Origin of the sequence: Acinetobacter sp. YH16053 (assembly GCF_013417035.1) — a bacterium.
In the GTDB taxonomy this organism is placed as follows: Bacteria; Pseudomonadota; Gammaproteobacteria; order Pseudomonadales; family Moraxellaceae; genus Acinetobacter; species Acinetobacter towneri.
This window is the reverse complement of the sequence record NZ_VPEP01000005.1, coordinates 1-57671: the sequence shown is the minus strand read 5'-3', so window position 1 is coordinate 57671 and position 57671 is coordinate 1. Positions and strand designations below refer to the sequence as shown.

49 protein-coding genes and 1 pseudogene (1 of these 50 running past the window's edge) are annotated in these 57671 nt (G+C 40.5%); 32 read left to right on the top strand and 18 right to left on the bottom strand.

The genetic code is table 11. The features are described from left to right. From FTV43_RS06145 to FTV43_RS06120, 6 genes are all read left to right on the top strand, one after another. A protein-coding gene (locus tag FTV43_RS06145) for an AMP-binding protein (RefSeq protein WP_004973204.1) crosses the window boundary here: on the top strand, nt 1-362 show its final stretch. The gene continues 1285 nt to the left of window position 1, outside the view; the window shows 362 of its 1647 coding nt (coding positions 1286-1647); its start codon lies beyond the left edge, outside the window; it ends in the stop codon at nt 360-362. A gap of 255 nt (nt 363-617) precedes the next feature. Beyond that, the gene (locus FTV43_RS06140) at nt 618-1328 is read left to right on the top strand and encodes a hypothetical protein (protein WP_004973205.1); all 711 of its coding nucleotides are present in this window, start codon (nt 618-620) and stop codon (nt 1326-1328) included. A gap of 165 nt (nt 1329-1493) precedes the next feature. Beyond that, complete coding sequence (locus tag FTV43_RS06135; RefSeq protein WP_179995174.1) at nt 1494-2222, top strand: HesA/MoeB/ThiF family protein; 729 nt, start codon at nt 1494-1496, stop codon at nt 2220-2222. A 58-nt stretch (nt 2223-2280) separates the two neighbouring features. Further along, complete coding sequence (locus tag FTV43_RS06130) at nt 2281-3579, top strand: AarF/ABC1/UbiB kinase family protein (RefSeq protein WP_178865885.1); 1299 nt, start codon at nt 2281-2283, stop codon at nt 3577-3579. Nucleotides 3580-3731: 152 nt separating this feature from the next. After that, a complete protein-coding gene (folB, locus tag FTV43_RS06125; RefSeq protein WP_004973210.1) occupies nt 3732-4112 on the top strand; it encodes a dihydroneopterin aldolase in 381 nt (126 codons plus the stop codon). After that, on the top strand, nt 4069-4506 hold the full coding sequence (locus FTV43_RS06120; protein ID WP_179995121.1) for a 2-amino-4-hydroxy-6-hydroxymethyldihydropteridine diphosphokinase: 438 nt from the start codon (nt 4069-4071) through the stop codon (nt 4504-4506). The genes folB and FTV43_RS06120 overlap by 44 nt, the downstream gene beginning before the upstream one ends. Nucleotides 4507-4821: 315 nt before the next feature. Here FTV43_RS06120 and coq7 read toward each other — a convergent pair whose 3' ends face one another. Continuing rightward, the gene (gene coq7, locus FTV43_RS06115; protein ID WP_004973212.1) at nt 4822-5457 is read right to left on the bottom strand and encodes a 2-polyprenyl-3-methyl-6-methoxy-1,4-benzoquinone monooxygenase; all 636 of its coding nucleotides are present in this window, start codon (nt 5455-5457) and stop codon (nt 4822-4824) included. 4 nt (nt 5458-5461) lie between these two features. Next, entirely contained in the window at nt 5462-6781 is a 1320-nt protein-coding gene (locus FTV43_RS06110) for an MFS transporter (RefSeq protein WP_179995120.1), read from the bottom strand. Between the two features lie 175 nt (nt 6782-6956). Here FTV43_RS06110 and FTV43_RS06105 point away from each other — a divergent pair, with 175 nt between their 5' ends. From FTV43_RS06105 to FTV43_RS06080, 6 genes are all read left to right on the top strand, one after another. Further along, nucleotides 6957-9758, top strand: coding sequence for an autotransporter assembly complex family protein (locus FTV43_RS06105; protein ID WP_179995119.1), 2802 nt, complete (start codon nt 6957-6959; stop codon nt 9756-9758). A gap of 21 nt (nt 9759-9779) precedes the next feature. Continuing rightward, the gene (locus tag FTV43_RS06100; RefSeq protein WP_179995118.1) at nt 9780-14291 is read left to right on the top strand and encodes a translocation/assembly module TamB domain-containing protein; all 4512 of its coding nucleotides are present in this window, start codon (nt 9780-9782) and stop codon (nt 14289-14291) included. A gap of 114 nt (nt 14292-14405) precedes the next feature. After that, the gene (locus FTV43_RS06095; protein ID WP_004973219.1) at nt 14406-14765 is read left to right on the top strand and encodes a hypothetical protein; all 360 of its coding nucleotides are present in this window, start codon (nt 14406-14408) and stop codon (nt 14763-14765) included. A 202-nt stretch (nt 14766-14967) separates the two neighbouring features. Next, on the top strand, nt 14968-15237 hold the full coding sequence (locus tag FTV43_RS06090) for a hypothetical protein (RefSeq protein ID WP_004973220.1): 270 nt from the start codon (nt 14968-14970) through the stop codon (nt 15235-15237). A gap of 296 nt (nt 15238-15533) precedes the next feature. Continuing rightward, the gene (locus FTV43_RS06085) at nt 15534-18173 is read left to right on the top strand and encodes a bifunctional aconitate hydratase 2/2-methylisocitrate dehydratase (protein ID WP_096900892.1); all 2640 of its coding nucleotides are present in this window, start codon (nt 15534-15536) and stop codon (nt 18171-18173) included. 506 nt (nt 18174-18679) lie between these two features. Next, nucleotides 18680-19411, top strand: a complete 732-nt coding sequence (locus tag FTV43_RS06080; protein WP_004973230.1) for a hypothetical protein — start codon at nt 18680-18682, stop codon at nt 19409-19411. A 114-nt stretch (nt 19412-19525) separates the two neighbouring features. Here the strand turns inward: FTV43_RS06080 and FTV43_RS06075 are convergent, their stop codons facing one another. Beyond that, nucleotides 19526-20683 carry a hypothetical protein gene (locus FTV43_RS06075; RefSeq protein WP_004973232.1) on the bottom strand — a complete coding sequence of 386 codons (1158 nt, stop codon included), beginning with the start codon at nt 20681-20683 and terminating at the stop codon, nt 19526-19528. A gap of 371 nt (nt 20684-21054) precedes the next feature. On the opposite strand from FTV43_RS06075, the gene pepN reads away from it, so the two are divergent. Further along, entirely contained in the window at nt 21055-23664 is a 2610-nt protein-coding gene (gene pepN, locus FTV43_RS06070) for an aminopeptidase N (protein ID WP_179995117.1), read from the top strand. Between the two features lie 78 nt (nt 23665-23742). On the opposite strand, the gene FTV43_RS06065 is transcribed toward pepN, so the two are convergent. Further along, the gene (locus tag FTV43_RS06065; RefSeq protein ID WP_179995116.1) at nt 23743-24081 is read right to left on the bottom strand and encodes a hypothetical protein; all 339 of its coding nucleotides are present in this window, start codon (nt 24079-24081) and stop codon (nt 23743-23745) included. 245 nt (nt 24082-24326) lie between these two features. Here FTV43_RS06065 and gorA point away from each other — a divergent pair, with 245 nt between their 5' ends. Beyond that, on the top strand, nt 24327-25679 hold the full coding sequence (gorA, locus tag FTV43_RS06060) for a glutathione-disulfide reductase (RefSeq protein ID WP_179995115.1): 1353 nt from the start codon (nt 24327-24329) through the stop codon (nt 25677-25679). A gap of 480 nt (nt 25680-26159) precedes the next feature. After that, nucleotides 26160-26387: a hypothetical protein gene (locus FTV43_RS06055; protein WP_019837226.1), complete on the top strand. Its 228-nt coding sequence runs from the start codon at nt 26160-26162 to the stop codon at nt 26385-26387. A 159-nt stretch (nt 26388-26546) separates the two neighbouring features. Here FTV43_RS06055 and FTV43_RS06050 read toward each other — a convergent pair whose 3' ends face one another. Both FTV43_RS06050 and FTV43_RS06045 read right to left on the bottom strand, forming a co-directional pair. Beyond that, complete coding sequence (locus FTV43_RS06050; protein WP_004973247.1) at nt 26547-26993, bottom strand: universal stress protein; 447 nt, start codon at nt 26991-26993, stop codon at nt 26547-26549. A 50-nt stretch (nt 26994-27043) separates the two neighbouring features. Then, nucleotides 27044-27493, bottom strand: coding sequence for a universal stress protein (locus FTV43_RS06045; protein ID WP_179995114.1), 450 nt, complete (start codon nt 27491-27493; stop codon nt 27044-27046). A gap of 293 nt (nt 27494-27786) precedes the next feature. On the opposite strand from FTV43_RS06045, the gene FTV43_RS06040 reads away from it, so the two are divergent. Beyond that, the gene (locus FTV43_RS06040) at nt 27787-28773 is read left to right on the top strand and encodes an alpha/beta hydrolase (protein WP_179995173.1); all 987 of its coding nucleotides are present in this window, start codon (nt 27787-27789) and stop codon (nt 28771-28773) included. 47 nt (nt 28774-28820) lie between these two features. On the opposite strand, the gene FTV43_RS06035 is transcribed toward FTV43_RS06040, so the two are convergent. The 4 genes from FTV43_RS06035 to FTV43_RS06020 all read right to left on the bottom strand — a co-directional run bounded on the left by FTV43_RS06035 (nt 28821) and on the right by FTV43_RS06020 (nt 32807). Further along, on the bottom strand, nt 28821-29996 hold the full coding sequence (locus FTV43_RS06035; RefSeq protein ID WP_104852107.1) for a benzoate/H(+) symporter BenE family transporter: 1176 nt from the start codon (nt 29994-29996) through the stop codon (nt 28821-28823). Nucleotides 29997-30079: 83 nt separating this feature from the next. Then, entirely contained in the window at nt 30080-30742 is a 663-nt protein-coding gene (gene leuE / locus FTV43_RS06030; RefSeq protein ID WP_179995113.1) for a leucine efflux protein LeuE, read from the bottom strand. Nucleotides 30743-30840: 98 nt separating this feature from the next. Further along, a complete protein-coding gene (gene tal / locus FTV43_RS06025; RefSeq protein WP_136144603.1) occupies nt 30841-31827 on the bottom strand; it encodes a transaldolase in 987 nt (328 codons plus the stop codon). An 89-nt stretch (nt 31828-31916) separates the two neighbouring features. Continuing rightward, nucleotides 31917-32807: a LysR family transcriptional regulator gene (locus tag FTV43_RS06020; protein WP_179990793.1), complete on the bottom strand. Its 891-nt coding sequence runs from the start codon at nt 32805-32807 to the stop codon at nt 31917-31919. A 107-nt stretch (nt 32808-32914) separates the two neighbouring features. Between FTV43_RS06020 and aceI the strand changes: the two genes are divergently transcribed. Next, complete coding sequence (gene aceI / locus FTV43_RS06015; RefSeq protein ID WP_179995172.1) at nt 32915-33346, top strand: chlorhexidine efflux PACE transporter AceI; 432 nt, start codon at nt 32915-32917, stop codon at nt 33344-33346. A gap of 109 nt (nt 33347-33455) precedes the next feature. On the opposite strand, the gene FTV43_RS06010 is transcribed toward aceI, so the two are convergent. Continuing rightward, nucleotides 33456-34967, bottom strand: a complete 1512-nt coding sequence (locus FTV43_RS06010; RefSeq protein ID WP_179995112.1) for an acetyl-CoA C-acetyltransferase — start codon at nt 34965-34967, stop codon at nt 33456-33458. 239 nt (nt 34968-35206) lie between these two features. Here FTV43_RS06010 and FTV43_RS06005 point away from each other — a divergent pair, with 239 nt between their 5' ends. The 4 genes from FTV43_RS06005 (at nt 35207) to dnaX (ending at nt 41292) form a co-directional block, all read left to right on the top strand. Then, entirely contained in the window at nt 35207-36598 is a 1392-nt protein-coding gene (locus tag FTV43_RS06005; protein WP_179989514.1) for a 3-oxoacyl-ACP reductase, read from the top strand. A 142-nt stretch (nt 36599-36740) separates the two neighbouring features. Next, nucleotides 36741-37595: a MaoC/PaaZ C-terminal domain-containing protein gene (locus tag FTV43_RS06000; protein ID WP_179988634.1), complete on the top strand. Its 855-nt coding sequence runs from the start codon at nt 36741-36743 to the stop codon at nt 37593-37595. An 89-nt stretch (nt 37596-37684) separates the two neighbouring features. After that, nucleotides 37685-38971, top strand: coding sequence for a serine hydrolase (locus tag FTV43_RS05995; RefSeq protein WP_179995111.1), 1287 nt, complete (start codon nt 37685-37687; stop codon nt 38969-38971). 65 nt (nt 38972-39036) lie between these two features. Beyond that, nucleotides 39037-41292 carry a DNA polymerase III subunit gamma/tau gene (dnaX, locus tag FTV43_RS05990; protein WP_179995110.1) on the top strand — a complete coding sequence of 752 codons (2256 nt, stop codon included), beginning with the start codon at nt 39037-39039 and terminating at the stop codon, nt 41290-41292. A 60-nt stretch (nt 41293-41352) separates the two neighbouring features. Here the strand turns inward: dnaX and FTV43_RS05985 are convergent, their stop codons facing one another. Both FTV43_RS05985 and FTV43_RS05980 read right to left on the bottom strand, forming a co-directional pair. Then, a complete protein-coding gene (locus FTV43_RS05985; RefSeq protein ID WP_004973275.1) occupies nt 41353-41802 on the bottom strand; it encodes a thioesterase family protein in 450 nt (149 codons plus the stop codon). A 101-nt stretch (nt 41803-41903) separates the two neighbouring features. Then, the gene (locus FTV43_RS05980) at nt 41904-43064 is read right to left on the bottom strand and encodes an iron-containing alcohol dehydrogenase (RefSeq protein ID WP_004973276.1); all 1161 of its coding nucleotides are present in this window, start codon (nt 43062-43064) and stop codon (nt 41904-41906) included. Nucleotides 43065-43183: 119 nt separating this feature from the next. On the opposite strand from FTV43_RS05980, the gene FTV43_RS05975 reads away from it, so the two are divergent. From FTV43_RS05975 to FTV43_RS05950, 6 genes are all read left to right on the top strand, one after another. Next, nucleotides 43184-43693, top strand: coding sequence for a low molecular weight protein-tyrosine-phosphatase (locus FTV43_RS05975; protein WP_004973278.1), 510 nt, complete (start codon nt 43184-43186; stop codon nt 43691-43693). Nucleotides 43694-43696: 3 nt separating this feature from the next. Continuing rightward, on the top strand, nt 43697-44737 hold the full coding sequence (gene murB, locus FTV43_RS05970) for a UDP-N-acetylmuramate dehydrogenase (RefSeq protein WP_179995109.1): 1041 nt from the start codon (nt 43697-43699) through the stop codon (nt 44735-44737). Between the two features lie 6 nt (nt 44738-44743). Beyond that, the gene (locus tag FTV43_RS05965) at nt 44744-45871 is read left to right on the top strand and encodes a YdcF family protein (RefSeq protein WP_179995108.1); all 1128 of its coding nucleotides are present in this window, start codon (nt 44744-44746) and stop codon (nt 45869-45871) included. Further along, complete coding sequence (locus FTV43_RS05960; protein WP_096900878.1) at nt 45871-46914, top strand: alpha/beta hydrolase; 1044 nt, start codon at nt 45871-45873, stop codon at nt 46912-46914. Before FTV43_RS05965 ends, FTV43_RS05960 begins: the two co-directional genes overlap by 1 nt. Before the next feature lie 276 nt (nt 46915-47190). Next, on the top strand, nt 47191-47895 hold the full coding sequence (locus FTV43_RS05955) for a response regulator transcription factor (RefSeq protein WP_004973283.1): 705 nt from the start codon (nt 47191-47193) through the stop codon (nt 47893-47895). Beyond that, the gene (locus FTV43_RS05950) at nt 47892-49802 is read left to right on the top strand and encodes an ATP-binding protein (protein WP_178318678.1); all 1911 of its coding nucleotides are present in this window, start codon (nt 47892-47894) and stop codon (nt 49800-49802) included. The genes FTV43_RS05955 and FTV43_RS05950 overlap by 4 nt, the downstream gene beginning before the upstream one ends. Before the next feature lie 33 nt (nt 49803-49835). On the opposite strand, the gene FTV43_RS05945 is transcribed toward FTV43_RS05950, so the two are convergent. The 3 genes from FTV43_RS05945 to FTV43_RS05935 form a co-directional block, all read right to left on the bottom strand. After that, a complete protein-coding gene (locus FTV43_RS05945) occupies nt 49836-51002 on the bottom strand; it encodes a cupin domain-containing protein (RefSeq protein ID WP_179995107.1) in 1167 nt (388 codons plus the stop codon). A 120-nt stretch (nt 51003-51122) separates the two neighbouring features. Further along, the gene (locus FTV43_RS05940; protein WP_026438423.1) at nt 51123-51716 is read right to left on the bottom strand and encodes a nucleoside triphosphate pyrophosphatase; all 594 of its coding nucleotides are present in this window, start codon (nt 51714-51716) and stop codon (nt 51123-51125) included. Between the two features lie 7 nt (nt 51717-51723). Beyond that, nucleotides 51724-52107, bottom strand: a complete 384-nt coding sequence (locus FTV43_RS05935; RefSeq protein WP_004973294.1) for a DUF2237 family protein — start codon at nt 52105-52107, stop codon at nt 51724-51726. A 139-nt stretch (nt 52108-52246) separates the two neighbouring features. On the opposite strand from FTV43_RS05935, the gene FTV43_RS05930 reads away from it, so the two are divergent. From FTV43_RS05930 to FTV43_RS05915, 4 genes are all read left to right on the top strand, one after another. Further along, a complete protein-coding gene (locus FTV43_RS05930; protein ID WP_179995106.1) occupies nt 52247-53434 on the top strand; it encodes a phosphoglycerate kinase in 1188 nt (395 codons plus the stop codon). 153 nt (nt 53435-53587) lie between these two features. Further along, entirely contained in the window at nt 53588-53860 is a 273-nt protein-coding gene (locus FTV43_RS05925; protein WP_026438127.1) for a hypothetical protein, read from the top strand. Between the two features lie 138 nt (nt 53861-53998). Further along, nucleotides 53999-55036, top strand: a complete 1038-nt coding sequence (gene fba, locus FTV43_RS05920) for a class II fructose-bisphosphate aldolase (protein WP_004973298.1) — start codon at nt 53999-54001, stop codon at nt 55034-55036. 118 nt (nt 55037-55154) lie between these two features. Beyond that, on the top strand, nt 55155-56015 hold the full coding sequence (locus FTV43_RS05915; protein WP_179995105.1) for a DMT family transporter: 861 nt from the start codon (nt 55155-55157) through the stop codon (nt 56013-56015). On the opposite strand, the gene FTV43_RS05910 is transcribed toward FTV43_RS05915, so the two are convergent. Both FTV43_RS05910 and nfsB read right to left on the bottom strand, forming a co-directional pair. Beyond that, nucleotides 55978-56205, bottom strand: a complete 228-nt coding sequence (locus FTV43_RS05910) for a hypothetical protein (RefSeq protein ID WP_179995104.1) — start codon at nt 56203-56205, stop codon at nt 55978-55980. The genes FTV43_RS05915 and FTV43_RS05910 overlap by 38 nt on opposite strands. A 116-nt stretch (nt 56206-56321) precedes the next feature. Continuing rightward, nucleotides 56322-56975: an oxygen-insensitive NAD(P)H nitroreductase gene (gene nfsB, locus FTV43_RS05905; RefSeq protein WP_179995103.1), complete on the bottom strand. Its 654-nt coding sequence runs from the start codon at nt 56973-56975 to the stop codon at nt 56322-56324. Nucleotides 56976-57216: 241 nt separating this feature from the next. Here nfsB and FTV43_RS05900 point away from each other — a divergent pair. Continuing rightward, a pseudogene (locus FTV43_RS05900) lies at nt 57217-57546 on the top strand (aldolase/citrate lyase family protein); the annotation flags it as partial. Nucleotides 57547-57671: the final 125 nt, after the last annotated feature.

Here is a 57671-nt window from a genome sequence, read left to right as displayed (position 1 = left end):
ATTTTATTGGTCGTGCAGACGATGTCATTACAACTTCGGGTTATCGTGTCGGGCCTTTTGATGTAGAAAGTACTTTGCTTGAATGTGAGGAAGTGCTTGAATCCGCAGTAATTGGTAAGCCAGACCCAGAGCGTACAGAAGTGGTAAAAGCCTTTGTGGTGTTAAAAAATCAATATCAACCAAGCACTGCATTGCAGGAAAAGCTGCAACAGTATGTGCGTTCACGCTTATCGAAACATGCCTATCCTAAAGAAATTGAATTTGTCAGCAGTTTGCCTAAAACATCCAGTGGAAAAATTCAGCGTAATTTATTGAAGCAACAAGAAATTGCAAAACAAAATGCTTTTAAAAAAGTGAGCTAAATTCAGCCAATAGGCCCTGTTAATTATTGCGCCATAAGAAAAACGCCATTCATACAGATTGGCGTTTTTTTAAATCTGTATTCTTTATTTAAACCACCCGATTATGCAAGCACGAACTCAATCGATAGAAAATGTGTGCATCATATTGGTGATGTGATATTTTCAACTTTATGCTGACACAATGAACAAGGCTGCATGTACTTCGATTACGATAAAAGCATGTAGGCAGCGCAATACATATTGGGGGAGAACATCATGGTAACAGCTCATTTAAATTTCACGCAGCCGTCAAAGCGGATATTTACGAAGTCGATATGGATGGGTGCAGCTTTACTGTTGTGTGCCTCTGGCAGTTATGCACAAAACTGGAACCCAGCGCCAACTGCTGAAAGTACAGCCTATTCCAGCTATCCAGCAGCAAAAACGCCACAAAAAAATTATGCAGTCTTTGCCGAATACGCCAATTTTGAAGCAGATTTTGACAGTGGCGATACAGTAGAACTAGATGGTTTTGCTTTGGGTGTTTCCACCACGCCACATCGCTCAGGTTTTTATGGCAGATTGGAATTCTTAAAAAACAATGAATACGATTTGGATTATTATGAATTCAATATGGGCGGGAATTTAAACCTGATCAGCTATCATGGTTTTTATTTCAATACATACGCAGGTCTAGGTTATAGCGGCGCAAGTTCAAAGCTGCTTGCCAATGATGTCAATTTTGTCACTTTACCTGTGGGCGTAGAAGTCGGTTTGAACTTTGTTCCTGATTTCTCGATTTACGCCACTGCCGGTTATAAATGGTTATATGACAGCACCTCGAATACCACCTGTAAAGATGGGACAACCTCAGACAAAGTCGGGAATACGGCATGTTACTGGAATGGTGGAATTGCCTATTATAATGAATATATAGGCGATGCCGATGGCGTTACTTATAACGTAGGCATGCGGATGCACTTTTAAGCAAGTCGTTTTGCACATCTCCATCTGTTCAAATACGCAACAATTCAACCGCCGTCATGGCGGTTTGCTTTGAATACCCGTTATACTTGGCGTTTTGGTTTTGCAGAATAGGGCATTTTCTTGGAAAGCATATTCGATACTCAGTTGGAATTGAGCGATGCAGAAATGCATCTATATAGCCGACAAATTTTATTGGATGGCTGGGATATTGAAGCCCAAGAAAAATTAAAACTGGCCAACGTACTTGTTGTGGGGGGTGGCGGGATTGGCTGTTTAAGCGCAGAATTACTTGCACGTGCAGGCGTGGGAAAAATCACTCTGATTGATGCTGATGTGATTGAAACCAGTAATTTGCAACGACAAATCGCCTATACCCCCGCAGATTTAGGCTTTTATAAGGCCGAAATTCTCGCAAAAAGATTAATGCAAATTAATCCTTATATCGAGATTGTTTGTTTAACCACGCTGTTAGATGCGCAAAATGCAGGCACTTTAGTTGCCCAACAAGACCTAGTTTTAGATGGTTGTGATAATTTCAGTACCCGATATTTGGTCAATCAATATTGCCGACAATTGAATGTACCTTTACTCAGTGCCTCTGCCATTGGTTTTCAAGGGCAAATGTTCATGGTCGAAGGTGATTCTGCTTGCTATGAATGTCTGTTCCCGAAAGAACAACATGCCAATGAAAGTTTGCGCTGCGCTGACAGTGGCGTATTGGCAACCACTCCCAACGTCATGGCCAGTTTACAAGCGCATCATGCCTTATTGTACTTGGGTTTAGGCAACACCGTGCTGAAACAAAAGCTATTACTTTGGGATGGTTTAAGCATGAAACAACGCTTATTGTCGTTTGATCAAGACCACAACTGTCCAGTTTGTCAGGCAAGATAGCCTTTTTACTTGGCAATTTTTTGTTAAACTCTCACTACTTTAATATGACTCAGACATGATGAAAAATAATATCTGGTTAGATGGTTTACGTTCAGTTGCTCGCATGGGTGAAACTGCCGTAGTGGCAGCCAAAGCAGGCATTAAATATGCCACTGAAAAGCCAAGTAATGCCAAACTCATGCGCGAAACATTTGAATCTTTAGGTTCAACCTACATTAAACTTGGGCAGTTTATTGCCAGTACACCGTCATTGTTCCCGCGTGAATATGTCGAAGAGTTTCAAGGTTGTTTAGACCAAACTCCAACTTTACCGTTTAGCTATGTGCAGCAAGTATTGGCATCTGAATTTGCAGGGCGCAATTTAGATGAAATATTTGCCTCAATAGATGAAAAGCCTTTAGCTTCAGCATCTATCGCACAAGTGCATGCTGCAAAATTGGTAAGTGGAGAAGATGTGGTGATTAAAGTGCAAAAACCGGGGGTAGAAACTATTCTCTATACCGATTTAAACGTCTTGCACTGGGCGACTAAACTGCTCGAAAAAGCTGTGCCCAAAGTCAAATTTGCGTCATTGGCCGATATTGTCGAAGAAATCAAAACCCGTATGGTGCGTGAAGTCGATTTTATTGAAGAAGCACGTAACCTAGATGATTTTATTAATTATCTGAATTTAACCCAAAATACAAAAGCCACTGCACCTAAGGTCTATCATCAATATTCCACCCGTCGCGTATTGACCATGCAGCGTTTGTATGGCGTACCTTTGACCGATTTTGACGTGGTGAAACAAGTATCTAACGATCCATCGCAAGTGTTGATTACTGCCATGAATACATGGTTTGGTAGCTTGATGATGTGTAACAGTTTCCATGCCGATTTACACGCAGGCAACCTGATGTTGCTTGAAGATGGGCGTGTCGGCTTTATTGATTTTGGTATTGTTGGACAGCTGAATCCTGAAGTGTGGACTGCATGTATGGCTTTTATGGATGCTCTACAAAATACCAACTACACGCTTATGGCTGAAAATATGCTCAAAATGGGCATGACTGACACGCAAATTGATACTCAGGTTTTGGCAGCAGATTTAGAGCGTTTATTTAGTGGCGTATTGCTGGCCGATCCTCAAGAGTTGCTGACTTCTAACCCTGCCGATTTAAATGACATTATGCTCGATATGGTTGCTGTGGGTGAGCGTCATGGGATTCGTTTCCCGCGTGACTTTGCTTTACTGTTCAAGCAAATGCTGTACTTTGACCGTTTCATGCGCGTTTTAGCACCTTATACCGATATTTATGCCGATCAACGATTGCAGATGGTACAAAGCATTGATCCGAATTTGTTGTTAAAGCATTAATTATCCATATTGGGCGAATCAAGCCTTCTGGTTGCATGTTTTAAAGCCACCGATCTTTTGTTTTATGAGTTCAGTGTGGCTTTAAAATACGGCAAATATCCCTTTCAATAGACAGAGATAGAAGGATTTAAAATGAAATATAGAGTGTGGTCATGGATGCAATTATCATTGAAGGCTTAAAGGTAGAAACAGTCGTCGGCTGTTTTGCATGGGAGCGTCAGATTCAACAACCGCTTATGTTGGATTTGATTATTGCCACCAATTTAAGCCAAGCTGCAGCTTCAGATGAGTTGCAAGACACGCTCAATTATGCAGAAATTTGCAGCATTTCAGCGCAAGTGATTCAGCAGGCTGCGCCCAAATTGATTGAGCATGCCGCACAATTGGTATTGGATGCACTTTTTACGACTTTTGCCGCCATTGAATCCATTACCATCACCATTCGCAAACCTGCCATTATTCCAGAAGCCAATTCTGTAGGAATTCGTCTTGAACGCCACCGAAACGATTTTTGCCCTCGCTCTGGCGAGTAACTGCGAAGCACCGCGTCAGTTTAAAAATGCCTATCAGCAAATTGCTGCATTGGGCGAAGTGCATTTTTCGCACATTTATCTGATTCCATGCCGTGATGGAATTGGTGCAGACTATTGGAATTCTGCTTGTTTGCTAAAAAGCCGTTTAAGCTTTGAGCATCTAAACGTCATCCTTAAGGAATTGGAAGTTGCAGCAGGGCGTGTGCGTCCATCGCATGATATTCCGCTGGATATTGATATTATTGCGTGGGGTGAAAATTTAGCTCAAATGCAATTCAATCCGAAAAAAATGCCACTGGCTTTAGATGTTAAAATTCCAATGTGGGATATTTGGCAAGATGAGGCTTTTGTGCATCCAGAGCATGACTACCCAATTGTGAGTTGTGAAGAATAAATCAGCCAATAAAAGGGGTAGATTCGTACTACACATCTTTAAATTTTGGCTGTGATCTGTGATCTCGTTTCGGTTAACATCACCGTGTCATATCTTTCTGATATATTTGTATGAAAAACCATCAAAAATAATATTTTTCTGTATTTATACGGCTTTGCACTTAAAAACTATCCACAAAATCTGCGGATAAATCTTGGGATAACTCAAGATCGGCTCTTTCTCTGTTATTTTTTGATCGTTTTAATCGAGATGTTTTCTATTCCAATGACATAAAAAAACGCCCACAATTGTGAGCGTTTAAGTGTTATCAATTCATTAAATATAATAACTGGTCTTGGTCATGAGCTTGGAAATCGCAGTCATGGTCAAACGTACAGGTACAGGCAAATCTACACCACCTGCTTTGAGCGCCGTATCGCGATGATGCAATTCATCTTCATTCATTTGGACTAGAATTTTACGTGAACGATCATCTTGTTCAGGCAATTGGCTAATATGATGTTCTAAATGCAAGCTGACTTGACGTTCAGTTTCTGCCACAAAACCCAAACTGTATTTATCGCCCGCAATACCTGCAATTGCACCCATCCCAAAAGACAAGCCATACCATACAGGATTAAGCAAACTGGTGTGACTGTCTAACTCTTTTAAGCGGTCTTCGCACCACGCCAAATGGTCTTGTTCTTCAATTGCAGCCTGTTCCATTTCACGACGTACATTGGGCAATTTCGCAGTTAAAGCCTGACCGTGATATAAGGCTTGTGCGCAGACTTCACCACTATGGTTTACTCGCATTAAGCCTGCAACATGACGTGCTTCACTCACAGCCAATTTGGTTTCAACCGTATTGCCCGGGTTTTCACGTTGAGCCGAAGTTGTGCCAGGTACTAAACTACGTAAGGCTTGGTCAAATGAATGAATAAACTTGTCGATGCCTGTGTAATGACGCATGAAATTAATCCTCCAAAGAGTCCTGTGCAGTATCTAACATTGGCTTGAGCTTTAACAAGAGCCAAATCGTGAAAATGGCACTTAAAACCGCTGTGATACTAAATAGAATTTTTAAATCAATTTTTAAAACACTTAAGATTAAAATCGAGAAAACCGCAGACGACACCATAAAAATGGCATTTAAAATATTGTTGGCTGCGACCACACGTGCGCGGTGCGAGCGAGGGGAATAGGCTTGCATCATGGCATACAAGGGCACAATGTAAAAACCGCCACTAATGCCCAGTAAAGTGACTGCACACATGACATGATAATAACTCCAGCCTTGCTGAAAGACTTCGGCTAAGCCCAATAGCGCACCTGTTTTTTCTGGTACAAAAGCCAATGCGCCTGCCAAATAAAAAGCAAAGACGGTTAAACCGACTGCGCCAATAGGCACCATTTTAATATTAACGTCTGTACCGCCTATTTTACGGCAGAGCAAAGAACCCACACCGATACCGACAGAAAAGAGCGTCAGTAATAAACTCACCACGTTTTCAGAAGCATGCAAGTTTTGTTGAGTGAGTTGTGGAATTTGGGTTAAATACGTTGCCCCATAAAACCAATACCAAGAGTTTCCAAGTAAGATCAAAAAAATCATCGGCAGGCTTTTGGCATATTTTAAAGTCTGGAAACTGGTGCGGAAAAAATTCCAGTCAATTTGAATGTCGGGTGACGTGACGCGCTGCGTCAGCACAAAACGACTTGAGGCATAACCAATTAGTGCAATAATCACCACAGTTAAGCTAATCCAGACTAAATTGCCTGCAGATACCGAAATCACTGCACCGCCTAAAATCATCCCCAATAAAATTGCAATGGATGTACCTGACTGGAAAATTGCATTGCCCGACATCAGTTCATGCGGTTTGAGTACTTCAGGCAAAATGGCATATTTGATTGGGCCAAAAAAGGTCGATTGTGCGCCCATTAAAAATAAGGCAATCAGCAATAGCCACAAATTTCCTAAAATAAAACCAACGGTACCAATCAGCATGATGACAATTTCAAGCAGTTTGATGGCACGGACCAATTGGGCACGTTCATACTTGTCTGCTAATTGTCCTGCGGTGGCAGAAAAAATGAAATAAGGCAAAATAAACAGCAAGGCAGCCAAATTGTTCAGGGTGCTGACATTTGCAGATTGCTGGCTAATCAATCCATAGGTAAAGACCAAAAGCAGCGCTTGTTTATATACGTTATCATTGAGTGCGCCAAAGAATTGGGTGAGAAACATCGGCAAAAAGCGACGACTCTTTAACAAATGTTCATTTTTTTTCATGCGTGATTAACTTCGTTTAGTTTTATTAAGAAATGTGACCACTTGATATAATTGTACAGAAAATCATGTATGATGTTTCAAGTCTTTTCACTGATGAAAAAATCAAATAAATTGGTGTTTATACGCGGGTTGATTGGGGTTTTTCCATAAAAATTAAATCAGTTTAGAGTTTTTTATGCTTGTAAATACAAACTTTAAAAAATCAGTACTGTGTTCCAGTATGCATGCAATTTTATGCTGGAATATGCCGAAAAAGCTCGGACTAAGTCTGTTTTTAGGTTTAGTTGCATCCTCAAGTTTTGCAGAAAGTCTTACAGTACCCAATTCAAACGCTCAACTTGCTGAAAATCCTGCACCACTACAGAATCCAACTACAGAAGAAGCACAAAATTTAGCTGAAGAAATTAAACAATTGGCAGCAGCACAAGGAAAAGACAGTGCCGAAGATCTACAAAAAATAGAAGAAGCTTTAGAGCAAGCGCAAACACCTGAATTTAATAGTCTAGAAATGCTGCAACAGCAACAACAGGCAGGGGCATCTTTTGCTGAATTTCAGCCTATCGAATTTGAAGACTTAGAAGATTTACCCATTGCACCTGTAGATCAGGGGCTTGCCAATGAAATTTTTCAGGTGGCAGAACAAGCCAAACAAGAAGCGATGCTAGACCGCAATGGTCAAGTGCCAGAAACGTTGGTTCAAGACGCAACACAGCAGGAGCTACTGCAAATTGATCAAGCGCCTGTAAATGTTGATCAACTCATGACAAGCATTCAGGCAGACAGAAATTTCGTAGTGGAAGCCAATCCTTCAGACACCTTGACTGAATTGGGTTGGATGACGCAGGTCGAAAATGCCGATAAACCCGGTTTTTTCAGACGTTTACTGTATAGAGTCCGTCCACCGCGTGAGCTAAACACAGCCAAAGTGCCGCGTATTAGTGCAGATGTAGTCATTACCGCAAATGGCGCCAATGGTACACAAAACTCAATTGGAGAAGTGTCGCCCGATGCTTATCGTACAGCGGTGGATCATTTAAGTGCCAATATTAAGGCCAAACTTTCCAGTTTTACCCAGGAATCTTTTGCTGATTTTCCATCGGCATTGCCACAACTACGCACGTTGTCAAATCAGGCAGCGCAGGCAGTGGGTTTTTATAATGCCGAGTTTAAGTTTGAAAAACTCAGTGATAGCCGCGTGCGTGTGCATGTTGTGCCAAATCCACCTGTGGCGATTAAACAACAAAATATTGAATTTACAGGCGAAGGGCAATACGAGGCACAATTTCAGGTTATTGGCGTCTTGCCTGATCAAGAAGTAGATGATGTGTTTAATCATGGTTTGTATGAGCAAACTAAAAAACGGATTACCGATGCGGCTTCAGATAACGGTTATTTTGACAGTTACTGGCGTTTGCATGACGTTAAAGTCGCTCAACCTCAAAATACAGCCGATATCAATTTACGTTATGAAACAGGCGAGCGTTATAAACTCGGTAACGTCGAATTTCGTATGAGCGATCCAAACCAAGAATTCCCGCTAGATATGGATATTCTGCAAAGTATGGTCACTTGGCAGGACAATGCCGACTATACTTTTTGGCGTGTGAATGGTTTGGCCAACAACCTCACCAACTCGCGTTATTTTAACTACACCTTGGTTGATACAATTCGCCCTGATCCTGTCGAGTATCCTTTGGAATTACCGCCTGATATTCAGGCTTTGGTCGATCAACAAAAACTCTCTGTTTACGATGCCACAGTCGTCGATCAAAAACGGGTGGTGTCATCTCAGGAAGTGACGCAATCTGTGGTGAATGAAGCTGAGTTTGCAGGCACAGAAGAAGGTGCGAGCAACGATAAGCTGCGCATGCTACAAGCACAGCAAGAAGACAAACAATCAGAAGAAGAACGCTTAAAACAACAGGCACGTATCGACAAAAAAATTCCTGTGATTGTGACTTTAAATGCAGACCGCTTAAATAGTGCCGAAGTCGGTGCAGGTTTTGGAACTGACACAGGCGTGCGTTTGCGTGGGCAATATCGCCGTGCCATTGTCAATAAACGTGGTCACTCATTTGATGCCAACTTGGAGCTTTCACAAATTCGTCAAGCCATTGATGGACGCTATAACATTCCTTATAACCATCCACTGAATGATTATGTCGCGTTGGTTGGCGGTTATGAGCGCGAAGAACGTGACGATGTTGCACAAGGTGGCGGCTTGATGATTGAATCTGCGGTTGCAGGTGTAGACCGTGTGATTAAAAACCCAATGGGCAGTTGGCAACATACTTTTGGCTTGCGTTATCGACTGGATCGCTTAACTGAAGATGGCACTGTATTTTTGGAAAAAGTGCCTGATGCCTTTATTGCTAATGGTGATGTCGATCAACAATCGTTATTGCTTGGCTATGAAGTTTCACGTACCGACAGTAACCGTCGTGTTAACCCAAGCAAAGGTTTCCGCCAAATTTATAAAATAGAACTGGGGAGTGAATCACTGCTCAGCGATGCAGATTTAGCCATTCTAAATGCAGGTTGGCGTTTTATTTATTCATTGGGTGAAAATGACGATCATCAGTTTGTCGGACGCAGTGACTTAGGTTATATCTACACCGAAGATTTTAATAAAGTGCCTTATAATTTGCGTTATTTTACTGGTGGTGACCAGTCTTTACGTGGCTTTGACTACAAGTCTTTAACACCACAAATTGAAGGCTTTAAAATTGGAGGTCAGGCTTTGGCGGTTGGTTCATTAGAATATAACTATCAATTTAAAGAGGGGTGGCGCGCAGCAGTATTTAGTGATTTTGGTAATGCTTACGATAAAGACTTTAGCAACGACACCGAATATAGCGTAGGTTTGGGGGTACGTTGGGCATCACCAATTGGCCCAATTCGGATTGATGTGGCTTCTGGTATTTCAGATGACAATCATCCAATCCGTCTACATTTCTTTATTGGCTCTCAACTATAAATTTAAGACTTAGAGAACATTATGGCTGAAGTTGAACAGCAACCAGAAACCCCAGTAACGCCACCTAAAAAGCGTCGAATACTCAGGAGTGTTTTACTGTCACTGCTGTTGATGCTGGTTTTATTGGTGTCCGCTTTGGTGGTGATGTTCTCAACAGACCGTGGCTCAAAGTTCTTATTAGACAGCGTATTGCAGCGCCAAGAAATAATTCATTATGAATATGAAGGCGGTAATTTATGGCGTGGGATTATTCTGCGCAATATCATCGTCAGTTTAAAACCTGTTGATGTCAAAATTGACCGTGCCGATGTCATTCTTGGTTGGCGTGCCATTTTAGATAAAGAAATCCATCTCAATCGTGCCGATGTGCGTAATCTGCGGATTTATCCGAAAGGCCCACCAAGTGATGATCCATTCAAATTCAATGAAATTCGCTTACCTTTTGTTTTGCGTTTAGATACTGCCGATGTCGATCATTTATTGATTCAAACCGCCTCTGGTACGCAGGTCGATTTTTACGATATTCATTTAAATAATGCCTTGTGGTCGGGTACAGAACTGAAATTTGAAGATTCCAATATGGATATGGGATATTTGAATGTACGCAATGCCACAGGCGATATGAAATTTGAAGGTAAATATCCGCTTAATGTGGTGGGTGATTTAAATATTCCCTCTTTACATGACAGCTTAAATATTCACGATATTAAAGTAGTAGGCAAAGGCACACTCGACACGATTCAGGCGGGTGTTGCAACAAATACGCCTGATTTGCTCACGGGATGGGTAGTGTTGCATCCAATGCGTAAGCAAGTGCCAATGTTTGGTGAGTTACAATTTAAAAACTACCGTTGGCCTATTTTGACCGAGCAGGAACTTTTTACCCAAGCAGGTGCAGCTAAATTTAAAGGCGATATCAAGCGTTTAGATATTGATGTCAATACGGATTTGAGCGGTAAACACATCCCTAAAGGTCAATATACAGGTCTGATGTATACCGATTTAGTTCATCAACTGAATATCAGTAATTTAAATGCACAACTTATGCAAGGTGCTGCCAATGTAGCGGGCATTGTCAGTTGGGATAAAAAAGTCAATTGGGATTTAACAGGACGTCTGGATAAAATTAATCCTAAAGATCCACTAATTCCTCAAGTGGTCAAAGACTTTTTACCGCCAAGTTTAGATGCCAATTTAGCATCTAAAGGTCATTTGGAAAAAGGCACACACTTAACTGCACAAGTCGATTTTGACCAATATGAAACTTGGAATTTAAAACTCGATCAAAAACCTGCGCAGGGCAAAGCGGCAAATCCGATGTTGCTTGATGTGCGCTGGAACAACATAGACCGTGCTGTGCCGTATGTGGGTTGGTTGAAAAGTGAATCGGGTGATGTGCAATTGGCCTTGGTAGAAGGTCAGCAAGATATTTTTGTGGCGAGTAAAGTCAGCACACATGAAAAAACCATGTTACCTGCGGGCATGTACCAAGCCAAATTGAATTTAAAGAATAATCGTTTAAATATTCCTAATTTTAAATTTGATACTGCAGATAGTCATTTGGCAGGCAGCGCCGTCATTGATTTACCAACTGATAAACGTCAGTTGAAATGGAATGCGGTATTGGCTGCGAAAAACTTTAATCCGCAAAGTATCAGCACCGCAGCACCTGTTAATGTGTTAAATGGGCAGTTTAAAGCCAATGGTTTTGCATTGCCGAATCAGCAAATTATTCATTTGAAAGATATTAATTTGACAGGGCGTTTGGTCAATCAAAATGAAAACGTACATTTAACTGGGCAAAGCACCATTGCCTTATTGTTCCATGATGTGAAAGCTGGTGGTGGCTTTAAAAGTTTTGCCGTGAATTATGATGGTGGGTTAAATGCCAGTGCCATTCAAGGCAGTGAAGGACATTTAAAACTAAAATTATCGGGTACGCCGGAACTAATTAAAATTAGCGACTTACGCCATAATGGTGTTGCAGGGCAAATTGTGGCGGATGGTTTGCTGCATTTGAATCAGGGGGTGAGCTGGAATTTAAACGCTTCTTTAATTCGCTTTAAGCCGCACTATTTTGTGTCCAGTGTACGTGGTGAATTATCGGGCAATATTCGCACTCAAGGTATTTGGTCAGACACTCAAAAACGGATCAACATTGAACGTCTGAATTTGGCAGGCATGCTCAATAATAAACCTGTACGTGGTACGGGGAATTTAGCCATGTTGATTGATGCTAATCAAAAAGGCTTTTTACCACAACAGTTTGAAGCCAATAATCTATTTTTGTCTTATGCCAAAAATCAGTTACAAGCAACGGGGAATGCACAAAATCTGCGTATTAAAGTCAATGCGCCTGCTTTATACGAAATCTATTCAGGTTTACGTGGACGTGCGTATGGCTATATCAATGTGCAGTCGCAGCCACGCTTACAAGCCACTGCCAATTTCGCTGTTGATCAGTTCAGTGTAAATAATATTTTCAGCGTGCGTAAATTGCGCCTACAAGGTGAATTGCCAACCTCTGAAAATACGCCAACGCTGATGACGGCATCCATGGAAAATTTACGCAGTGGCAACCGTGGCATCGAGCAAGGGCAGATTTCTTTAGCAGGTACACGTCAGGCACATATTTTAAAACTAGAAGCCGAAAATAAGCTGAGTAAGTTTTATGTACAATTGGCGGGTGGTTTAAATGCACAAAATGATTGGATGGGACAAATTCAGAAAGGAGATTTTGACTCCTTAAGAACCCACTTGGCACAGCGCCAAAACGCAGCCGTGATTTATCAACATAGAACCAGTGAGTTGTATGTTGGTGCGCATTGTTGGATGAGTCAGCAAAGCCAATTGTGTTTTGATCAACCTATTCGTGTGAGTAAAACCAAAGCCAATGCATCATTTGTGACTCAAAACTTAGACTTAAATGACTTTTCTGCATTTATGCCTGAAGGTTTGGCGATTACAGGCAAGGTTAATGGGTATGCCAAAGCGGCGTGGGCAAAAGGACAGAAGCCAAAAATTGATGCACATTTGGTCACGCGTGATGGCGTCATTGGACTTGCTGCGGACGATCCACAAGATATAGGCTCAACCTTGCGCTATGAACAAGTGGCTGTGGTCGCAAAAAGCATTGCCGAAGGCTTGAAATTACGCATAGATGTGAAAACACCTGAAATTGGTACAGGTTATGCCAATGTGCTGATTGATCCTTACACTAAAAACATGCCAATGCGCGGTGAAATTGCCTTTGATCAGGTACAACTTAAAGTTTTTAAACCGTTTATTGCCGATGTGCGATCAATGGCAGGCATTTTGTCCTTTGCTGGCAAGATCAATGGGACTTTAACTTCACCATTGCTCACAGGTGAAATGCGCCTGAAAGATGGTGCGATCAGCATGATTTCGTTACCTGTAAATCTGACCAATGTGCAGGTCTATTCCTCTATCCGCCAAGATCAAGCCAGCATTAATGGCGCATTTAACAGCGGTGGTGGTGTAGGGCGTTTAACGGGCAGTGTGGATTGGAAAAATGATCCGCGTATTCAGTTAAATTTAAACGGTAAAGACTTATTAATTCGTCAAGCACCGCTAATTACTGCAATGATTACGCCAGATGTATCCTTAGATGTTTTACCTTTCCAGAAAAAACTGAGTTTAAAAGGACGTGTAGATGTACCTCGGGCTTTAATTTCTATGCCTGAAGTGTCTGCACCTGTGGTTAACGTGTCTTCGGATGTGCGTGTGGTACATGAAGGACAAGATCAACTGGCATTATTACGTTCAGCTCGTCCATGGGATATTCGTGCCGATTTTGAATTGAATTTGGGTGATCGGGTCATTTTCCAAGGTTTTAATAGCCGTATTCCACTGATTGGACGTTTGTATTTATCTCAACGTGGTTTAGAAACTGCGATGCGTGCCAATGGTGCGATTGGGGTCAGCCAGCGTGTGAAAATTGAAGCCTATGGACAAAGTCTGGATTTGAACCGTGCCATTGCGCGTTTTAATGGCCCAATTTCTAACCCAACTTTAGATATGGATGCCAATAAAAATGTACAGGGCAGCATGGTCGGCTTTAGAGTTACAGGCACAGCCAGCAGTCCGAACATTCAAGTGTATAACGATGCAGGCTTATCTGAACAAGAAGCATTAAATGCTTTGATTACAGGTCGTATCAATGAAGGTACCAGTGGTTTGAGTCAGACCGAAAGCTTTAAGTCAGACGTCAACAATACTATTGCAGCGGCAGGTATTAGTATGGGCTTAGGTGGTACACGTGCCTTGACCAATCAAATTGGACGTACATTCGGTTTAAGTGGTTTGGCACTTGATGCCCAAGGTACAGGCGATGATACCCAAGTCAGTTTGACGGGTTATATCACCCCAGACTTGTTTATTCGTTATGGCGTGGGGGTTTTCACACCTGTCAATAAGTTGACTTTGCGTTATCAAATGAATAAACGACTGTATTTGGAAGCTAGTCAAGCTTTAGAACGCGCCGTGGATATTTTCTATAACTGGCGCTTCTAACGGCAACTTCACTTAAAAATGCGTTCAATCAGAGCGCATTTTTTAAGCTTGTACATGGATAGTTTCGTATTTATGCAAACTTTTGATTATCATAAGCACAACAGGAGAGCTTCAATGAAAAAGATTTTGGTGGTGACTGCAGTGCTTGCATTAATGGGCTGTGCAGAAAAGAAACCCTTAACCCCTGAAGAACAATGGCAAGGCTATTGCCGAAGTGTTGGCAATGCTGCGCGTACCATCATGCTAGATCGTCAAAATGCGATTGAAAAAGAACGTGCGATTGAGCATGCCAATAAAATTGAAGATGACATTACTCGTAATTTTATTTTAGAGATTATTGAGCAAGTCTATGCATTGCCACTTGAAGAAATTAATGGTGATGTTGATGCGGCACGTGAAAAAGTCCGTACGCAATTTACTGAAAAATGTATCGCGACACCGCATGATAAAATGCCTGATTACAAGCCGTTCTAAAAGAACGGTTTTTTTATGAATTAAAATTGAAATATGTTTTGTACTTCTACTATCTTTTATCAAAAAATAGCCTAAGTGAATCAAACGTCTAAAACTAAAATAAATAACAAATAAATTGTGACAAGTTCTAAATCTTAAAACTGGCAAAGCTTATCTTTTTCATGAATAATTAAAAACATAACAAAAACAGTAGGAGCGCATAATGGAAGTGGTTGCTTACCTGCATAATGCAGATTTGCTCTTAGAAGATGAACAAGGTGTCGCGGTAATTGGCGGCAGTCATTATGTTTTAAGTTTAGGTGATCGGGTGTATTTACGTCAGCAAATTGATGCACCTGCAAAGATATATCAAGTTCAAATTTCATTTACCAGTGCAGAACACTGTATGCTGCATGAAGATGAAATTCAACTCAAGTTTGAAGGTAGTCGCGAACAATTACAGCACTATCTTCAAGCCACAACAGTACACTAAGGTGGAATATCATTCATTCATTAGAACAGGCAACATGAGTGTTGCCTTTTTTACGAGTTAAACTTTAGGCGAAAAGTTAGTGTACATACAGACAAAGTTAAAATTAAGTCGTGTTTTGTCTGTAAATTGAACAATATGCGCATCATTTAGTTATAAAATAATGGGCATCACAAAGAAACACTCTAGTTGCATTAACTTTTAACCGGAAGTTTAGTAAAATTTTGCAGTCCATATTGTTTGTGATGCTTTAAAAGCAGGAATTCACAAATAATTTTTTAAAAAAGAGGAATAACACCGTGCTAGAAGCTTACCGCCAACACGTTGAAGAACGTGCCGCACTCGGAGTCCCACCGAAGCCACTTGATGATGTGCAAACAGCTGCATTAGTTGAATTATTAAAAAATCCACCAGCAGGCGAAGAAGCTTATTTGGTTGATTTGATTGAAAACCGTGTACCTGCAGGTGTTGACCAAGCGGCATACGTTAAAGCTGCTTTCTTAGCTGCTGTAGCAAAAGGTGAAGCAACCTCTCCACTCGTTTCTAAAGAGCGCGCAGTTTACTTACTAGGTACAATGCTTGGTGGTTATAACGTAGCACCTTTAGTAGAGCTTTTAGACAATGCTGAATTGGCTGGCTTAGCAGCTGAAGCATTGAAAAACACTTTGCTTGTATTTGATGCGTTCCATGACGTAGCAGACAAAGCAAAAGCAGGTAACGAAAACGCGAAAGCAGTTTTACAATCTTGGGCTGATGCTGAATGGTTCACTAGCCGTAAAGATGTACCTGAAGAAATCAAACTTACAGTGTTTAAAGTTACTGGCGAAACCAACACTGACGACTTGTCACCTGCACAAGACGCATGGAGTCGTCCAGACATTCCATTGCACGCAAATGCAATGTTGAAAAACGTACGTGATGGCATCAACCCAGAAGTTCCTGGTGAAGTTGGTCCATTAAACCAAATCAAAGACCTTATCGCGAAAGGCAACCAAGTTGCTTACGTGGGTGACGTTGTTGGTACAGGTTCTTCTCGTAAGTCTGCAACTAACTCTGTACTTTGGTTCTTCGGTGATGAAATCGCGCACATTCCAAACAAAAAAGATGGCGGCTACTGCTTAGGTGGTAAAATTGCGCCAATCTTCTTTAACACAATGGAAGATGCGGGTGCTTTACCAGTAGAAATCGACGTTTCTAATATGAACATGGGTGATGAAATCACTCTTAAAATCGACCATGCTGCTGCTAAAGTAACAGCGTTCAAAGACGGCGCACAAATCGCTGAATCTGAACTTAAAACTCCAGTGCTTCTAGACGAAGTACGTGCAGGCGGTCGTATTAACTTGATCGTTGGTCGTGGTTTGACAGCTAAAGCGCGTGAAGCTTTAGGTCTTGCACCATCTACTTTGTTCCGTACTCCAGTACAACCTGAAAACACAGGCAAAGGCTTCACTCAAGCTCAAAAAATGGTAGGTCGCGCTTGTGGTCTTCCAGAAGGTCAAGGTGTTCGTCCAGGTACTTACTGCGAACCTAAGATGACTACTGTTGGTTCTCAAGATACAACAGGTCCAATGACACGTGACGAATTAAAAGATTTAGCTTGTTTAGGTTTCTCTGCAGACTTAGTAATGCAATCTTTCTGTCACACAGCTGCGTATCCAAAACCAGTTGACGTTCAAATGCAACACACGCTTCCTGACTTCATCATGAACCGTGGTGGTGTTTCTTTACGTCCAGGTGACGGTATTATCCACTCTTGGTTAAACCGTATGCTTCTTCCAGATACAGTAGGTACTGGTGGTGACTCGCATACTCGTTTCCCAATTGGTATTTCTTTCCCAGCGGGTTCTGGTCTTGTAGCGTTCGCTGCAGCAACTGGTGTTATGCCACTTGACATGCCTGAGTCTGTACTTGTGAAGTTCAAAGGTAAAATGCAGCCTGGTATCACTTTACGTGACCTTGTACATGCGATTCCTTACTACGCAATTAAAGAAGGTGACTTAACTGTAGAGAAGAAAGGTAAGAAAAACATCTTCTCTGGTCGTATCTTAGAAATCGACTTAACAGAAATGGAAACTGACTTAACAGTTGAACAAGCATTTGAATTGTCTGATGCTTCTGCTGAGCGTTCAGCTGCAGGTTGTTCTATCACACTTTCTGAAGAGAAAGTTGCTGAATACCTTCGTTCAAACATCACCATGCTTAAGTGGATGATTTCTGAAGGTTATGGCGATGCGCGTACTATGGCTCGTCGTGTTGAGAACATGGAAAAATGGTTAGCGAACCCATCACTTCTTAAAGCTGATGCTGACGCAGAATACACTAAAGTGTATGAAATTGACCTTGCAGACATCAAAGAACCAATCCTTTGCTGCCCGAACGATCCAGATGATGCAAAACTTCTTTCTGACGTTCAAGGTGACAAAATTGATGAAGTGTTCATCGGTTCTTGTATGACAAACATCGGCCACTTCCGTGCTGCTGGTAAGTTATTAGACAAAGTTCCTGGTGGTTCTTTATCTACTCGTCTATGGTTAGCGCCTCCAACTCGTATGGACGAGCGTCAACTTATGGAAGAAGGCTTCTATAACACTTACGGTAAAGCGGGTGCGCGTACAGAAATGCCAGGTTGTTCATTATGTATGGGTAACCAAGCACGTGTAGCACCGAACACAACTGTAGTATCTACTTCTACACGTAACTTCCCGAACCGTTTAGGTCAAGGTGCAAACGTTTACTTAGCTTCTGCTGAGCTTGCATCTGTTGCAGCGGTACTTGGTAAGTTACCAACACCAGAAGAATACCAACAGTACGCTTCTCAAATCGACAGCATGTCTGCTGACATCTACAAGTACTTGAACTTTGACCAGATGGAAAGCTACACAGACGCTGCTGCGAATGTAGACACCAAGAAAATTGCTGCTGCTCAGTTGACCTAAGTTAGGAAAAGCAAACGCAAGAGCAAATCTATGATTTGTTCGAGTGTTGAGCGATAAGCAAGATCAAATAAGGGCTGATTATTCAGCCCTTATTTTTATGCGTAAAATTTCAATCTAATAATGAATGACATTTAAAACAGCATAGATTGTGATATTTCAGCTTGCCTAACTGATTTAAAAATAGGGGCGCAAGCTATGAAATAAATTAGAATTTAACTTATTAAAACAATATAAATTTGCCTATCAATACCGTTTGTCATAAAATAATGTAAACTGCGTCACAAAATATGGTGGATTAATGCTGGTATTCAATTTTAATTATAATTTTTGGTAAAAACTTTATTGAAATGAACTACTTAGTTTTAATTTTAATGAAATTGGATATTTTTTAATAACTTACTATAATGATTGTAAAATTATGTAATTAAAATGTGTCATATTATTAATGCATTGACCAATTAAAAAAATTTTGCGTCTCTCTTTAAATATGAAACTGGGTTGTTTTTATGAATTTAATAGAAACAGTTTTTGACTTTAAAGCGCTTTCAATGCAGCAGCAATCGTATTTTTTTGAAAAAATTTATCAATTCGATCAAAAAATCTTTCCAAATTCGAGTTTAGAAGAATTTAAAGCCTTTGTTTATGACCCCGATGCAATCGCAGTCACGGTTATTCAATATCATGATCGAGATCAAGTGGTTGGGCAAAATGTTATTCCTTTTATTTTGATTCATTATAATGAACAGCCTATGCATGTGGTCAATTCACGAGCGGGTTTTTTGTCTGAATATCAAAAACAAAATTTGACGATTCCAAGTGCAGTCAAAGCCATGTTGAATCGACGCTTAAAAAATCCATTTATTCCATTGTGGTTTGTGATTAGCATTAATCAACCGAAGATTTATTCTTTGTTTGCTTCGCGTTCTAAAAGTTTTTTCCCAAGAGTCGGGAAAACTATGCCTAAGGAATATCATGAAGTTTTGCAGCTTATGGCGGCACGGTATCCTGAAATTCAAAAGCGCGGTGAAGGCGTATATGTGCATGAAACTCATTCTCCAGCACGAAGTTTTGAGCAACTGATGCATTTGAGAATTCCGCAAGATGTACATTCCAATTTCTTTTTGCAGCACGCGCCTGATTATTTTGATGGTTGGGGCATTATGTGTATTTGTAAATTAGACGGTAAAACTTTATCTGAAACGGCACTCAATTTAGCACTAAACAGAAAAGTGGATTAGGTGCTTATCACATCGAAAAACTGTAATCATCTGTACGTATCCTGTTGACTCTATACTGCAGTAGATGATGAATTTGGGCAGTGATGGGGTGTAACCATCATCTTCACCAAAGTTTTATTGAGTGAAATAATGATCTTGATGTTTGCAGTTGCGACAAAATAAGGACACATAATTTTCTGCGTCATAATCGACAGTCAGTTCATCCGATCCGCAGTGCATACAGCGTTTAAGTGAATAAAATTTAAGTCGTGCTTCAATTTTTCGCCAAGAACGCCACACAGGTTGAAAGAAAATCCTTTCGTCATAACCCAAAAAGCGGAAGAATAAAATTTCGCTCATATAGCTGAAAGGCAAATTAGGCGGGCGTGGCAGGGTAGAGGTCTCCCATTTTTCAGCCACTGACCGTTCTCGGTATTGCTGCACAGTCTTTTTCAGTAAATTGGTATTAATAAAGTTTTCATTACGCGGTTTGAGTGCTTTTTGTTGGTATAAAAATTCCAAAGCAGTTTGCACCAAGTAATAAATTTGCCCAACCGCCAAGACATCTAAAAGTCGGTAGCAAAAGCTCTGAAAACTATGGTTGCCCGCAATTTGTATTCCCCAAGTCCGACAATAAAATTGCATAAACTGCACAATCTCTTGATACAGCAATAAATACAGCGCATCTTTGACTTCATCTGCTGTTTTGAACGGTGTGCCCATACTCAGATTTTCATAAAACCAATAACGTAATTGTTGTGCAATGCTGAATAAGCTTGGTTCAGAATAACCATCTAAACGGACATTGATATAATATTGCTGCGCATTTTCCGCAAAATCTTTGGCAATTAATATTTGCTCTTTTAGCAAATGTTTGATCATGCCGTGCTGGAAAAAATAGTTGGGGGTAATATTTAAATACTTGATTTTTTCCCAATCTATAAATTCTTCATGTGGAATATGTTCCTGTGCATGCTGATCTAAAATACTCAATAAAAATAATTTATCTATAAAACGCAGCTGATTTAATTCGCGTTCAGGTGCATCCTGTTTTTTGAATTTTTGTTGTTCTTGCAAGCGGGTTTCCGCCATGATTTTTTTGCGTTGTTGGGTACAGCTTGCGCAATGACAGTTTTGTTGTTGGCTATTTTGAAAGATGCGATGTTCACAATGACTACATTGGTGAAAATTTAATTCCTGCTCATATTGTTCTGCTTCTACCCAATACATAGATGCCTGACACAAAGGGCATAATGTGCTTTCATCTAATTGTTTTTGCAGAATTTGTAGCATTGTGAAATAGAAGCTCAAGTAAATCGTGATATGTCATTATACATGGCTTGTGTACTGAAAGGTGGAAGCTTCTGTGCTTTTGATCATCATCAAAATTAGCCTGTGTTGGTCGTATTTGAAGTGAAGTTGCATATCAAAATATTAAATTTACGCGTAATAGCAATACAGGTATTGATTTAAACAGTCTGCTTTTATGTTACTTGTAAAGGATTAATCCAGATAGGATTGAAAAGCTTGGGTTGAGCGCCCATATAAATCAGCATTGTTGAACAAGACTGAAATAGATTGTGCGCAGACAGATGTTGAAAGTTGTCGTATGATCATTGCAACTTTACAAAAACAAGCGCATCGCCACAAAGAATGAGGACAAGATGAATATTGCAGCAAATCCTATGGTTGAAGCCAGCCAAACTATCTATTTAAAAGACTATCAAAAACCTTCATTCTTGGTAGATGCTGTAGAGCTAGATATTCAAGTCTATGCAGATTACACCCAAGTGGGTGCAACATTGAAAATGCAGCGTCAGACTGCAGGCGATTTGGTGTTATTGGGCCGTGATTTAAAATTGAAATCTATTATTTTGAATGGCACGGAATTATCGGAAAGTGACTATCAATTAGATAGTGAGCAGCTTCGCATTGCAAATGCACCTGATCAAGTCACGTTAGAAACCATCGTGATCATTCATCCTGAAAGCAATACGCAACTTGAAGGCTTATATCAGGCAAGTTCTGATTTATTTGTTACCCAAAACGAGCCTGAAGGTTTCCGTAAAATTACCTTCTATCCTGACCGCCCAGACGTATTGTCGGTATTTACCACACGTGTTGAAGCCGATAAAAAATATCCTGTGTTATTGGCAAACGGCAACTTGTTAGAAACAGGTGAAGCAGGCGAAGGTCGTCATTATGCGATTTGGCAAGACCCGACCAAAAAGCCAAGCTATTTATTTGCTTGTGTGATTGGCGATTTGGCAGTCATGAAAGACCATTATGTGACATCTGAAGGGCGTAATGTTGCACTGGAAATTTATGCAGAAGAAAAAGACATTCCAAAATGCAAAATTGCTATGCAAGCGTTAAAACATTCGATGCGTTGGGATGAAGAACACTATGGTCTGCCGTATGATTTAGATAATTATATGATTGTGGCGACCAGTGCCTTCAATATGGGCGCAATGGAAAATAAAGGTCTGAATATTTTCAATACGTCATGTGTATTGGCCGATGAAGAATACACCACAGATGCCGCAATTATGCGCGTACAGTCCGTGATTGCGCATGAATATTTTCATAACTGGACAGGTAACCGTATTACTTGCCGCGATTGGTTCCAGTTGTGTTTAAAAGAAGGTTTAACGGTGTTCCGTGACCAATCTTTCTCTGAAGATTTACAGTCTGCCGCAGTACAGCGTATTGATGATGTGGCGGTGCTCAAAGCACATCAATTCCCCGAAGATTCTGGCCCGTTATCGCACCCGCCACGTCCAGATCATTTTGTAGAAATTAATAACTTCTATACCGCAACAGTCTATGAAAAAGGTGCGGAAATTAACCGCATGATGTCGACTTTACTCGGTAAAGAAAAATTCCGTAAAGGTAGTGATGAATATTTCCGTCGTCATGATGGACAAGTAGTCACGGTTGAAGATTGGGTCAATGCTTTAAGCGCAGGTTCAGGTGTCGATTTATCTAATTTCCTGACTTGGTACAATCAACCAGGCACACCAAAGCTTGAAGTGCAGGGCGAATACGATGCGGCTGCGCAGGTTTATCGTTTAAATTTAAAACAAAGTCTGAAAAGCAATGCCAAATATCCAAACTTAAAAGCATTGCCTATTCCTGTTGCATTGGCATTGTTCAATGCAGAAACAGGCGAGCAATATATTTTGCAGTCTGAAGCTTTGGTTGAAAACTCAGTAAAAGATGGTGTGTATTTGTTTGATCAGGCACAAGCAAGTATTGAATTTAGCGGTATAACTGCGCATCCCGTTGTTTCTTTATTGCGTAATTTTTCTGCACCTGTGAATTTAGAATTTAACTATTCTAATGATGAATTGGCATTTTTAATGCAGCACGAAACCAATGGCTTTAACCAGTGGCAGGCGACTCAGACTCTATTGGAACGTATTTTATTGGAAGAACATGCAGCAGATACTTATTTGCAAGCCATGAAAAATACAGTACCTGCTTTAATTGAAAAAGATCCTTTGTTGGCATCACGTATTTTTGATGTACCTTCTGAAGGCTATTTGGGCAGCCGTATTGATCAAAATTATCAACCTGAAAAAATTCAGCAACAACGCAATGCGCTGTTAGATACATTGGCGCGCGAACTTGGTGCATTCTGCAAAGAAACCTATTTAAGCCTTGATCCAGACATGCAGCAAGATTTCTCTCAGGCAATGGGTGTACGTGCTTTAAAGAATATCATGTTGGCGTTAATGGCACGTCAGGGCGATGCCGAAGCGTTTGAGCTGGCAAAGCAGCAATACCAAACAACTCGAAATATGTCTGAGCGTTTAGGGGCATTGCGTGTCTTGGTGTGGAATGATGCACCGCAAGCCAAAGCTGCTTTGGAAGATTTTTATACACGTTTTAAAGATGAAGCTTTAGCACTTGATCAATGGTTTATGGTTCAAGCTTCACATCCAAAAGCGACAGCTGAAACCATTCAGGCTTTAACTGCACATCCTGATTATGATTTGGGTACACCTAACCGTATTCGTTCAGTCAGTGGTGGTTTAAATAGCAACCCTGTGAATACATGGAGTTTTGGTGTTCAGCATTTTATTGACTTAGCCAAGTATTTAGATGAGAAAAACCCAATTGTAGGTTCGCGTTTATTGCAGGTGTTGTCGCGTTGGTACACTTTGGCAGAGCCACAACGTAACCAAGTGCAAGCAGCGTTGCTAAATTTGCAGTCTGTGGTGAAATCTAAAAACGTGGTTGAAACCCTAAATAGTATGTTAGAGGTTTAAGTTAAAAAACTAAAAGCCATTTCATCAATTCGTTGAAATGGCTTTTTTGTGGCTGGAATACATTAAAAATAATCTAGCTTAGTCACAGCGAATTTGATATTCATTTTTATAGTTGGTGTAAGTTTCATTTAATTCAGCAAGTAATTTTTTCTCGTTATATTGCCGATCTTCAGGTTTAGAATTTTTAAGTACAATTGGCATATATTCATGTTTGTAAATCTGCGTATATTCTTCACAAATAATATGTTTGCGCTCATCTGCAGAATAGTTATCTAAATCGCGAAGCAAGTTTTCATTCATTTTGGTATTGATGAGATCGAGTTCATCAAACATGCTTGGGGCTTGATCTGACGGTTGGGATGGGGAACAGCCGAAAGTGATAAAGCTACATATCAGAACGTAAACCCACTGCTTCACATTGACCCCAATGATAAAAAATCAAATTTATATTATAGCCTTAAAAGCGTAAAATTTAAGTGAATAGTCAGTTTTATTGGCAGTGAAATCAATTGAATGACAGTGTGTCGATTTTGTGTATTTAGACAATATGGCTGACTTGGGAAATGCAGTTTTATGTGTTAGTTTTGATGAAAATGAATGTTTTTCTGCGCTGAATTTCTGCAGATGAGTATCTAAAAAATCACGAAAAATTGAGGCATGAAATGGCTAAACATTATGACTATTTGGTAATTGGGGCAGGAAGTGGTGGTATTGCTTCGGCCAATCGCGCGGCGCAATATGGTAAAAAATGTGCATTAATTGAAGTTGCAGATTTGGGCGGGACTTGTGTCAATGTGGGGTGTGTGCCTAAAAAAGTGATGTGGTATTCTGCGCAAATCGCCGATGCTATTCAAAAATACGGCCCAGATTATGGTTTTAATACTGAATTAAAATCGCATGATTGGAATACGTTAATTCAAAATCGTCAAGCTTATATTCAGCGTATCCATGCATCGTATCAATCAGGTTTAGCTAAAAACAATGTTGATGTGATTCAGGGCTTTGCTCGTTTTGTAAATGAAAAAACAATTGAAGTAAATCAGCAGCAATACACTGCAGATCACATTTTAATAGCCACAGGAACTGAGCCAACACGTCCAGATATTGAAGGGGCAGAGCTAGGAATTGATTCAAACGGTTTCTTTGAATTGCAACAATTACCAAAACGCACGGCAATTGTCGGTTCGGGTTATATTGCCGTAGAGTTAGCAGGTGTTTTAAATGGGTTGGGTTCAGAAGTTGGATTGTTTATTCGTAAACAATTGCCGCTGCGTAGTTTAGATCAATTTTTAGGTGAAACATTACTTGAATGTATGCGTGATGAACATATCCAAGTGCATACGCAAGCCATTCCAAAGAAAGTCACTCGCCAAGCGGATCAGTCTTTGTTATTACATCTTGAAGATGGTTCACAGCATGAGGTCGATTGTCTGATTTGGGCAGTTGGACGTAAACCAAATACACAAGCATTGAACTTGGCTGCTGCAAATGTGCAGATTGATGAAAAAGGATATATCGCAGTAGATCAATTCCAAAATACTAGCCAAGCGGGTATTTATGCGGTGGGCGATATTATTGGAAAAATTGAGCTGACACCCGTTGCTGTTGCAGCAGGACGCAAATTGTCTGAGCGCTTATTCAACAATAAACCAAATGAATATTTAGATTATCAAAATGTTGCCACAGTGGTCTTTAGTCATCCGCCTATTGGTACGGTGGGATTAAGCGAAGCACAAGCCATTGAACAGTTTGGGCAAGATCAGGTTAAAGTTTACCAATCTTCTTTTACCTCAATGTACACAGCTGTAACTCAGCATCGTCAAGCGTCTAAAATGAAATTGGTCTGCGTTGGTGATGAACAGAAAGTCGTGGGCGTGCATGGTATTGGTTATGGCATGGATGAAATTTTGCAAGGTTTTGCAGTCGCGGTCAAAATGGGTGCGACCAAGCAGGATTTTGACAATACTGTTGCAATTCATCCAACTGCTGCAGAAGAATTTGTGACCATGCGTTAATAGAATAGCGTGGTCGCTCACAAAGAGTATGGGTTAAAAAATCCATACTCGTTTTTATTTTTGAAGTTTGTAGATAAAGATCAGAAGATAAACGTCAGAAAGATAAAGTTTGTTATCGTTATTTAGTTAGCCTAATAAGAAAACCCACCGAAGTGAGCTTGTGCGATCAAACACCATCCATTGTGTTTGGGGTAGATTATCTCACGAAAATGATTAAGGTTTGATTAAGAAATTTTTGTTTTATTAAGTTTATCTTTACAACTTTGTAGTCCATGCTGCAAAGACTTTAAATCTATGTTATAATATAACTTGTACAATAAAAATATCTCTATTCTCTCGTAGTTATTCATCATCATGCTGTGCTGCATTTATTTTCTATGCACTGCAAATTAAGTGTGATGAATGTTGTTGTATTAAAAACTATGCTCAAAATTTTAATTTGAGCTTGATTTGTAAGTTATAAATGAATTGGTGTAAATATTGAAAAAAATGCAAACAATGCTTGCGAAAGCAGTGAATGGTCGCGAAATTATGGTGTCTTTGGTGGCATCAAAGAAAAAGCAAAATACCCGTGATGGTTTTAAATGGGTCGAAGTCGGAAAACATGTGTTGTTGGAATGTGGTCAGGAAATTGAACTGAATTTAGATGGTCGCAGTTTTTATACCGATACGCATGAAATGTTCCGTTTACCGCATCGGGTTAATTAAGTTTTGGTCTGAAATGAATATTCAACCTAGCTAAACTGGATTGCATAATATGTAATTTAGAAAAGCTTTTAAAAGTTTTATCCAGAAAAATCCCGTTCATTGGCGAACGGGATTTTTTTATTTTGTCTTTTACTGTGACAGAGCACAGTCAGTATTGAATTAAACCTTAACAATCAAAACAGGAACAGGGGACTGAGTCAGTACGTTTTGAGCAACGCTACCGAGCATCATCTTTTTCACGCCAGTACGGCCATGCGAACCCATAATAATCAGGTCAGCACCAATTTCATTGGCGATTTGTACAATCCCTTCAGAGGCTGCAACACCGCGGATAATTTTGGTATCTACCGAAATACCTTCACGGCTAAAGGATTGCTGAATTTCAGCCAAACGATTTTGTGCATTTTGTTCAGCCTGCATGAAATAATCGGTAATTGCTGGTGCAACTTTGTAGAAGTCTACGCCTACAAAAGGATCAACTGCAATTACACTCATAATAGTAACAGGGCAATTTAGATCTTTTGCCAATGAAAGTGCTTGTTCGGCTGCAGCATAAGACATAGGTGACTCATCTACTGGAACAAGTAAGTGTTTATAAGTGGTCATGGCAAATCCTTATTTAAAATTTATGATGAAAATATGGTTTAAATTTGTGATTAAGCTTTCACTACAAGCACAGGTAATTCTGCATGACGTAATACGTCTGTGGCAAAGCTACCCAATAATAATTTTTGGAAACCTTTACGACCATGTGAACCCATCACAATCACATCGGCATTTAAGTCTTTCGCAGTTTTGATTACACCTTCAGCAGATACCAAACCCTCAACCACGCGAGTTTCTGCATTTACACCCACTGCTTTCGCAATTTCATCTGCTTCTTTTAATGCCTTTTGTGCATTGGCTGTCGCTTGCACAAAGTATTCTTTCATAATGGCAGATGAATAATTATAGTAAAAGTCAGAATCAGTAAATGGGTCTTCCGCAACAAGGCTAATTAAGGTGAGTTTGCTGTTAAATACTTTGGCAATTTCAGCTGCATGTTTGACCGCTGAAAAAGAAATTTGTGAACCATCTACAGGGACTAAAATATTTTGGTACGACATTCGGGTAACTCCAGAAATTATGATTATTCGCCTTACACTTTATTGATAGCATATAGTCTATACAGGTTCAATTTAAAATCTGAAAAAAGATTGATAATTCATTTAATTACCCGCCAAATTTGCTGAAATAAAAGATAAGCTGAAGATGATGAAATTGCTCAATTCAACGGCAAGGCTATACGATAAAATAAGCTGCTAAATTTGCAAAATAAACAGCCCCAAATGTTTTGAATAACTTGGGTTTGAATTGTGCCTATGAATCTTGAGGGAATTGTGGTTTGAAATTATTTTGGATGTTGCTGTGTTTTATATTGTTAAGTGCTTGTCAAACCACGCAGCAGAACAGTCGAATCATTGCTGGTGCATTTAATCTCACCACAGGCTTGCAGCAGAAAATCATGGATCGCTATGCACCCAAAAACATACAAGTGCAACATGATATTGTGTATGCAACGCAGCCTAATTTGAGTTTTGACTTGTATCAAAACAGTCAATTGCAAGATTTAGCCGCACGCCCGACAATTGTCTGGATTCATGGTGGTGGCTGGATTGCGGGCTCAAAAGCACATGCACGTGGCTATTTTAAATTATTAGCCGCGCAGGGCTTTAATGTAATTGCAGTACAATATCAATTCGCCCCGCATGCAACTTATCCTACTCAGTTGCAACAAATTGATCAGGGTTTAAATTACATCACGCAACATGCAGAAAAGTATCAGCTTAATCCACAACAATTATATTTGGCAGGTGATTCTGCAGGGGCGAATTTAGCGAGCCATTATGCCGCATTATTGAGTAATCCAGCGTTTGCACAGCAGTCTAATTTACAGCCGACTATTCAGCACAAACAACTCAAAGGGCTGATTTTGCATTGCGGGATTTATGATCTAAAAGCGTTTGTAGAAACCGCACCTGATGAAATGAATATAGTAGAGTGGGGTGTTTATAATTTGGTGCAGGCTTATACGGGAGATCGGAAGCAGGACAGTGAATTTCTGAAGAATATTTCGCCTATTCAACATTTAAAGGCAAACTATCCTGCGGTATTTATCAGTGGTGGTAACAAAGACTTTTTAACAGAAACTCAATCTATGCCGATGCTGCATGCTTTACAGCAACAGCAGATTCCTGTGACGACAGCATTTTATCCAGATACAAAAGCATGGTTAATTCACGAATATCAATTTTTTATGCACCAAAAAGAAAGCCAGCAAACTTTTGCTAAAACAGTAGAATTTATCCGAAGCACAGCAGACCCTAATGTATCGCGCATACAATAAATCAATACGATGCTTCAGAAAAAGTGTTTTTTAACTGCTTAAGTTATTTAGCTTTTGCTTTGTTTAAACTTTAAAACTGCCAAAACCACACAACCAAAAATCAGTCCCCAAAATGCAGAACCAATACCAAAAAACTGCACCCCAGAAGCACTAAATAAAAAGGTCAATAAAGCGGCTTCACGCTCTGCAACGTGCTGAAAGGCGAGGGCGATGTTGTGTCCAATAGTGCCAAGCAGTGCAATTCCTGCCAAAGCAGTAATAAAAACAGCTGGGAATGACATCAACAAACTGGTGAGCGTTGCAGCAAAGATCCCCATCAAGATATAAAACAAACCGCAGCTAATTCCCGCAATATAGCGTTTACTGGCATCGGGATGCGATTGATCATCTAAGCTAATCGCAGCACTGATGGATGCGATATTGACACTAAAACATCCAAATGGCGCGAAAATCGCTTGTGCTGTGCCTGTCCAACCAATTAAGTGACGTACATTCGGGTTAAAGCCATAGCTTTTGATCATGGCAAGACCGGGCAAATATTGCGATGCCATATTAATGACAAACAAAGGCAGGGCTAAACCTAAAATAGCAGACCAACTTAATTCAGGTTGCATCCAAACTGGTTGTGCAATACTCGATTGCACACTCGGCATTTGAAATTGTAAGAAGATTGGGCATAACGCGACACCAATCAATACAGTTAAAACAATGCTATAACGTGGGCTAAATCGTTTTGCCAATACATAAGCCGCCAATAAAGACAAAATAAATGCCCATGCTTCTTGCAGACTGGTAAATAGGGCAATCCCAAATTTAAGCAGCACACCTGCCAACATGGCGCTGGTTAAGCTTTGTGGAATATAAGTCAGTACCTTTTCAAAAATACCTAAAAAGCCAAGCACTGCTGTGAGTACGCCACAAAATAAAAATGCGCCAATTGCTTCGTGTAAGCTATAACCGCTGCCCGTGGCGATAATCAGTGCCAAGCCTGCGGTAGACCATGAGGTCGCCACAGGATATTTAAATTTCCAAGATAAAATCAGCCCGCTTAGACCAATACCTAAACCCAACGCCCAAAACCAAGAGCTGATTTGCTCAGCACTTGCGCCTAAAATTTGTGCTGCCTGAATGACTAAAACCGCGGAAACACTAATACCGACCAAGAAGGTAATAAAACCTGCAAATACTGCAGGCACAGAGAAGTCATTTAAAAGTTTTTGCATGCTTTCTTAGACATATTTTCTATAATTTATGAACAGATCATACACATTTGAACAAATAGTCAAAAGTGTTTTTTATACTTTTTTTATAGCGTTGAGCTTGCCAGTCTAAAGCCAAAACCGCAGAACAAAATACCAATGCTTGCAACGCAAATGGCTGCAATTTTATAGCGTTGATTGAAATAACTGGCTAATTTGACTCCTGAAAAAATCAAGATAGATAAATAACCCATGCTAATGATTTGTAGGACGATGGCTAAAACAGCAAAGCTCAGCATCGGGTAGGTGTAATCAGGATTGACGAATTGCACAAAAAAAGACAAATAAAACAAAATTGCTTTTGGGTTAATAACGCTAATCATTAAAGCAGTTCGGTAGGGATGAACCCGTTCAGTTGTATTGCTCGTTGCTGTTGTAGAAAGATTGGCGTGCGAAGTTCTGGTTTGTGGAAACCATGTTTTATAGGCTGCAATCAGTAGTTTAATACCTAAATAGCCTAAGTAGAGCGCACCAACTACTTTTAATAAGGTGAATAGCCATGGAAAAGCATGCAGTAATGAGGCTGCCCCTAAAATGGTGCACACAATTAAAATCAGATCACCCGTAAATACACCGAAAGCAGCTGCATAGCCTGTGCGTATCCCAAAGCGTGAAGCCACAGACATCACATACAAAGAGTTTGGGCCAGGTAAAAGCACAATTAATGTCGTGCCTATGATGAATGTGCTGAGGTCTGTAATACCAAACACTGCCAACTTATCCCAATAAAAAACCGATGTTGCAGTATAACAACATCGGTTTTGTGGCTTAGTAAAAATTTTGGAATTTTACTGGGATAGGTTAAAGCTTAAGCTTTAATCTCTGCATCTAAGCCGAAAGACTGGCGTAATAGGGTGGCAAGTTGCTCACGCGCTTTAATAAAGCCATCAATGCCGCCTTGTAACAATTGGAACGCCATCAAATCTGCCTCAAGTTGCGCTTTGAATTGTTCCTTTTCAATTGCTGCCAGTGGTTCAGCTTGAACTTGAATGCCATTGGTCGATAACGCTGCAGCGACTTCTCGTTCATCAGCTTCAAGTTCTGCCAATAAATTTGGTGCAACGGTCAATAAATCACAACCAGCTAAAGCCAAAACCTGATCAATACTACGGAAACTCGCGCCCATAATTTCAGTTTGTACTTGATGCTGTTTATAGAATTGATAAATTTTCTTCACCGAAAGTACACCCGGATCTTTCTCTATAGGGTAGTACATGACATTTTCAGCTTTTTTATACCAATCTAAAATACGACCCACAAATGGTGAAATTAACGTCACTTTGGCATCTGCACAAGCATGTGCCTGATGCAAACCAAACAACAAGGTTAAATTGGTGTGAATACCTTCAGCTTCCAACACTTTAGCTGCTTGAATGCCTTCCCATGTAGAAGCAATCTTAATCAAAATGCGGTCTGAATGAACACCATAAGCTTGGTACAGCGCTAAAAGTTCTTTGGCTTTGGCAATGGTCGCATCAGTGTCATAAGACAAAGAGGCATCCACCTCAGTCGAAACACGACCTTCAATCAGCTTTAAAATTTCTACACCAAATTTGACCGTTAAAATATCAATGCTGCGCTCAACCAATAGATCATTTGTATAACCTTCAGCTTTGGCTTGCTCAAATGCAGCTTCAATCAACGCTTTATTTTCAGGTTGATTTGCAGCCGCCGTAATGAGTGATGGGTTGGTGGTCGCATCCAAAGGACGAAACTTTTCAATCGCAGCCAAGTCACTACTATCTGCAACAATGGTGGTTAAGTTTTTTAGTTGATTTAAGGCTGTCTGTGTCATTCGAGATCTAGTTCTTAGGTTATTGCTTATACATTCAGTTATATCACAAACAGCTTTTAACCCAAGTACCAAGTAAGAGGGTTTGTGGATTATTTACCAGTTTTTCTCAGATTTCGGACGTGATTAATCAAAAAATGAGCAGCAGCGCCCAATTGATGTTCTCGGCTCCAGACCAAATCGACAAAATATTCAAATTTTGGGGTGAAATCTAGCAGCTGTAAAATTTTTAATTCGTGTTGTAGTTCAGGATGTTCATTCAGCATTTCCAAGGGCAAGACACCCCAGCCTAAACCCTGCTTAATCATACTGCAGGCAGAATGATGATTATCGGTACGCCAATAGTGCTTAGAAAATAACAACTCGGGTTTAATCTGCCGATCACGGCTCGCCACTACAATTTGCCGATTTTGTAAAATCTGTTCAAAACTGACTTGATCAGATTCAGCCAGCGGTGAATGTCGGGCAGCGACAGGCACTAAAATTTCACGTTTTAATTCCACAAATTGTTCACTGCTTTGTAATTGTTCGCGTTCAAACATAAAGGCCAAGTCCGCTGCTTGAGTCATGAGTAAATGCAGTGCATCTTCTTGTGGCGCAGAGAAAATATTGATCTGCAATTCAGGAAATTGCTGTTCTAGTAACACAATATAATCTGTCCAGCGAGTGTGTAGTAATTCAGACACCACCACAATATTTAAGTGTGCTTCCAGCCCAGAACTGAGCGCAAAAGCATGTTGTTTCCATTGCTTCATTTCTATGAGCAGTTGTTTACTTTTTTCGTAAAGACTCTGTGCTTGTGGGGTAGGCAGAGGTTCACGCCCAACCCGTTCAAACAGTTTTAAGTCTAAATCAATTTCTAAATTGGCAATTGACATACTAATTGCCGAAGGCACTTTGCCCAATTGACGTGCAGCTGCAGAAAAAGAACCCGTTTCCATGACGGTGATAAAAATAATCAGCTGATCTTGATTGATATTCATGACAGAGGTTGGCTTTTATCTTTCAATATTATTGATGGATTCTAACTCGATTGGTCAATTAAATGAAAATAAAATAAGCGGGGAAGGATAAGTATTTGAGTAAGCAGATGTTGATTTCCAAAAGAAGATGGGTACATGCCCTGAGTTATGAAGTGATTTTATTGGTCATTATTGCCTTGGTATTAAGTTATATGTTTGAAATGCCAATGCAAGTGACAGGTGGTCTAGGTATTGCAATGGCAGTGACATCGGTGCTGTGGAATATGTTGTTTAATCATTATTTTGAAAAGTTTGAAGCAAAGCACCAATTACACAGAACTTTTAAAATACGTATTTTACATGCAATTGGTTTTGAAGGTGGCTTAATGCTCGCTACTATTCCAATGGTGGCATATGCCTTAGAAAAATCAATAATGCAGGCAATTTTGATTGATTTGCTGATGACGCTCAGTATTTTGCTCTATACCTTTATTTTTCAATATTGTTATGACCATATCGAAGCGAAATTGGGTTATGCTCCGCAACATTCAGTCAGATAAAACGCTAGTGGCTAATTAAAAGTGAGCTGCTATAAATTAAGCGCTATAAAAAAGCCACCTGAGCGAATCAAGTGGCTTTTATTGCTATCTAAATTAGAACTAGGCAGAATTATTTTTCAATAATGGCTGTTACACCTTGACCGCCTGCTGCACAGATTGACACCAATACGCGACCTGAACCTTTTTGATTCAGAAGTTTCGCCGCAGTGGCAATAATACGTCCGCCTGTTGCTGCAAATGGGTGACCTGCTGCCAAAGATGAACCTTTGACGTTCAGCTTGCTACGATCAATTGATCCTAAAGGTGCATCTAAACCTAAACGCTCTTTACAGAAGTTCGGATCTTCCCATGCTTTTAAGGTCGACAAGACTTGTGAAGCAAATGCTTCGTGAATTTCGTAATAGTCGAAGTCTTGTAATGTTAAACCAGCACGTTCAAGCATACGTGGAACAGCGTACGCAGGTGCCATCAACAAACCTTCTTTTTTGCCTACAAAATCAACTGCTGCAGTTTCTTGGAAAGTCAAATATGCCAAGACTTCGTGACCATTGGCTTTTGCCCATTCTTCAGAGGCAAGTAATACGCAAGATGCACCATCGGTTAGTGGAGTCGAGTTACCCGCCGTCATAGTGCGCGCGTCGCCTTTACCAAAAGCAGGTTTTAACTTCGCTAGTTTTTCTACAGTAGAATCTGCACGTAAGTTATTGTCACGTTCTAAACCTAAGAATGGCGTGATGAGATCATCAAAGAAACCTTCGTCATAGGCAGCTGCCATTTTTTGGTGAGATGAAGCTGCTAACTCATCCTGCGCTTCACGAGAGATGCCCCATTCCAACGTAGTAATGGCTTGGTGGTCGCCCATTGATAAACCTGTGCGTGGTTCACCGTTACGTGGCGCATCCATTAAATCTTTAATGTTGATTTTGGTTAATGCTTTTAAGCGGTCTTTACCTGTTTTTGCAATGTTCAATTCAAGCAATGCTTTACGCAAACCATCGCCAAATGCGATTGGCGCGTCAGAAGTCGTATCTACACCGCCTGCAACACCAACCTCGATTTGACCCAGTGCAATTTTATTCGCAACTAAAAAAGCAGCCTGCAAGCCAGTACCACATGCTTGTTGTATATCGTAAGCAGGTGTTTCAGGAGCAAGGGCAGTATTGAGTACGCACTCACGAGTCATGTTAAAGTCACGGCTGTGTTTGAGCACTGCACCTGCAACAACTTCACCCAAATGCTGACCTTGTAAGTTGAATCGTTCAACAAGACCATTTAATGCTGCTGTAAACATATCTGTATTAGATGCAGTAAAGTAAGCGCCATTAGAACGTGCGAATGGAATACGGTTACCACCGATAATAGCAACGCGGCGAACAGTGTTTTGGCTCATAATTTTATCCTGTTGAACAGAGGTATTGGTATTAGATGGTGCTTTTGTTTGCGTTGAAGCAGTTGTTTTAGCACGGCTAGTCGTGCGGGTACGTGTAGTTTTTGTCGTACTCGTGTTGGAACGGGTTGCAGTGTTGCTACTTTTGCTTGTACGTTTAGCAGTTGATGTATTTGACACAGAATCCGTTGCAGAATTTTCCACTGCTGGATTTTCTTGAGTTGTTTTGCTCATAAGGCTTTTCCAAGCATGTTAAGGGTCTACTTGATGCGTACATTAGCACAATAGTATGACAGCTGAATTGACTACAATGACATTGCAGAATGCATTCAGGTCAAGACATCTGATAATTAACTCAAGTATGATTTAGCACAAACGGGTAACGCTATTGAAATGTGGGCATTTGGCATCATATTGATGTTAAAAGATATCGTGTAATCCATCAAAAAATGAATTTATGAGAGATAATAATCATGACTGATCAATACCAAACATTTGCAAAATCTCCTATTGGTAAATTTGTCATTAAAAATTTGGGTTTACCATCCCCAACTTTTTTAGATCGTTTCGAGTCTGCAACGCCTGTGGTAAAAGGTGCAGTACTTTTAGGTGCAGCGCCTGCAAGTGATTTATCTGCTGAAATTGCACAGGTTTTAGCCAATGTACATGCCAATAGTTATGCAGGCAACAATGCAGAATTGCAACAAGCTGCGGCAAAAGTAGGTTTAAATTTAGGTGCGTTCAATTCGGGCGATAAAGAATCTAAATTTAAAGTGGTGGTGTTTGATGCTTCAGGTATTGAAAACTCAGAACAATTAAAAGCGCTTTATGATTTCTTTAACCCAATCGCACGTCAAATTCAGGCTTCTGGTCGCGTGGTGGTGATTGGTACTACACCAGAAACTGCAGGCAGTGTGAAAAAAGCCATTGCACAACGCGCTTTGGAAGGTTTTGTAAAATCGGTAGGCAAAGAATTTAAAAAAGGCATTGCGGCTAACTTAATTTATGTCGATCAAGGTGCTGCAGCAAACTTAGAATCTACGTTACGTTTTGCAATTTCACCACGTTCTGCTTATGTGTCAGGTCAGGTGATTCGTGTGTCGAGTGCTGCAACTGTAGATGTAGATTGGGCAAAACCATTGGCAGGTAAAACTGCAGTGGTGACAGGTGCAAGCCGTGGTATTGGTGAAGCGATTGCGCATGTGTTGGCACGTGATGGTGCACACGTTATTTGCCTAGACGTTCCACAACAACAAGCAGATTTAGACCGTGTTGCCGCTGAAATCGGTGGTTCAACACTAGCAATTGACATTACTGCTGCAGATGCAGGCGAGCAAATTAAAACAGCTGCCGCTGCGCAAGGTGGTTTGGATATTATTGTGCATAATGCGGGGATTACCCGTGACAAAACTTTGGCAAATATGAAACCAGAGCTTTGGGATTTAGTCATTAACATCAACTTGTCTGCAATTGAGCGTGTGAACGATTACTTATTGGAAAATGATGGTTTAAATGCCAATGGTCGTATTGTTTGCGTATCTTCAATTTCAGGTATTGCAGGCAACTTGGGTCAAACCAACTATGCAGCATCTAAAGCTGGCGTGATTGGTGTCGTGAAATTCACCGCACCTGTTTTAAACAACGGCATCACCATTAATGCGGTTGCACCGGGCTTTATTGAAACGCAAATGACTGCTGCAATTCCTTTTGCCATTCGTGAAGCAGGTCGCCGTATGAACTCTATGAGTCAAGGTGGTTTACCTGTAGACGTTGCAGAAACCATTGCTTACTTTGCTTCATCGGCATCGACAGGTATTAATGGTAACGTGGTACGTGTTTGTGGTCAAAGCTTGTTAGGGGCTTAACACCTTCAAAGTTCTCTCCCTTGGGGAGAGGATTTAGGAGAGGGAGATAAGGGGATAGATTATTAACCCTTCTCTCTAGCTTTCTCCCAGCGGGAGAAAGAACTCCATTAAATAAATTAGAAAAACTTCTCAAAGGTTCAGTATGAATACTCGCCATTTTAGTCAACTTCCAAAACCCTATTTAGCCTATCCAAAAGTGATTCAGGGCTTAATTTTTAAAAAGCCAAAAGGTGAAAAAGTTCTGCCGCAAGTTGAATATGTGGTGGATTCATTCAAGGTCGATCAAAAGCACTTAAAAGCCTATAATGCAGTGACAGGTTTTAAAAATAACGGCTATATTCCTGCAATTTATTTGGCTGTATTGTCACAAAGTCTGCAAATGCACATGATGACCCAAGAAGCATTTCCATTTGCAATTTTGGGCTTGGTACATATTCGTAATCAAGTTAAACAAAGCCGTAAAGTTGGATTGAATGAACAACTGACCTTGTCATGTAAATTTGGTGAATTGCAACCACATGATAAAGGCGTACAATTTGATTTTATTACCACTGTTAAAGTAGGCAATGAGGTGGTGATTGAAGGTTTAACCACGTATTTAGCACGTCAAAAAACCACCACTAAAGCAGCTGCAAAATCTGCAGAAAGCAAAGCGCCAAACTATGCCGTTCAAGCTGAATGGGATATTTCTGAAAATACGGGTCGCCGTTATGCCTTAACGTCTGGCGATTTTAACTTAATTCATATCCACGCGATTACTGCAAAAGCATTTGGCTTTAAACAAGCGATTGCGCACGGCATGTGGAGCAAAGCCAAAGCCTTATCGAGTTTGACTTTGCCAGATGCCTATGAAGCCGATGTCTGGTTTAAGTTACCTATGTATTTGCCATCTAAAGTTGAGTTTTTAACTGCAACGGACGCTAAAAATACAGACTTTTTAATTCGAAACAGTAAAAACCAAAAACCGCACGTGACAGGTGTTGTCACCGCGCTTTAATTCAGTGATCGAAAGCCTAAATCCTTTGGATTTAGGCTTTTTATTTGCGCTAGCTTTTTATTAATAATAAAAACGAGATAGACAGGACGATGCAACATTTAAAGGATTATATTTTTGCTGAAACTGAAAATTATCGTGGATGGGTTGCACCTGAGTTTCATGATTTAGCGATGCAATTTAGCCGTTTGCAAAATGCACGTAGCCAACAGGGCGGAGCTGCTTTAGCGGTGTACTTTCAAGGTCAGAAAGTCGTCGATATTTACACAGGTAAAAAGTCGCCAGATGAAGACTGGCAAGCCGATACGTTATCGGTATGTTATTCCACAGGCAAAGGTGTATTAGCGACACTGGCACATATTTTGGTCAGTCAAGGACTGGTCGATTACGATACTCCCATTTATATATACTGGCCTGAATTCGCCCAAAATGGCAAAGCAACGATGACTTTAAAGCACATACTAAGCCATCAAAGTGGTTTATATGACATACGTAATATCATAGCCGATGCGACTGAAATGGCAGATTGGTCGCACATGCTGAATGTGCTGGCTCAAGCCAAGCCTCGTTTTGATGTGGCAAGTGAGGCGGCATATCAACCTTTAACTTTTGGTTGGCTGGTCGGTGGGATTTTAGAAAAAGCTACAGGTCGAACATTGGCTGAACTGATGCAGCAATACTTGGTTGAACCTTTGGCTTTGGATGGGGCTTATTTTGGTGTGCCTGCATCTGAGCTTTCGCGTGTCGCACGACCATTTAAAACTGCTGTGACATCAGTGCAAACAGATTCATCACCCACAAATAAACAGACAGCTAAAGTTCAAAACCAAGCTAAATCGAGCAAACGTCCTGTATCAATATTCGATAAAGTCATTGCATGGAGTGGGCAAAATCCGCAAGACTTTCAGGATGGCATGATTCCCAAAGGCATGAAAAATTTTAGTTTTTTTAGTGATACTGGTTTGCAAGCTGTGATTCCTGCTGCCAATGGTGTATTTACTGCCCAAAGTTTGGCACGTATTTATGCCATGTTGGCGCAGGGTGGATCATGGCAGGGTCAGCAATTGGTTCAGCCTGAAGTTTTTCAGCAATTAAGCCAAGTGCAATATGTGCAGCGTGATCGAGTTATGCCTATCCCGATGCATTGGCGATTAGGCTATCACCGTGTATTAAGTTTGGGTAAGCGCTCTCACGGTTTTGGACACATGGGTTTTAATGGTTCAGGCGCGTGGTGTGATCCTGACCGTCAACTCAGTTTTGCCTATACCCATAATTTTGCTGCAGGTTCTTTAATTGGTGATTATCGACTTTGGGGACTGAGTCAGGAAGCCATTCGCTGTGCAGATCGGCAATTGCAAGGGCGTAAAGGCTGGTTTTAGGCGTGATTGTACGTTCACTCTTTGCCAAAAAAACAGTATGCTTAGACCTGTAAAAAGGAGCATTCATGTATCAGGTACTAGCGCGTAAATATCGTCCTCGTAATTTTAATGAATTGGTGGGACAAAACCATGTATCACGGGCATTGACCAGTGCTTTGGAACGTGGGCGTTTGCACCATGCTTATCTTTTTACGGGAACACGTGGTGTAGGTAAAACTACCATTGCGCGTATTTTGGCCAAATGCCTGAACTGTGAAACAGGCGTGACATCTACCCCATGTGAAGTGTGTCCGACCTGTACTGCGGTCAATGAAGGTCGTTTTATTGATTTAATCGAAATTGATGCGGCGTCACGTACTAAGGTTGAAGACACACGTGAGTTGCTCGATAACGTACCTTATGCACCGACTCAGGGACGTTTTAAGGTTTATCTGATTGACGAAGTGCACATGCTGTCTACGCATTCGTTCAATGCTTTGCTAAAAACTTTGGAAGAACCGCCTGAGCATGTGAAGTTTCTGTTTGCGACCACAGACCCACAAAAACTCCCTATTACTGTGATTTCGCGCTGTTTGCAATTTACTTTGCGTCCATTGCAGGTCGATGAAATTACCAGTCATTTAACGGATATTTTAGCCAAAGAACAGATTGTTGCAGAGCAAGATGCAATTTGGCAGATTGCTGAATCTGCGCAAGGTTCTTTGCGTGATGCGATGTCTTTGACAGACCAAGCCATTGCTTATGGTCAGGGTGAAATTCATCATCAAGATGTCAAAGACATGCTGGGCTTGATTGATCGCACCATTATCTATGATTTGATTTTAGCGATTCATCAAAACCAACAGCAGCGTGTGAGTCAGTTGTTATTACAATTTAGACAGCAAGCTTTAGATGTGTCTTTGGTGTTGGATCAGTTAATTTCGACACTGCATGAATTGGCAATCATGCAATATCTGCCAGATTTAAACCTAAAATACAGTGCTGAAATTAATCAAAAAATTCAGCAGCTTGCGGGTCTGATCTCTGCACAAGATTTACAGTTGTATTATCAAATTGCTTGTAAAGGACGCGCCGATTTACAAATTGCCGTAACCCAAGAACAAGGCTTTGAAATGTGTGTACTGCGTTTACTGGCATTTCGACCTTTGCAAGCCAATGAAGTGTTGGTTGCTGCGCCACAAAATACTGCACAAACAGCGGCTTCCCAGCCAGTTGCTCAAATGGAGCAAACTCCACAAGCTGTGGCAACTCAAAATACAGCACAAGCGGAACAGCATGTAACTGAATTAGATGCGGTTGCAACACCTGATCTTGATGGATTTGACTATGAGGATGACGATTATTCAGATCACACCACGACACAAACCAGTGTTGCAGAACCTTCTTCAGATGATTTTTTAGATGAGGATGAGCCTGAAGCTTTAACACATCAAGATCAACAGTCGATTCAAGCGCAACAACCGACTCCGCAAGCGCTACACTCAACAGCTGCGATTTCACCAGAATCTATGTCAGAACCTGCAGTGAATGAAGAAACTGCAATACAGGCTGAGGATAAGCAATCTGAATCTATCGTGTTTGATCCAAATGCAGATGCACAATTGTTTGGTTTAGATGAAGATGCCTCATCGGTAAGCACTACATCTGATGTGCAAAGTCATGATGATTTTTTACTGGAAAGTTTTGATGCCGTTGCACCGTTAGGTGATCTTGCTGCATCAGCCGAAACATCGCTAGTTTCATCTACACTACAATCGAATAATGCTTCACCGTCAATTACACAAAATGTAAGTAATGCAGAAACCGCTTTATTTGATTTAGCAGCGACTGAAGTCGAACCGAATGTTGCCAGTGCGACAGCACAAGCGCAGCAAACCATAGCATCTAATGCCGATGATCAATTAATGCCGCAGGATATTCTGCGTTTACAGCCGCAAGTTTTAGAAGGTGAGTGGACTTTAGACAAGTGGGAATATTGGTTTAGACACAGCGAGTTGTCACCTGCAGTGCAAGAATTGGCGCAGCATGGCGTAATGACGGGGCAGATTAATGCTGAATCGGTTTTTCATATTCCTGAGCAATATCAGCAGTTATTGACTCAACTGCAACATGCTTTAGAAAGTGCTTTAAAAGAACAGTGGAGTAAAACTCTGTTTAAAGTGCAATATGAAAATGTGGATGACACGACACCGTACATTTTGCAGCAACAGCGCAAACAACGCGCTTATCAACGGGCTGAAAATTTATTGCATCAAGAACCGATTGTGAAAGATATTTTGCAAAACTTTGATGGCGAATTACATAACATTCAGTTGAAATAACCTGTTGTTAGCTTTTGTTTGCAGAATTTTAAGGCTGGGTCAAACCAGCCTTATTTTTTGCTAAGCGCAAGCTGAATCTGTGCTTTTATATGGCTGTAATGCTTCGCGGATGGAGTCAGGAATCGGGCAGTTTTGGCGTGTAATTCGATCTACAAATACATGCACCACTTGTCCTTGTGCAGCGGCAAGATTTTGATTGTTTTTAAAAATTGCCAAATCATAAATTAAGGATGAGTTTCCAATTTTTTGAATAGCAACACCTACTTCAATCATTTCAGGATAGGACAATTCCTGCAAAAAATGACAGGTGGAATTGACCACTAAACCAATACAGGGTGATCGTTTGGGTTCAAAGCCTGCTTTTTGCATCAGTAGGGCATTGGCTGCGCTGTCAAAATAGCTGTAATAAGTGACATTATTGACATGTCCATACATATCGTTGTCTGCCCAGCGAGTTTGGATGGGAAAGAAAAAAGCGTATTGCTCACGGGTTTTGGTGTCAGGTTTCACAAGTTTACCTATATTTTTATCGACGTGGTGTCATGCTTTAATGGGTGGAAATCATCCCAAATAAATGTAGAAAGTTAAATACAGAACGTTAAGCGTAAATGTTAGGCATAAATGGCTTGGTAAATCTGTAACGCATCCTGCATTTGCATTGCTCTCGGGTTGTTTTGCAATAAACGGCTTTGCAGCATCGCATCTTCTGCCAGTTGTGGCAGCATGTTTTCTGCTATGCCTAGGGCATTGAGTTTTAACACCAAGCCACTTTGATCTAAATGATTTTGTAAATGATCAATAAACAAATCACATAATCCATCTGTGCAGCCTTTACTGCGTGGGTCTAACCAACACATCAGTTCTGCATAATACTGTTTGGCTGCAGGCGCATTAAATTTTAAAACTTCGGTTAGTACCAATGCATTGCTATGCCCATGTGAAATATGGAAATGTCCGCCTAAAGGATAGGCAAGCGCATGTACCGCAGCCACAGGAGCATTGGCAAAGGCTTGTCCTGCCAGCATTGAACCAAACAGCATGTTTTGCCGTGCTTGCATATTGCTGCCATCTTCAAGCACTAATTTTAAGTTTTGATCAAGTAAACGCAGCGCATGTTTTGCCAGAAAATCTGAATACGCATTTTTTTTGATTTTAGAAGTATAGGCTTCAATGGCATGTACCATCGCATCTATACCTGTGGCTGCGGTAATCTGTGCAGGTAGATGACGGGTAAAATTGGCATCTAAAATGGCAACATCGGCATATAAAATAGGAGAAACAATGCCTGTTTTACTGGTTGCACCTGTGGTGACAATGGAAATAGGTGTGACTTCTGAACCTGTGCCTGCTGTAGTGGAAACTAGAATGAGCGGTAAACGTGGTGCTTTCGCATTGCCGACACCGTACAAGTCTGACAGTTGTTGAGTTTGTGCAGGATGACTCAGCACGGCAATAATTTTGGCGACATCCATCGCACTACCCCCACCAAAACCTAATACAACATCAATATTTTGCTGTTTGGCAAAATCAACTGCTTCTAACACAATCTGTTCTGCGGGGTCGGCTTGCACATTCGAGTAAATGGCATAGTCCAGTTGCAGTTGCTTTAAAATTTCTAAAATAGGTTGATGTAATTGTTGTTGTAAAATGCCAGCATCGGTGACCAATAACAAACGCTTATAATTTTTTTCGGTTAAAACCGTTTTTAGTTCAGAAATTGAACCCAATCCAGAAATAATGTTGCCAACTGTTTGAAATTGAAAATGCTGCATCGTCTTTATTCCTAATTTTTATACTTAATTCAACATTATTGTAGGGTCACGATATAGGATTCATATCATAAATAACTTAACATAAGACTCTTAAAAATAAAGTAGCTTTGAGGTTGTTTATGTCATCCAAAACGCCATATAAGGTGTTATGTGTTTGTTTGGGAAATATTTGCCGCTCTCCAACGGCAGAAATTGTACTTCGACATTTTTGTGATGAACAACAACTCAATGTGTTGGTGGATTCTGCTGGAACCAGTAATTATCATCCAGGCAAAGCCCCAGATTTACGCAGCCAAAAACATGCGTTCAAACGTGGTTATGACTTATCTACATTGCGCGCGCGTCAGTTACGTATACAAGACTTTGTCGAGTTTGATTTGATTTTGGCGATGGATTTTGAAAACTTAAGCAATATTCAATCTTTAATGCGCCGTGCTGAAGCTGAACTGGGCAGTTTGCGCGCTGAAATAGCCTTAATGAGCGAACACGATCCGCATTATACGCAGCAAGAATTACCCGATCCATATTATGGCGAAGCCGATGGTTTTGAGCGGGTGCTCGATCAATGCGAGTCGAGTAGTCGCGCATGGGTGAAAGTTTTACAACAACAATTTGAATTGAAGGTTTAAGTCATGCACATTCACTACAACATGCAACTCAAACCTTTCAATACGCTCAATTTAGATGCAACTGCGTCGCATTATGTCAAAATTGAAAATATTCAAGATGTACAGGATGCTTTGGCATTTGCCCAGAAAGAACAATTAAATGTGCTGATTTTATCGGGTGGTAGCAATATGTTATTGTCTGAACATATTCATGCCTTGGTCATGCACATGGATATTCAGGGCATCGAAAAATGCGCTGAAGATGATGCAAGTGTCACCCTAAAAGTTGGGGCAGGACAAGTCTGGCATGAGTTTGTGTTGTGGAGTACGGAACAAAAGTTATATGGTCTGCAAAATCTGGCTTTAATTCCAGGTTTGGTCGGCGCTTCACCTGTGCAAAATATTGGTGCTTATGGCGTTGAAGTCGGTGAGTTTATTGAATCTGTGCAGGTCTATGATCGTGAATGCCAACAATTCAGCTCAATTGTTGCTGCAGATTGTCAGTTTGCCTATCGACACAGTATTTTTAAAGATCATCCCAACCGTTACATCATTATCCATGTGACTTTTAAACTGTTAAAACAGGCTGCGTTAAAATTAAATTATGGCGACTTAAAAGCTGCTGTAGGCGATGAGCAAACTGCTGAAAATCTGCAGCAACAAGTCATTCAAATTCGCCAAAGTAAGCTGCCTAATCCTGCAGAATATCCAAATGTAGGTAGTTTCTTTAAAAATCCTGTGATTTCGACTCAGCAATTTGACCAAATTGCAGCACAATTTCCAAATTTACCCCATTACCCACAGCCGAATGCGCAAGTTAAAATTGCAGCAGGCTGGTTGATTGATCAAGCTGGCTGGAAGGGAAAACAACTGGGTGTGGTGGGTATGTTTCATAAACAAGCGTTGGTTTTAGTCAATTATGCCGATGCCACTTTGGCAGATGTGCAACACACCTATCGTGCTGTGCAGCAAGATGTTTTGAGTCGTTTTGGTATTTCACTCGAACCTGAACCTGTGTTATTTGATGAAACAGGTTTGATTCGTGCACATCAACCGGTAGGTTAAGTGAAGATGAAACAGAATCGTTGGATGCTCAGATTGGTACAAATTGCTGCCGTGCTCTTTGTATTGTTTGCAGCATTCATGATTTTTATTTATTCACCTTTTTATTCTACTTTGGTGGTCAAAACGCTGAACACTTTGGTGCCTGTAGAAGTGAATCAAGTGGCAGCAAAAAGTCAGCAAATGGCGGCTTTTAGTGATCAAGACAGTTTGGAGCCCGGTTCAGATTTATGGATTGCCCGACAAGCTTATCTGAAGCTCATGGAGCAAGAAATCCAATCTAAAAATTCGCAAAATTTAACTTTAATTCAGGCACGTTATAAAGCCTTACAAGCGCTTATTTTAGAAGAACAAACGCAAAAAAAATTAGCCTCAGAACAAGAGTTGCCGCAAGTCCCATTGTTGGTGTCTAATGCAGCTTCGGAAGCAATTGTAGAAGACCCATCCGAAAATGTAAAAGCCTTACTCAATTTGGATAGTCATGAAAATCAGGCACTGATGGAACAATACTTGGCATTTTTAAGCACTCATAAAATTGCCGAAACCGAAAGTGAGCCTGTAGATGAAGAAATCTTTAAAGATATTGCCTTGATTCATCAACAAAATATTCCAAAAATACCTGAAAACTCGAAACCTTATGCAATTGTGGTATTGGGTGGCGGTTTAACTCTAGATGAAAATGGCAAAGATATTGTGGTCAATGACTACACACGTTTACGTTTAGAAACGACTTTGGCTGTTGTGAAACAATATCAATTGCCGATTGTACTGAGTGGTGTAGAAGCACCTTATATGCAGCGATGGTTAAAAAAATATGATGTCGATGCAAAACTATTAGAAGATCGCAGCATGAATACTTGTGAAAATTCACGTTTTAGTTCTTTATTATTACAAAAAAAAGGGGGAGCACCGACAGTGATTTTGATTACTGATCGTTATCACATGCCACGCACCCGCCGTTTATTTGCTTTAAATGGAATTGAAACGATTCCTGTCGAAGCTCCAATGCCGACTCAACTGACTGCATGGCGTCCAAGTGAACAAAACTATGATCATAGCCGCCGTGCCAATTATGAAATGCTTGCCACCATTCGGGATGTCTTGATTGGTTCTAGCGCATGTCGCGAGGTGCCATAATGCCTGATATTCCATTTTTAAACCCAAGCGTGTTGAAGCAATTAGATTTGCCAGTGCCGAGTCGGGAAACCACACCACAAATTCTACAACCTTTAAATTTGAATCGTGGTTTTGAACCGAGTGTTGAGTTACAAGCCTATCGACAGCTTTATGGTTTTCATTTGTTGGACTGTGAACATTGGCAAGGCTATGTGCAAATGCCGTTGTTTAAATTGCATGTGCAAATTTTTCAACCCGATTTAAGCAAAACCAAATTTGATCAGGTGCAGGGCACGGTATTTCTATTGCATGGCTATTTGGAACATAGCGGGATTTATCAACCTATCGTCAAAGAATTATTAGAGCAGGGCTTTAGTGTTTTGACTTATGATTTGCCCGGACATGGATTGAGTGATGGTTATCCTGCCAACATCAAAAATTTTGATCATTATCAGCAAGTATTACATGCGGTTTATCAATATGTAAAAAATGCCGATCAATTGCCAAAACCGTGGTTGGGCATTGGGCAAAGTACAGGTGGTGCAATTTGGATGCATCACTTGTTGGAATTTGCTCAGCGCCGTGAAAATCCATTTGTAGAGCGTGTGTTGTTGTTATCGCCTTTGATTCGTCCTGCAAAATCGGCATGGTGGCATAACTCTGTTGGTTTGGGCATTATCCGTCGGATTAAGCGTGAAGTGCCGCGACATTTCCGACGCAATAATCATAATCCTGAATTTTTACGCTTTGTGCGTTTAAAAGACCCGCTGCAACCTAGAATGATGGGCATGGATTGGATTTTAGCCATGTCTAAATGGATGTTGGAGATGGAAGAACGTCCAGCTTGCCGTATTCCTGTTTGGTTGGCACAAGGGGCGCAAGATCAAACCGTAGATTGGCGCTACAACATTGAGTTTATTCGGCGTAAATTCCGCCTGCAAACCTTACTCATGTTAGAAGAAGGCTCGCATCAATTAATCAATGAACGTGCGGATATTCGTGCGGCTTTAACAGGGCTGATTCCTGCATTTTTACATGCACATAGCTCTAAGACTTATTATTAATTTATCAACCATCTTTTAAATACGGCTCTACATTTGCTTTGATGCTGTTCTCGGCATCAAAGCATATTTATGCTGCGCTGCTCATTAAAATGTGAAGCGATTTCTAAAATAAAATAGTACTTCACATTTATTTTTTATTTCATGCTCGAGTTTCATGTTTCAGTGCTATGCTCATGTTTATAAAATAAGCTAAATTTGAAAAACTCCTTAATTCTAGGGATAGTGTTTACATCAAAACGATTGATATATTTACAAACATAATCAAGGGGATGAATGATGGCAGAAATGGAAGCGATATTACCCGTACCGGTTTTAATTGTTGAAGATGAGCCTATTATTCAGTCACGTCTTAGAAAAATTTTGCATGATATTGGCTATCAAGATGACATGCTATTTTTCGTGAGTCATCTTAAAGCTGCAATGACGTGTATAGAAGATCATCCGATTGCTTTAGCTTTAGTCGATTTAGGCTTGCCCGATGGCAATGGTAAAGAACTAATCGAACAATTACATTTTAGAGATCCAAGCGCATTAATTTTGGTGATTTCTGCATGGAGCACCCAAGACAGCTTATTTTCTGCAATTCAAGCAGGTGCAACAGGCTATGTGCTTAAAGAACGTGATGATGCTGAAATTATTATCGCAATACGCAGCATTTTAAGAGGTGGTGCACCGATAGACCCATTTATCGCCCGTGAAATTTTATCGCAAATTTCACATCAAAAAGTACCCGTGCTGACCGAAGATTTATCAGATCGCGCCGATGCTCAAGCATTCAACTCACATTATGAACAGCTCACCAATCGTGAATTAGAAATTTTAAATCTGGTGGCGCAGGGCTTAAGTAACCGTGAAATTGCTGAGCAATTATTTGTGTCGCGTTATACCGTTGAAAGTCATATTAAACATATCTATCGGAAGTTGTCGGTCACTAAACGCACTAAGGCTGTCAGTACCGCTAGAACTTTAGGTCTTTTATGATTCAAAGGCTTTGGCAGTGTGGTTTGGGCGTGTTGTTATTGTTCTGTGCGTGGCAAAGCTATGCGCAGCAAGTGGTGTACCCAATTAATCAGTACTGCAATGTGCATGTACTTTCAATCAGCTCTGCCAAAACAGCATCACATAATAAAAAACCTGAAACGGGTTGGGAAAATGTTCAACTGCCCGACGTTTGGGATGATCGCTGGAAAAATTATAATGGTGGGGCGTGGTACAAAATAGAGTGGGAGTGGTTTTGTGAGCGTGATCATCGTTTAAATCAACCCATCGTTTTTGCACTGAATTTTTTAAATAGTGCAGGGGCAGTTTATCTGAATCAAGATTTACTTTGGGCAAGTCAACATTTAGAAGAGCCTTTGTCAAAAAACTGGAATATGCCACGTTACTGGATTTTACCTATTTCAGGCTTAAAACAAGGTAAAAATCAAATATTGGTCTATGTAAATGGATATGCATTTCAAAATGCGGGTATAGGAAAAATAAGTTTTAATAATGTGCATAACAATATTGAACAGCACCAGCAAAGTATATGGAATAAACGTACTTTATTTGAAATTAATGCGATTTTATCTGCCACTTTAGGCATTTTATGTTTGGTTATTTGGCTGTTTTTACGCCGTGATCAGAGTTTTGGTTGGTTCGCGTTGAGTTGCATGTTCTGGTTATTATTTATTTCTCATTTTTTAACCACAGAAACCTTTCCATACCCAAGTGTATTGGTGGCATCTCAAGCCAATTTAAGCTTTTTTATCCTCTATGTTTTAGCTTTTAGTCTGTATTTAATTAGGTTTGTCAATCAACGCTTGCCAATATTGGAAGAAAGTATTTTTATTCTGAGTTTAGCGGTAATCGTTTGTGTGTTTTTAACACCCTTAGATTATGTCAAACTGGTATTTGGGATTGTCTTTTTAAGTTATGCCAGCTTACTAGTCGTGGTTTATTTTTATTTGGCGTATTTAGCGTATAAATCCCCAAAAACAGAAGTATATCTGCTGCTATTTTGTTTAACCTTGATTGGCTTTTTTGCGGGTGTAGATGTATTTCGTTTAAGTAATGCGGCAACGGCAAGTTTATATCAGCCATTATCACCGTATACCTCGCCAGTAATTACTTTATTTATTGCGATTATTTTAGGCATGCGCCTAAAAAGAAATATTCAAAAAATTGAGAAATTTAATCAAGATTTAGAGCTTAAAGTTTTTGAAGTCAGTGATGATTTAAAACGCAGTATGTCAGAAAAGCATTATTTAGAATTGGAAAATGTGCGTTTGCAAGAGCGGATTCATCTATCGCATGATTTGCATGATGGTTTGGGTGCATCTTTGGTACGTTCCATGATTATGGTCGACCAAAGCGAACAGAACATGAGTAATCAGCAGTTCTTATCTATGCTGAAATTACTGCGTGATGATTTACGTCAAATTATTGATAGTGGTTCTTCCATTGGTTCTAAAGTGCCTGAAAATCCTAAAATTTGGGTTGCGCCAGTACGTCATCGTTTTAGTCAATTGATGGATGAAATGGATATTCATTCCAAGTGGGATTTTCCAAATGAATGGGTGATTGAGCCGAATTCGTTACAGTGCTTAACTTTGATGCGGGTATTAGAAGAAAGTTTAACCAATGTGATTAAACACAGCCAAGCCAAGCATGTATCCGTCAGTATGCAATTTGTACCGCCTAAGCAATTGGTACTTAAAATTCAGGATGATGGTGTAGGTTTTGAAGCCAATAGCGTGCTTGAACATGGCATGAGTATTGGGATGCGCAGTATGAAAATGCGTTTAGAACGGGTTGGAGGGCAATTAAAATTAAATTCGACACCTGGCTATACGTTAATTCAGGCAGTTTTAACTTTAGATCCCGCTTATCTAAATTCCCCAAGATGAATTGATCATCTTGAGGGGGCTGAAACGAATATTTTAAGCGTCTTCAGCAGGTAACAACATTAAAATGGATTCATTGAGCAGTTGTACCAAATCTTCCAAAATATTTGCGTCGTAAAGGTTTTCATCGAGCAGCACGCGTTCACCATTGGCAATTTTTTGCAGCGTAGGGATAGATGCTTCTGCGACACAAATCGCTTCACCATTCGCCCAAAATAAAACTTCATCTAGCTGATTTGCATAAAGTAGGCGAGAGGCGGGTTCCAACATGATTTGATAACCCTGATCTAGCGCATCTTCTAAATCTCCTACACCTATTTCATCTACTTCAGGAATATTTTCAGGATATTTCGGTTCAGACATTAAGCTTAAAATCGCATCATCCAACATCGATGAGTTTTGTAAACGCGCCCACAATTCTGCTTTCAGATAATCCAATTCTGTCGCAGTCATTTCGCCAATTTGGGTACTTTTTTTACGAACAAGGTCTTGTAGTGGCGTGCGTAACATTTCATCGGCAGAGAATTTATCGCTCACTCGATCCATCATTTCACTAATATTCGGCATGCGGAAACCGAACGAGAACGTCAGACAATCATCTTCCGCCACGCCATAATGTGCCAAACCCGGTGGCACATAGAGTAAATCGCCAGGTGCAAGAACTTCATCAAAATTGACCTGCATTTCAGGCAATAATTTTAACGGTTGTCCTGCGACAAATTCAGTTTCAGCATCACACATTTGCCCAAGTTGCCAACGACGATGTCCATAGCCTTGTAGCAAAAACACATCGTAGAAATCAAAATGCTGACCTACAGAGCCGCCTTTAGGGGCATAAGACACCATTATGTCATCACGTCGCCATTGCGGAATAAAAGGAAATTTTTTCCAAAGTTCAGCGAGATCAAAAGAGTAATGATCAACGGCTTGTACCAATAGCGTCCACAACTTTGGCATTTTTTGAAAATCAGCCTTAATGAGCGGTGATGATTTCACAGTCCATTGATTTGGATCGCGATCTTTTTGTTTGATTAAACGGGCAGTCACATCTTCTTCAAGTGCCAGTTCCATTACATCACTAGGTTCAAGTAGGTTGGCAATTTCTGGGAGTGCATTGCGTACCAAAAGTGGTTTTTTTTGCCAATATTCACTTAGGAATTGTTCTGCGGTAATTCCGCCCAAAACATCTAAAGGTTGCGACATAAAATAGCCTAAGCAAGTTTTATCAATAATCTCAATATTGTCTGATTTGTCGCTGCAAAGGGCAAGGTGATTTATAGTCTTTATAAATATTCACGGCTGTTAAATTACACAGTTTTAAACTTAAGGAACCTGAATATTCAGCATTCTTAACATGCGGCATAACTGAATCATCGGCAGACCCATCAAGGTAGTTTGGTCATTGCCTTGCATGGCTTCAAACAGACTAATACCTAAACCTTCGCACATAAAACTACCTGCACAGTGTAGCGGTTGTTCCTTTGCAACATATCGTGCAATTTCATTGTCAGTTAAGCTGCGGAATTTAACTGTGTAGTGTTCTACAACCGTTTGTTCAAAGCCTGTAGATTGCTGCTGCACACTCAGCGCAGTGCTGAAATAAACCGTTTGACCTGAATTGGCTTGTAATTGTTGTATAGCTTTTTCTGAAGTGAGCGGTTTACCTATAAAAATATCTGGCTGCTGTTCACGCCATGCCACTTGATCTGAACCAATCACAATTGCATCAGGATATTGCTGCGCAATACAGTGTGCTTTTTCAAAAGCCAAGCGTCGCGCCAAATTATCTGCATGCAATTCACCCTGTGCAGATTCATCAATATCAGGTGAAATTGACTTATACGCCAAATGCAGACGATTCATCAATTGCTGACGAGTTTGACTGCCAGACGCTAAAATAATTTCAGGATGTTGCATCAGATCATCACACCGCATAATCCATCAAAATATCTAAAGGCACATAAGACAATACTGACTGATGACAGGCTTGAATTTTAATTGGTGGTGCTTGACCTGCCTGATAGGCTTCAACCCAACGGGTGACGCAAATACACCAGAAATCACCCGGTTGTAAGCCGTTAAAACCAACTTCTGGTACTGGCGTGATTAAATCATTGCCAATTTTTTGCGAGAAATTTAAAAAATCAGAGGTCATTTGTGCACAAACTGTGTGCTGACCTAAATCGGTTGGGGCGGTATGACAAAAACCGTTACGAAAATATCCAGTAATAGGATCAAAGCAACAACTGGCGAGAGATTCGCCCAAAACATTTAAACGATTGATATTTGGATCAGGATGAATAGACATAAGTGCGAGAAAGATGGTGGCTTTTCTCTATCATAATCAAAACTTTTGCTTTAAACAGCAATTCTACAAAAGTTGCTAACCTTTTTCTGCATAATCATTTAAAATCGTGGCGTTTTGATATCAATAAAGTGAGCTATACATGAACTTTCAGCGTATGACTGACCTCGATTTAGCAGGTAAGCGTGTCCTTATTCGTGAAGATTTAAACGTACCTGTTAAAAATGGTGTGATCACCAGCGATGCACGTTTACGTGCGGCATTGCCAACGATTCAAGCTGCTGTTGCCAAAGGTGCAGCAGTGATGGTGTATTCTCACTTAGGTCGTCCTGTTGAAGGTGAGCCAAAAGCTGAACAATCTTTAGCACCTGTAGCTGCGTATTTAACCCAAGCATTAGGTCAAGATGTTCAACTGATCACTGACTATTTAGATGGTGTAGACGTTGCTCCTGGTCAAGTGGTTTTATTGGAAAACTGCCGTTTTAACCATGGCGAAAAGAAAAACAACCCAGAACTTGCCGCTAAATATGCAGCATTGTGTGATGTATTTGTGATGGATGCGTTTGGTACCGCGCACCGTGCAGAAGCATCTACCGAAGGCGTTGCGCGTTTGGCACCAGTTGCAACAGCAGGCCCATTATTGGCTGCGGAATTAGATGCCTTGGGTCGTGCTTTAAAAACACCTGAAAAACCAATGGTAGCAATTGTTGCAGGTTCTAAAGTATCGACCAAGTTAGATGTATTGACTTCATTGTCTGATATTTGTGATCAACTCATTGTAGGCGGTGGTATCGCCAATACTTTCCTTGCCGCAGCAGGCTATAACGTAGGCAAATCATTATGTGAAAATGATTTGATTGACACTGCCAAAGCAATTGCTGCAAAAGTTTCTGTACCATTACCAACCGATGTTGTGGTTGCAGATGCCGCTGAAATTAACTTTGAAGATTTCTTGGGTTCATTGGCAGCAGCGAAAGCAACTGTGAAAAAAGTTGAAGATGTTGCAGATAACGACATGATTTTAGATGTAGGTCCAGAAACTGCAAAAGCATTTGCAGAAATTCTAAAAACTTCAAAAACAATTCTTTGGAATGGCCCAGTGGGTGTATTTGAAGTTGATCAATTTGGTGAAGGCACCAAAGCACTTTCATTGGCAATTGCAGAATCTGCAGGTTTCTCTATTGCAGGTGGTGGTGACACTTTAGCTGCAATTGACAAATATGACGTTGCAAACAAAATCGGTTATATCTCTACAGGTGGTGGTGCATTCCTTGAATTTGTCGAAGGTAAAACCTTACCTGCAGTCGCAGTGCTATTAGAACGTGCTTAATTGCTAAAAAATCTTTTATTTAGAAATTCAAAAATATGAAAAAGGTTGGCTTCGGTCAGCCTTTTCTCATTTGCGTCACAATCTAGTCATAAAAATGTCATAAATGTGCAATAAACTAAATCATAACGAATGACCTAACTGTAGGAAATGACGATGATTCAAAAACTAACACTTGCTGCTTTAATTGCTGCATCTTTAGCCTTGACTGCTTGTGCCAAAAAAGAAAGCGCACCTGCGACTGAAACTGATGCATCTTCTGCAGTTGTAGATAACGCTCAAGTTTCACCAGAACAACAAGCTGCAATCGATGCAATTGACCAACCAATCTTGGATGAAGGCAACACTGATATTCCTGAAGACGTTGCAAATGCACCTGCTGATGTTGCAACTGCTGACACAGAAGTTGCTGCTTCTGAAGCGCAATGAGTGCTGAAAAACGACAGATTGTAGTAATTTGTTTAAAAGTCCCTGCTTTTGCAGGGACTTTTTTTTGAAAAAGGCGATTTGTTGCTGAATTGAAACAAATCACAGGGTAGAATAGGCAACATTATTTGGGAGGATATTATGGCTCTTATTTCATTGCGCCAGCTCTTGGATCATGCCGGTGAACATGCTTACGGCGTTCCAGCGTTTAACGTCAACAACTTAGAACAAATGCGCGCAATTATGTTAGCCGCAGATGCAACCAATTCACCTGTAATTGTTCAAGCTTCGGCAGGTGCGCGTAAATATGCAGGTGCGCCATTCTTGCGCCACCTGATTTTGGCTGCAATTGAAGAGTGGCCACATATTCCAGTGGTTATGCACCAAGACCATGGTACAAGCCCTGACGTATGTCAGCGTTCTATCCAACTTGGCTTTTCATCAGTAATGATGGATGGTTCTTTGGGTGAAGATGGTAAAACACCAACTTCGTATGAATACAACGTCGAAGTCACTCGTCGTACTGTGCAAATGGCGCATGCGTGCGGTGTATCGGTTGAAGGTGAGATTGGCTGTTTAGGTAGTCTTGAAACAGGTATGGCGGGTGAAGAGGATGGTGTGGGCGCAGAAGGCGTACTTGACCACTCTCAACTGTTAACTTCAGTCGAAGAAGCACGCAGTTTCGTAGCAGATACTAATGTTGATGCTTTGGCGATTGCTGTGGGTACTTCGCATGGTGCATACAAATTTACTCGTCCACCTACAGGCGATATTCTGGCAATTGACCGCATTAAAGAAATTCATGCTGCATTGCCAAATACACACCTTGTAATGCACGGCTCTAGCTCAGTACCACAAGAATGGTTGGCAGTGATTAACCAATACGGCGGCGACATCAAAGAAACTTATGGTGTACCTGTTGAGCAATTGGTTGAAGCAATCAAGCATGGTGTGCGTAAAATCAACATCGACACAGATTTACGTTTAGCTTCTACTGGTGCAATGCGCCGTATGATGGCAGAACAGCCAAGCGAATTTGACCCACGTAAATTCTTCGCAAAAACTGTAGATGCAATGAAACAAATTTGTATCGATCGTTATGAAGCATTTGGTACTGCTGGGAATGCAGACAAAATTCGTCCAATTTCTTTAGAGAAAATGGTTGAACGTTACAAATAATTCTTAATTTTGATTAAGAACTAGAAAGCCCACAGTCCTTGTGGGCTTTTTACTGATGAATCCACAACTCCCAATCAAGAACAAAAATAATGATTGAAAAGCAATCTTCGAGCGTATCATGGAACTGATTGTAGCCGCAGCCTTTTGTAGTGTACTGGTCTCTATTTTATTAAAAGTCTGCAAGATGCAGGGTTTTAACCCTATGCAGATGATCACCTGGAACTATGTCAGTGCCAGTGTATTGTGTTTTTATTGGTTTAAACCCAATTTGGGCACGATCTCACTGCAACACACGCCGTGGTGGCTTATTCTTAGTTTAGGTGTGTTGTTGCCCAGTGTCTTTTTAGCATTAGCAAAATCGTTAGACAGCGCAGGTATTTTAAAAACTGAAATTGCACAGCGTTTGTCAGTGGTTTTGTCTTTGGCTGCTGCTTATTTTATTTTTCAGGAAAATTTTAGCCAACTAAAAATTGTGGGAATCTCACTTGGCATTGTCGCGGTCTTATTTATTTTGTATTCGCATCGTTCTGCAGGCCAGTCTGCTAAAGCGCAACAAGGCATCTTATATTTGAGCTGTGTTTGGCTAGGTTATGCACTGATAGATGTTTTACTTAAATACAGCACAGGTTTAGGACTGCAATTTGCGGTTGCGCTGAATTTGATGTTTGTATGTGCTTTTGTTTTAGCGATGGTTTATATCTTAATCCGCGATAAAAGCATGGGCAGTATGCAAAATATCAGTGCAGGTTTAATTTTGGGTGCACTGAATTTTGCTAATATTGCCTTTTATGTTAAAGCTCACATGCTGCTTAAAGACAGTCCTGCAGTGGTATTTGCAGGGATGAATATTTTAGTGGTGCTATTTGGTGTGATCAGCGGTGTATTGTTCTTTAAAGAAAAACTGATAAGCACGACCACTATTGGGCTTGGCTTGGCATTGCTTAGTGTGCTTTGTCTCGCTTATGCCATGACGGTTTAAGATAACTCAATACAAAGCGCAAAGGATGTCGCAATACATCTGCAGTTTCTGCAAGACCATGCAGCATTGTGGTTCTATCGCAAATCGGGCAGCGCATGTTCGGATAAGCTGGTTTAGCTTGATATAAATACAGCTTTTTACAACGTCGGCATTCTAGTTTGAGTGGCATAGTAAGTAAATTGAGCATCATACACCTCATTTTTATTTTTGCTAGAGAATGAGTAAAGATTGCAAATATAGATAAAGCAAAATTTAGACCAAAAAAATAGGGACAAATTTTGTCCCTAGTGTTATCGCTTGTTTGTTTTACAGTTGCGTGAAAATATCGCGTTTATCAAGGCGTGATTTTGGCAGTTTGGCATTAAAATCTTGTTCGCTACGATAGCCTAAACACAATAAAACTGAAGGAATTAGACCTTGCTCAGTGAGTTGCAGTTCTTGGGTTAAAATTGCTTCATCAAAACCACCCATTGGCGTTGCATCAATTCCTTCAATGCCTGCAGCCAACAGCATTTGCCCAAGCGCAATAAAAGTTTGATTTTCAGCCCAGCGCTGAATATCGCCTTTTTCATTGCGGTAGTAGTCGACATAACCTGTGCGACTGTCTTTTTGACCTTGCTTGGCGGCTTCATCTTTAAAGCGTCCACTGGCAGCGTCCTGATTCAGTAGGTTTTCTAAATGTAATTCGCTGATGTCAGTTTTGGTGCAAAATAAAATGGTATGCGAAGCATCTAAAACTTTAGGTGCGTTATAGGCGTACTTTCCTACTAAAGCTTTAGCAATACGTTGTTTGGCTTCAGGGTGATCTGCAATAAAAAAATGCCACGGTTGAATATTAATGGAAGATGGTGCTAAACGCAGAATTTCTAATAAACGCTCAAATTGTTCTGCAGGAATAGTGCGACTCGCATCATAGGCTTTGGTCGTATAACGAGTTTGTGCAACGTTGAGCAAATCCATGAATCATCTCCATTTAAAGACTATATTTGGGGCAGGTGTGCGCCAAAAGCTTAACATGCCTCGCTATGCTAACGGAATGAATCCATGTGCTATTTATGCGGTTAAGATGAGATGAGCACGACATAAACATCTTTAAACTTAGTGTTAAATTCAATCATGCAAGACGTTTTCACTATTGGTTGTTTATAGCAAATAGGCGTTAAATATAAACTTGAGCATGGTGCATCCCAAAGGTGTATGGATGGAATATATCAATTATTTTAAGCGTAAATTAAAAACTCAGCAGCAAATTGGCTTATGGGTAGGTTTAGCAGATGCGTATGGCACTGAAATTGCCGCCAATGCAGGCTATGACTGGCTTTTAATTGATGGGGAACATGCACCGAGTGATTTAAGAACCACTTTGTCACAATTACAAAGTATTGCGGCTTATCCCTCTCAAGCGGTGGTGCGCCCGCCGATTGGCAGTGTGCAACTCATTAAACAACTGTTGGATATTGGCGTACAAACTTTGCTGATTCCTATGGTTGAAAGCGTTGAACACGCTGAGTTGATGGTCAAAGCGGTACGGTAATACCCCCATTTTTAATTGAATTAATGGGTAGAAAATCTAAAGCCTTGTTATTGTTTAAAAATAGGTGGACAACCATTTACTGACATATGAGGTCGTTCATGATTATAAAAGTACTGCCAGTC

Bases quoted from the DNA above. Each gene is read 5' to 3' on its own strand.
- FTV43_RS06140 (WP_004973205.1), top strand. From the start codon at position 618: ATGGTAACAGCTCATTTAAATTTCACGCAGCCGTCAAAGCGGATATTT.
- FTV43_RS06135 (WP_179995174.1), top strand. From the start codon at position 1,494: ATGCATCTATATAGCCGACAAATTTTATTGGATGGCTGGGATATTGAA.
- FTV43_RS06130 (WP_178865885.1), top strand. From the start codon at position 2,281: ATGAAAAATAATATCTGGTTAGATGGTTTACGTTCAGTTGCTCGCATG.
- folB (WP_004973210.1), top strand. From the start codon at position 3,732: ATGGATGCAATTATCATTGAAGGCTTAAAGGTAGAAACAGTCGTCGGC.
- coq7 (WP_004973212.1), bottom strand. From the start codon at position 5,457: ATGCGTCATTACACAGGCATCGACAAGTTTATTCATTCATTTGACCAA.
- FTV43_RS06110 (WP_179995120.1), bottom strand. From the start codon at position 6,781: ATGAAAAAAAATGAACATTTGTTAAAGAGTCGTCGCTTTTTGCCGATG.
- FTV43_RS06105 (WP_179995119.1), top strand. From the start codon at position 6,957: ATGCTTGTAAATACAAACTTTAAAAAATCAGTACTGTGTTCCAGTATG.
- FTV43_RS06100 (WP_179995118.1), top strand. From the start codon at position 9,780: ATGGCTGAAGTTGAACAGCAACCAGAAACCCCAGTAACGCCACCTAAA.
- FTV43_RS06095 (WP_004973219.1), top strand. From the start codon at position 14,406: ATGAAAAAGATTTTGGTGGTGACTGCAGTGCTTGCATTAATGGGCTGT.
- FTV43_RS06090 (WP_004973220.1), top strand. From the start codon at position 14,968: ATGGAAGTGGTTGCTTACCTGCATAATGCAGATTTGCTCTTAGAAGAT.
- FTV43_RS06080 (WP_004973230.1), top strand. From the start codon at position 18,680: ATGAATTTAATAGAAACAGTTTTTGACTTTAAAGCGCTTTCAATGCAG.
- FTV43_RS06075 (WP_004973232.1), bottom strand. From the start codon at position 20,683: ATGCTACAAATTCTGCAAAAACAATTAGATGAAAGCACATTATGCCCT.
- pepN (WP_179995117.1), top strand. From the start codon at position 21,055: ATGAATATTGCAGCAAATCCTATGGTTGAAGCCAGCCAAACTATCTAT.
- gorA (WP_179995115.1), top strand. From the start codon at position 24,327: ATGGCTAAACATTATGACTATTTGGTAATTGGGGCAGGAAGTGGTGGT.
- FTV43_RS06050 (WP_004973247.1), bottom strand. From the start codon at position 26,993: ATGACCACTTATAAACACTTACTTGTTCCAGTAGATGAGTCACCTATG.
- FTV43_RS06045 (WP_179995114.1), bottom strand. From the start codon at position 27,493: ATGTCGTACCAAAATATTTTAGTCCCTGTAGATGGTTCACAAATTTCT.
- FTV43_RS06040 (WP_179995173.1), top strand. From the start codon at position 27,787: ATGTTGCTGTGTTTTATATTGTTAAGTGCTTGTCAAACCACGCAGCAG.
- FTV43_RS06035 (WP_104852107.1), bottom strand. From the start codon at position 29,996: ATGCAAAAACTTTTAAATGACTTCTCTGTGCCTGCAGTATTTGCAGGT.
- tal (WP_136144603.1), bottom strand. From the start codon at position 31,827: ATGACACAGACAGCCTTAAATCAACTAAAAAACTTAACCACCATTGTT.
- FTV43_RS06020 (WP_179990793.1), bottom strand. From the start codon at position 32,807: ATGAATATCAATCAAGATCAGCTGATTATTTTTATCACCGTCATGGAA.
- aceI (WP_179995172.1), top strand. From the start codon at position 32,915: ATGTTGATTTCCAAAAGAAGATGGGTACATGCCCTGAGTTATGAAGTG.
- FTV43_RS06010 (WP_179995112.1), bottom strand. From the start codon at position 34,967: ATGAGCAAAACAACTCAAGAAAATCCAGCAGTGGAAAATTCTGCAACG.
- FTV43_RS06005 (WP_179989514.1), top strand. From the start codon at position 35,207: ATGACTGATCAATACCAAACATTTGCAAAATCTCCTATTGGTAAATTT.
- FTV43_RS06000 (WP_179988634.1), top strand. From the start codon at position 36,741: ATGAATACTCGCCATTTTAGTCAACTTCCAAAACCCTATTTAGCCTAT.
- FTV43_RS05995 (WP_179995111.1), top strand. From the start codon at position 37,685: ATGCAACATTTAAAGGATTATATTTTTGCTGAAACTGAAAATTATCGT.
- dnaX (WP_179995110.1), top strand. From the start codon at position 39,037: ATGTATCAGGTACTAGCGCGTAAATATCGTCCTCGTAATTTTAATGAA.
- FTV43_RS05980 (WP_004973276.1), bottom strand. From the start codon at position 43,064: ATGCAGCATTTTCAATTTCAAACAGTTGGCAACATTATTTCTGGATTG.
- FTV43_RS05975 (WP_004973278.1), top strand. From the start codon at position 43,184: ATGTCATCCAAAACGCCATATAAGGTGTTATGTGTTTGTTTGGGAAAT.
- murB (WP_179995109.1), top strand. From the start codon at position 43,697: ATGCACATTCACTACAACATGCAACTCAAACCTTTCAATACGCTCAAT.
- FTV43_RS05965 (WP_179995108.1), top strand. From the start codon at position 44,744: ATGAAACAGAATCGTTGGATGCTCAGATTGGTACAAATTGCTGCCGTG.
- FTV43_RS05960 (WP_096900878.1), top strand. From the start codon at position 45,871: ATGCCTGATATTCCATTTTTAAACCCAAGCGTGTTGAAGCAATTAGAT.
- FTV43_RS05955 (WP_004973283.1), top strand. From the start codon at position 47,191: ATGGCAGAAATGGAAGCGATATTACCCGTACCGGTTTTAATTGTTGAA.
- FTV43_RS05950 (WP_178318678.1), top strand. From the start codon at position 47,892: ATGATTCAAAGGCTTTGGCAGTGTGGTTTGGGCGTGTTGTTATTGTTC.
- FTV43_RS05945 (WP_179995107.1), bottom strand. From the start codon at position 51,002: ATGTCGCAACCTTTAGATGTTTTGGGCGGAATTACCGCAGAACAATTC.
- FTV43_RS05940 (WP_026438423.1), bottom strand. From the start codon at position 51,716: ATGCAACATCCTGAAATTATTTTAGCGTCTGGCAGTCAAACTCGTCAG.
- FTV43_RS05935 (WP_004973294.1), bottom strand. From the start codon at position 52,107: ATGTCTATTCATCCTGATCCAAATATCAATCGTTTAAATGTTTTGGGC.
- FTV43_RS05930 (WP_179995106.1), top strand. From the start codon at position 52,247: ATGAACTTTCAGCGTATGACTGACCTCGATTTAGCAGGTAAGCGTGTC.
- FTV43_RS05925 (WP_026438127.1), top strand. From the start codon at position 53,588: ATGATTCAAAAACTAACACTTGCTGCTTTAATTGCTGCATCTTTAGCC.
- fba (WP_004973298.1), top strand. From the start codon at position 53,999: ATGGCTCTTATTTCATTGCGCCAGCTCTTGGATCATGCCGGTGAACAT.
- FTV43_RS05915 (WP_179995105.1), top strand. From the start codon at position 55,155: ATGGAACTGATTGTAGCCGCAGCCTTTTGTAGTGTACTGGTCTCTATT.
- FTV43_RS05910 (WP_179995104.1), bottom strand. From the start codon at position 56,205: ATGATGCTCAATTTACTTACTATGCCACTCAAACTAGAATGCCGACGT.
- nfsB (WP_179995103.1), bottom strand. From the start codon at position 56,975: ATGGATTTGCTCAACGTTGCACAAACTCGTTATACGACCAAAGCCTAT.